At 73.1% G+C, this 57294-nt stretch carries 50 protein-coding genes and 2 pseudogenes (1 of these 52 running past the window's edge); 30 read left to right on the plus strand and 22 right to left on the minus strand.

Annotated elements, in window-relative coordinates:
- The 3 genes from TR49_RS15795 to TR49_RS15805 form a co-directional block, all read right to left on the minus strand.
- Nucleotides 1-661, minus strand: a 661-nt coding sequence (locus TR49_RS15795; protein WP_174501581.1) for a transposase, incomplete at its 3' end; no start/stop codon positions are given.
- Nucleotides 662-736: 75 nt separating this feature from the next.
- The gene (locus TR49_RS46405; protein WP_042382171.1) at nt 737-2212 is read right to left on the minus strand and encodes an HlyD family secretion protein; all 1476 of its coding nucleotides are present in this window, start codon (nt 2210-2212) and stop codon (nt 737-739) included.
- An 8-nt stretch (nt 2213-2220) separates the two neighbouring features.
- Nucleotides 2221-3465 (minus strand): NAD-dependent epimerase/dehydratase family protein, encoded by a 1245-nt coding sequence (locus TR49_RS15805; protein ID WP_042382174.1) that lies wholly within the window; start codon nt 3463-3465, stop codon nt 2221-2223.
- A gap of 585 nt (nt 3466-4050) precedes the next feature.
- Here TR49_RS15805 and TR49_RS15810 point away from each other — a divergent pair.
- The 12 genes from TR49_RS15810 (at nt 4051) to TR49_RS15860 (ending at nt 16913) form a co-directional block, all read left to right on the plus strand.
- Nucleotides 4051-4761, plus strand: a complete 711-nt coding sequence (locus TR49_RS15810; protein ID WP_042382352.1) for a phosphoadenylyl-sulfate reductase — start codon at nt 4051-4053, stop codon at nt 4759-4761.
- Nucleotides 4761-5759 (plus strand): sulfate adenylyltransferase subunit CysD, encoded by a 999-nt coding sequence (gene cysD / locus TR49_RS15815; protein WP_084724934.1) that lies wholly within the window; start codon nt 4761-4763, stop codon nt 5757-5759. The genes TR49_RS15810 and cysD overlap by 1 nt, the downstream gene beginning before the upstream one ends.
- The gene (locus TR49_RS15820) at nt 5759-7093 is read left to right on the plus strand and encodes a sulfate adenylyltransferase subunit 1 (RefSeq protein ID WP_084724935.1); all 1335 of its coding nucleotides are present in this window, start codon (nt 5759-5761) and stop codon (nt 7091-7093) included. Before cysD ends, TR49_RS15820 begins: the two co-directional genes overlap by 1 nt.
- On the plus strand, nt 7090-8193 hold the full coding sequence (locus TR49_RS15825) for an ABC transporter substrate-binding protein (RefSeq protein ID WP_052434332.1): 1104 nt from the start codon (nt 7090-7092) through the stop codon (nt 8191-8193). Before TR49_RS15820 ends, TR49_RS15825 begins: the two co-directional genes overlap by 4 nt.
- A 20-nt stretch (nt 8194-8213) precedes the next feature.
- Nucleotides 8214-9077 (plus strand): ABC transporter ATP-binding protein, encoded by an 864-nt coding sequence (locus tag TR49_RS15830; protein WP_084724936.1) that lies wholly within the window; start codon nt 8214-8216, stop codon nt 9075-9077.
- A complete protein-coding gene (locus TR49_RS15835) occupies nt 9064-9930 on the plus strand; it encodes an ABC transporter permease (protein WP_042382179.1) in 867 nt (288 codons plus the stop codon). Before TR49_RS15830 ends, TR49_RS15835 begins: the two co-directional genes overlap by 14 nt.
- Before the next feature lie 55 nt (nt 9931-9985).
- The gene (locus tag TR49_RS15840) at nt 9986-11959 is read left to right on the plus strand and encodes a glycosyltransferase family 2 protein (protein ID WP_042382182.1); all 1974 of its coding nucleotides are present in this window, start codon (nt 9986-9988) and stop codon (nt 11957-11959) included.
- 11 nt (nt 11960-11970) lie between these two features.
- A complete protein-coding gene (locus TR49_RS15845; protein WP_152627290.1) occupies nt 11971-12897 on the plus strand; it encodes a hypothetical protein in 927 nt (308 codons plus the stop codon).
- Between the two features lie 49 nt (nt 12898-12946).
- Entirely contained in the window at nt 12947-14392 is a 1446-nt protein-coding gene (locus TR49_RS15850; RefSeq protein WP_042382187.1) for a glycosyl hydrolase family 28-related protein, read from the plus strand.
- Between the two features lie 228 nt (nt 14393-14620).
- Entirely contained in the window at nt 14621-15868 is a 1248-nt protein-coding gene (locus tag TR49_RS15855; protein ID WP_052434333.1) for a S53 family peptidase, read from the plus strand.
- 158 nt (nt 15869-16026) lie between these two features.
- Nucleotides 16027-16419: a hypothetical protein gene (locus TR49_RS39990; protein WP_052434334.1), complete on the plus strand. Its 393-nt coding sequence runs from the start codon at nt 16027-16029 to the stop codon at nt 16417-16419.
- Nucleotides 16420-16478: 59 nt separating this feature from the next.
- Nucleotides 16479-16913, plus strand: coding sequence for an ATP-binding protein (locus tag TR49_RS15860; protein WP_236653380.1), 435 nt, complete (start codon nt 16479-16481; stop codon nt 16911-16913).
- 51 nt (nt 16914-16964) lie between these two features.
- On the opposite strand, the gene TR49_RS46410 is transcribed toward TR49_RS15860, so the two are convergent.
- A complete protein-coding gene (locus TR49_RS46410) occupies nt 16965-18422 on the minus strand; it encodes an Ig-like domain-containing protein (RefSeq protein ID WP_052434335.1) in 1458 nt (485 codons plus the stop codon).
- Between the two features lie 391 nt (nt 18423-18813).
- On the opposite strand from TR49_RS46410, the gene TR49_RS15870 reads away from it, so the two are divergent.
- Nucleotides 18814-19884: a 3D domain-containing protein gene (locus tag TR49_RS15870; protein WP_052434336.1), complete on the plus strand. Its 1071-nt coding sequence runs from the start codon at nt 18814-18816 to the stop codon at nt 19882-19884.
- Between the two features lie 315 nt (nt 19885-20199).
- Here the strand turns inward: TR49_RS15870 and TR49_RS15875 are convergent, their stop codons facing one another.
- Nucleotides 20200-21363 carry an FAD-dependent oxidoreductase gene (locus tag TR49_RS15875; protein WP_042382190.1) on the minus strand — a complete coding sequence of 388 codons (1164 nt, stop codon included), beginning with the start codon at nt 21361-21363 and terminating at the stop codon, nt 20200-20202.
- Nucleotides 21364-21467: 104 nt separating this feature from the next.
- On the opposite strand from TR49_RS15875, the gene TR49_RS15880 reads away from it, so the two are divergent.
- Nucleotides 21468-22049 (plus strand): TetR/AcrR family transcriptional regulator, encoded by a 582-nt coding sequence (locus TR49_RS15880; RefSeq protein ID WP_042382192.1) that lies wholly within the window; start codon nt 21468-21470, stop codon nt 22047-22049.
- Between the two features lie 71 nt (nt 22050-22120).
- Here the strand turns inward: TR49_RS15880 and TR49_RS15885 are convergent, their stop codons facing one another.
- The 9 genes from TR49_RS15885 to TR49_RS15925 form a co-directional block, all read right to left on the minus strand.
- Nucleotides 22121-22642: a putative immunity protein gene (locus tag TR49_RS15885; RefSeq protein ID WP_042382194.1), complete on the minus strand. Its 522-nt coding sequence runs from the start codon at nt 22640-22642 to the stop codon at nt 22121-22123.
- A 36-nt stretch (nt 22643-22678) separates the two neighbouring features.
- Nucleotides 22679-23632, minus strand: coding sequence for a S66 peptidase family protein (locus tag TR49_RS15890; protein WP_042382195.1), 954 nt, complete (start codon nt 23630-23632; stop codon nt 22679-22681).
- Nucleotides 23629-24609 carry an ABC transporter ATP-binding protein gene (locus TR49_RS15895; protein WP_042382362.1) on the minus strand — a complete coding sequence of 327 codons (981 nt, stop codon included), beginning with the start codon at nt 24607-24609 and terminating at the stop codon, nt 23629-23631. The genes TR49_RS15890 and TR49_RS15895 overlap by 4 nt, the downstream gene beginning before the upstream one ends.
- Before the next feature lie 80 nt (nt 24610-24689).
- On the minus strand, nt 24690-25694 hold the full coding sequence (locus TR49_RS15900) for an ABC transporter ATP-binding protein (protein WP_042382197.1): 1005 nt from the start codon (nt 25692-25694) through the stop codon (nt 24690-24692).
- Nucleotides 25694-26620 carry an ABC transporter permease gene (locus TR49_RS15905; protein WP_042382199.1) on the minus strand — a complete coding sequence of 309 codons (927 nt, stop codon included), beginning with the start codon at nt 26618-26620 and terminating at the stop codon, nt 25694-25696. Before TR49_RS15905 ends, TR49_RS15900 begins: the two co-directional genes overlap by 1 nt.
- Nucleotides 26617-27654: an ABC transporter permease gene (locus tag TR49_RS15910; protein ID WP_052434337.1), complete on the minus strand. Its 1038-nt coding sequence runs from the start codon at nt 27652-27654 to the stop codon at nt 26617-26619. Before TR49_RS15910 ends, TR49_RS15905 begins: the two co-directional genes overlap by 4 nt.
- Nucleotides 27655-27664: 10 nt before the next feature.
- Nucleotides 27665-29515, minus strand: coding sequence for an ABC transporter substrate-binding protein (locus tag TR49_RS15915; RefSeq protein ID WP_042382203.1), 1851 nt, complete (start codon nt 29513-29515; stop codon nt 27665-27667).
- A gap of 35 nt (nt 29516-29550) precedes the next feature.
- The gene (locus tag TR49_RS15920) at nt 29551-30897 is read right to left on the minus strand and encodes a M20/M25/M40 family metallo-hydrolase (RefSeq protein ID WP_042382205.1); all 1347 of its coding nucleotides are present in this window, start codon (nt 30895-30897) and stop codon (nt 29551-29553) included.
- A 75-nt stretch (nt 30898-30972) separates the two neighbouring features.
- Nucleotides 30973-33096 carry a S9 family peptidase gene (locus tag TR49_RS15925; protein WP_052434338.1) on the minus strand — a complete coding sequence of 708 codons (2124 nt, stop codon included), beginning with the start codon at nt 33094-33096 and terminating at the stop codon, nt 30973-30975.
- Nucleotides 33097-33295: 199 nt separating this feature from the next.
- Between TR49_RS15925 and TR49_RS15930 the strand changes: the two genes are divergently transcribed.
- The 4 genes and pseudogenes from TR49_RS15930 to TR49_RS15945 all read left to right on the plus strand — a co-directional run bounded on the left by TR49_RS15930 (nt 33296) and on the right by TR49_RS15945 (nt 36940).
- Nucleotides 33296-34639 carry a type III PLP-dependent enzyme domain-containing protein gene (locus TR49_RS15930; protein WP_042382367.1) on the plus strand — a complete coding sequence of 448 codons (1344 nt, stop codon included), beginning with the start codon at nt 33296-33298 and terminating at the stop codon, nt 34637-34639.
- Nucleotides 34636-35370 (plus strand): annotated as a pseudogene (locus TR49_RS40000) (amidohydrolase family protein); the annotation flags it as partial. The gene TR49_RS15930 and the pseudogene TR49_RS40000, both read left to right, overlap by 4 nt.
- A 176-nt stretch (nt 35371-35546) precedes the next feature.
- Nucleotides 35547-36167, plus strand: a complete 621-nt coding sequence (locus TR49_RS44985) for an amidohydrolase family protein (RefSeq protein ID WP_236653382.1) — start codon at nt 35547-35549, stop codon at nt 36165-36167.
- On the plus strand, nt 36161-36940 hold the full coding sequence (locus tag TR49_RS15945; RefSeq protein WP_042382207.1) for a serine hydrolase: 780 nt from the start codon (nt 36161-36163) through the stop codon (nt 36938-36940). The genes TR49_RS44985 and TR49_RS15945 overlap by 7 nt, the downstream gene beginning before the upstream one ends.
- Nucleotides 36941-36990: 50 nt before the next feature.
- Here TR49_RS15945 and TR49_RS15950 read toward each other — a convergent pair whose 3' ends face one another.
- Together TR49_RS15950 and lysA are read right to left on the minus strand one after the other, a co-directional pair.
- Nucleotides 36991-37920 (minus strand): LysR family transcriptional regulator, encoded by a 930-nt coding sequence (locus TR49_RS15950; RefSeq protein ID WP_042382210.1) that lies wholly within the window; start codon nt 37918-37920, stop codon nt 36991-36993.
- Between the two features lie 67 nt (nt 37921-37987).
- Nucleotides 37988-39259, minus strand: coding sequence for a diaminopimelate decarboxylase (gene lysA, locus TR49_RS15955; protein ID WP_052434339.1), 1272 nt, complete (start codon nt 39257-39259; stop codon nt 37988-37990).
- Nucleotides 39260-39422: 163 nt separating this feature from the next.
- Between lysA and TR49_RS15960 the strand changes: the two genes are divergently transcribed.
- The 6 genes from TR49_RS15960 (at nt 39423) to TR49_RS15985 (ending at nt 45427) form a co-directional block, all read left to right on the plus strand.
- Nucleotides 39423-40256, plus strand: coding sequence for a M55 family metallopeptidase (locus TR49_RS15960; protein WP_042382216.1), 834 nt, complete (start codon nt 39423-39425; stop codon nt 40254-40256).
- 62 nt (nt 40257-40318) lie between these two features.
- Complete coding sequence (locus TR49_RS15965; RefSeq protein ID WP_042382218.1) at nt 40319-41293, plus strand: pyridoxal-phosphate dependent enzyme; 975 nt, start codon at nt 40319-40321, stop codon at nt 41291-41293.
- Between the two features lie 71 nt (nt 41294-41364).
- Complete coding sequence (gene sigJ, locus TR49_RS15970) at nt 41365-42306, plus strand: RNA polymerase sigma factor SigJ (RefSeq protein WP_042382222.1); 942 nt, start codon at nt 41365-41367, stop codon at nt 42304-42306.
- Nucleotides 42307-42429: 123 nt separating this feature from the next.
- Nucleotides 42430-43677 (plus strand): NAD(P)/FAD-dependent oxidoreductase, encoded by a 1248-nt coding sequence (locus TR49_RS15975; protein WP_042382224.1) that lies wholly within the window; start codon nt 42430-42432, stop codon nt 43675-43677.
- Between the two features lie 463 nt (nt 43678-44140).
- Complete coding sequence (locus TR49_RS15980; protein ID WP_236653391.1) at nt 44141-45040, plus strand: cation:proton antiporter domain-containing protein; 900 nt, start codon at nt 44141-44143, stop codon at nt 45038-45040.
- A 30-nt stretch (nt 45041-45070) separates the two neighbouring features.
- A complete protein-coding gene (locus TR49_RS15985; RefSeq protein ID WP_042382228.1) occupies nt 45071-45427 on the plus strand; it encodes an immunity 51 family protein in 357 nt (118 codons plus the stop codon).
- Between the two features lie 1119 nt (nt 45428-46546).
- Here TR49_RS15985 and TR49_RS46695 read toward each other — a convergent pair.
- On the minus strand, nt 46547-46837 hold the full coding sequence (locus tag TR49_RS46695) for a lactococcin 972 family bacteriocin (RefSeq protein ID WP_152627292.1): 291 nt from the start codon (nt 46835-46837) through the stop codon (nt 46547-46549).
- A gap of 42 nt (nt 46838-46879) precedes the next feature.
- On the opposite strand from TR49_RS46695, the pseudogene TR49_RS41520 reads away from it, so the two are divergent.
- A pseudogene (locus TR49_RS41520) lies at nt 46880-47656 on the plus strand (IS701 family transposase); the annotation flags it as partial.
- Between the two features lie 79 nt (nt 47657-47735).
- Here TR49_RS41520 and TR49_RS15995 read toward each other — a convergent pair.
- The gene (locus TR49_RS15995) at nt 47736-48422 is read right to left on the minus strand and encodes a cytidylate kinase family protein (protein WP_042382230.1); all 687 of its coding nucleotides are present in this window, start codon (nt 48420-48422) and stop codon (nt 47736-47738) included.
- Nucleotides 48423-48821: 399 nt separating this feature from the next.
- On the opposite strand from TR49_RS15995, the gene TR49_RS16000 reads away from it, so the two are divergent.
- From TR49_RS16000 to TR49_RS16010, 3 genes are all read left to right on the plus strand, one after another.
- A complete protein-coding gene (locus tag TR49_RS16000; protein ID WP_042382231.1) occupies nt 48822-50066 on the plus strand; it encodes a sensor histidine kinase in 1245 nt (414 codons plus the stop codon).
- Nucleotides 50054-50701, plus strand: coding sequence for a LuxR C-terminal-related transcriptional regulator (locus tag TR49_RS16005; protein ID WP_042382233.1), 648 nt, complete (start codon nt 50054-50056; stop codon nt 50699-50701). Before TR49_RS16000 ends, TR49_RS16005 begins: the two co-directional genes overlap by 13 nt.
- Before the next feature lie 259 nt (nt 50702-50960).
- Complete coding sequence (locus TR49_RS16010; protein ID WP_084724941.1) at nt 50961-51668, plus strand: TNT domain-containing protein; 708 nt, start codon at nt 50961-50963, stop codon at nt 51666-51668.
- 17 nt (nt 51669-51685) lie between these two features.
- Here the strand turns inward: TR49_RS16010 and TR49_RS16015 are convergent, their stop codons facing one another.
- From TR49_RS16015 to TR49_RS16025, 3 genes are all read right to left on the minus strand, one after another.
- Nucleotides 51686-52057 carry a DoxX family protein gene (locus TR49_RS16015; RefSeq protein ID WP_236653383.1) on the minus strand — a complete coding sequence of 124 codons (372 nt, stop codon included), beginning with the start codon at nt 52055-52057 and terminating at the stop codon, nt 51686-51688.
- A 49-nt stretch (nt 52058-52106) separates the two neighbouring features.
- Nucleotides 52107-54521, minus strand: a complete 2415-nt coding sequence (locus TR49_RS40010) for a protein kinase domain-containing protein (RefSeq protein WP_052434341.1) — start codon at nt 54519-54521, stop codon at nt 52107-52109.
- Nucleotides 54522-54670: 149 nt separating this feature from the next.
- Nucleotides 54671-55666, minus strand: a complete 996-nt coding sequence (locus TR49_RS16025; RefSeq protein WP_042382236.1) for a GlxA family transcriptional regulator — start codon at nt 55664-55666, stop codon at nt 54671-54673.
- A 237-nt stretch (nt 55667-55903) separates the two neighbouring features.
- On the opposite strand from TR49_RS16025, the gene TR49_RS16030 reads away from it, so the two are divergent.
- Nucleotides 55904-56494, plus strand: coding sequence for a hypothetical protein (locus tag TR49_RS16030; RefSeq protein WP_052434342.1), 591 nt, complete (start codon nt 55904-55906; stop codon nt 56492-56494).
- Nucleotides 56491-56982, plus strand: coding sequence for a hypothetical protein (locus tag TR49_RS16035; RefSeq protein ID WP_042382237.1), 492 nt, complete (start codon nt 56491-56493; stop codon nt 56980-56982). Before TR49_RS16030 ends, TR49_RS16035 begins: the two co-directional genes overlap by 4 nt.
- Before the next feature lie 200 nt (nt 56983-57182).
- Here TR49_RS16035 and TR49_RS16040 read toward each other — a convergent pair whose 3' ends face one another.
- On the minus strand, nt 57183-57294 hold the 3' end of the coding sequence (locus TR49_RS16040; protein WP_236653384.1) for a PP2C family protein-serine/threonine phosphatase. Its footprint extends 1124 nt past the window's final position; only the last 112 of its 1236 coding nucleotides appear in the window; the start codon falls outside the window, past its right edge; it ends in the stop codon at nt 57183-57185.

The raw sequence follows: 57294 nt of genomic DNA on the forward strand, positions 1-57294 counted from the left end.
CGCCGGCCCACCACAGGGCCAGCAGCTCGCGCTTGCCGTCGGCTGCCACGGCGAGGGCAAGGTCGACGAGCCCGCGGCTGTCCGGCACCGCGGCGGTGTCGGCGAAGAGCACGAGGTAGCGGGGTGCGAGCAGGCGGCGCTGCCACAGGCCCAGGCGTCTGGCGATGCGGTCGGCCACGCGTGCGAGCGGCGCCGTCGGCGGGCTGTCGCCGTACAACTCCGCGAGCCTGGCCTCGAATTCGGCGCGAGGCAGCCCGCGGGCGGCGAGTGAGAGCAGCAGCGGCTCCCGGCCGGTGAGGTCCCGGCGGTACTTGGGGAGGATGGCGGGGGAGAAGCTGCCGTTGCGGTCCCTCGGCATGAGCACCTCGACCGGCCCGAACGTCGTCAGGACGGTCTTGGGCCGGTGGCCGTTGTGGGAGTTGACGTCGTCCCGGTTCCGCGAGCGCTCGGCGCCGAGGTGGTGGTCGAGTTCGACCTCGAGGGCGGCTTCGAGGATCAGCCGGGTGAGCTCGCGCAGCGGGGCGCAGCTGCCCAGCACGTCGGTGGCGTCGGCAGGTCCGGCGGCAGGCCCGGCGGGGCGGCCTGCGACGGGGTCGGCGGCGGGGACCGGGCGCCAGGGCTGGGGGGTGGCCGGAACGCGGGCCAGGGGATGGTCGCTCAACGAGCCTCCTCGTGCCGGGCGGACAACGGGTCGGGGGACACAGGGTGGGAAGGGGCGGGCGGGGGCGGTGGGGCGTCACTCCAGGGTGACGTCGACGGACATGCCCGGGAGCACGCCGGACGGGGGGTTGTCGACGGCGATGGTGACGTCGTAGTAGGTGGCGCCGGGTACCCGGGCCGGGTCGAGCCGGATCTGGCTGATGCGGCCGGCGAGGGTCCTTCCCGATGCGGAGAGCGAGAGGCTCGCCCGCTGGCCCACATGGGCGCTGGCCATCTGGGACTCGGGCAGCTGGGCTGTCACCTCCAGCGCGCCGGAGTAGACGGTGACCAGAGGGGAGTAGCCCGGGTTCTCCGCCGCGGAGGCGGAGCCGCCGCCGGTCGCGGGGGTGGGGACGAACAGCTGCACGCCCGGCTGCTGGTCGACCAGGGTGCCGGACTGGGCGGCCGGCCCGGCGTAGGCGTGCACGCCCTGGGGGCCGACGACGTCACCCACCGCCCCGGCGATGTCGGCGACGACGCCGTCGGCGGGGGCGAGGATCGTGGTCTGCTGGAGTGCGAGCTCGTCCGCGGCCAGCTGGGCCTGGGCGGTGGCGAGTTGGGAGCGCGCCTGGGCGATGGTCGCCGCGGTGAGGGGGCTTCCCTGGGCGGCGAGCTGGGCCTGGGCCGCCTGGAGCACGGACTGCCCCTGGGCCAGGGCGCTCTGGTCGTTCTGCTCCTGGGTCTGAGTGCTGGACCGGACGGAACTCAGCTGGGCCTCGGCCTGGGCCAGGGCGGCCGCGTCCCGGTCCACCTGGGCGGCGAGGTTCTGGCACAGGACCGGGTCGTCGGCCCCGCTCGCTCCGGTTGCCGCGTCGGCCCGTGTCGAGGCGCGGCTGGAGGAAGCCGACGGGGAGGCACCCGCGGTTGGCCCGCCCGTCGGTGAAGCGCCGGGGCTCGGGGAGGTGGTGGGGCTGCCGCAGTCCTGTGCGTAGCGGGCCCTGTCGTCGGCGAGGGTGGTCCGGTCGGAGGAGACGGCGGTGGTCTGGGCCGCGATCTGGTCGGCGGCGTCGGTCTGCGCGAGGGTGAGCGCGCCCTGTGCGCTGCTGGCCTCCGACTGGGCCTTGGCGACGGCGAGTTGGTTCTGCGCCGCCTCGTCGGGGGTGGTGTCGGGATGCTGGTCGGCGGCGATCAGGGCGGTGTCGGCGGCGACGGCCGCCCGCGCGGCCTGGAGGTTGGCAGCCGCGACGTCGCTGCGCTGCGTGGCCAGCACCTGTCCGGCCCGCACGTGGTCGCCGGGGTGGACCCGGAGGGTCTGCACGGTCCCGGTCGCGCCGAAGTCGAGGTAGTAGGTGTGGGCGGGGGTGACCTCGCCGCTGAAGCTGACCGGGCGGGAGGCGATGGCGTGGTAGGTGGCGGTGGTGGCGGCGGCCACCGCGAGGGTGACGCCGACCGCCGCCCCCAGCTGCCACAGCGACCGGGGCCTGCGGGCGGGGAGGATCTCTCCCACGCCCGCCTCCCCGTCGGCGAGGGCCGCGTTCATGCCCCGGACGGGACGGGACTTCTTGCCGGGCATCGCCCCGGTCACCTCCTCTCGGACGCCGGTCCCGCGGATGACGGGGCCCGCTCGGGCAGCTCGGTCAGCAGGTCCTCGGCCGTCTCCATGCCCGCCCGCCACACCGACCGCGCGATGATCTTGGTGGGGTCGACCCGGTGGCGGTAGCGGCCGGCGATCTCGCGGCACTCCTCCAGCAGGCCCTCGTTCAGCGTGGTCGGCTCCAGGCCCAGGGCGAGGAACTGGTCGTTGCGGACGTTGAGTTCGTTCTCGTCGGCCTCCTGGCGCGGGTTGGGGAGGTGGGCGACGGGCGCGCCGGTCAGCGAGCCGACGAGCTTGGCCAGGTCGCGCACCCGGTGGCTCTCGGTCACCTGGTTGAAGACCTTGGGCCTGTCGCCGGCCGCGGGCGGGTTCTCCAGGGCGATCTCGATGCAGCGGACCATGTCGCGGACGTGGATGAAGGCGCGGGTCTGGCCGCCGCTGCCGTGGACGGTGAGCGGGTGGCCGATCGCCGCCTGCATCAGGAAGCGGTTCAGCACGGTGCCGTAGTCGCCGTCGTAGTCGAAGCGGTTGACCAGCCGCTCGTCGCGCGCGGTCTGCGGGGTCTGGGTGCCCCAGACGATGCCCTGGTGCAGGTCGGTGATCCGCACCCGGTCGTTGGCGGCGTAGAAGGCGAACATCAGCTGGTCGAGCGTCTTGGTGAGGTGGTAGACGGAGCCGGGGCTGGCGGGGTGCAGGATCTCGCGCTCCACGTCGCCGTCGGGGGTGGGCACCTTGACGGTCAGATAGCCCTCGGGGATGGGCGCCGAGCCCGACCACCCGTAGCCGTAGACGCCCATGGTGCCCAGGTGGACCAGGGCCGCGTCGGTGCCGGACTGCACCAGGGCGGAGAGCAGGTTGTGGGTCGCCCGGACGTTGTTGTCGATCGTGTAGCGCTTGCTGGTGGTCGACCGCATCGAGTACGGGGCCGCGCGCTGCTCGGCGAAGTGGACGATCGCGTCGGGGCGCAGCGCCGGCAGCAGCGCGGTCAGCCGCTCGGGCTCGGCGGCCAGGTCGAGCCGGACGAAGCCGATCTCGCGGCCGGAGACCTGCTGCCACACGCGCAGCCGCTCGCCGATCGGCCGGATCGGGGTGAGCGACTCGACCTCGAGCTCCAGGTCGATGGCCCGGCGGCTGAGGTTGTCGACGACGGTGACCTCGTGCCCGCGGTCCGACAGGTGCAAGGCCGTCGGCCAGCCGCAGAATCCGTCTCCTCCGAGAATGAGGACATGCATGAGCTGGTACCTCCACGGAATTCGGATCGAAAGCGAACTCAAATCATGGAAGAAAAACCGGGGCGGGGGTCCGGGTCGAGCGGCCGTAAAGGAAGGCGGCCGAGCGAAATGCCGTCGCGAGGCGACTCCCTGCGGGGGCGCTGCTGTGTGGCGCCCGGGGCGACAGGGTGGCGAGCGACCCTTCGTACCGGTCAGTACGGACTGTGGCACAAGATCCGTGTCATGTCCAGCACACAGCATTTTCGAAGCCGCTGGTCATCCTGTCACCACTCAATAAGGAGTCATGCCAGCTCGGATGGCCTTTCGCCGACCGGTGACGCAGTGTCACTCCTCGTCGGCTGCCGTGCCAGCCTCCGGCCCGGCCTGCGAGTTTCCGCGCCGACATTCCACACACGGAAATCCGGTGTAGCGCGAGAGGGCGCGATTCCGCCCGGCTCGAAAGAAAGGATTGAGTAAGAACGGTGCCTGTGACATTGCCGTTCCGTCGCGCCCGGGCGGTATCAATTGGGGAGGGAAAGGAGGGTCACCGTGGCTCGAAGTGCCGCCTCGGAAGAGAATTCCGACCCGCTCTCGCTCACCGTCCCGCTGTCCGACGGCGCCAACCTGCGCGCCTTCGCCAACGCCGCCGCGGCACGACTGGAACACGCCGACGCGGCCGACGTCATCTCCTGGGCCCACCGCGCCTTCGGGCCCGGACTGGCCGTCGCCTCCTCGATGGCCGACACCCACTTGGTCCACCTGGCCCAGAGCATCGTGGCCGGCATCGACGTGCTCTTCCTGGACACCGGGTACCACTTCGCCGAGACCATCGGCACCCGCGACGCCGTCGCCGCCACCTACGACGTCAACCTCATCACGCTGACGCCGCACCAGACCGTCGCCGAGCAGGCCCTGGCCTACGGGCCGCACCTGTTCGAGCGCGACCCGGACCGCTGCTGCGCCCTGCGCAAGATCGAGCCGCTGGAACGCGGCCTGCGCCCCTACCGCGCCTGGATCGTCGGCATGCGTCGCGAGGACGCCGCCACCCGGTCCGACCTGCGCGTGGTCGAGTACGACCGGGCCCGCGACATCGTCACCATCGCGCCGCTCGCACGCTGGACCCAAAGGGACGTCGACGCGTACGTGACCCGCCATCAGGTGCTGGTCAACCCGCTGCTCCTCGACGGCTACACCTCCGTCGGCTGCGCCCCCTGCACCAGGCGTCCCCAGCCCGGGGCGGACCCGCGCTCGGGCCGCTGGGCGGGCATCTCCAAGACCGAATGCGGGCTGCGCCGGCAGCCGGGAAGGACCACCTGATGAGCGATCTCACCCGGACCGCGCCCCCGCCGGGCAGCGCGCAGGCGCAAGGCCCCGGATCCCCTCCCGTGGGAGCCGCCGCCACGGACGCGCCGCACCCTCGCTTACGCCTGTCCCACCTCGAAGCCCTGGAGTCCGAGGCCGTCCACATCATCCGCGAGAGCGTCGCGCAGTTCGAACGCCCGGCGCTGCTCTTCTCCGGCGGCAAGGACTCGATGGTCATGCTGCACGTCGCCGTCAAGGCGTTCCACCCCGCACCGCTCCCGTTCGGGCTGCTGCACGTGGACACCGGCCACAACTTCCCCGAGGTGCTCGCCTTCCGCGACCGCGTCGTCGCCGAACACGGCCTGCGGCTGACCGTCGCCCACGTCGAGGCGTACCTCGCCGACGGACGGCTGACCGAACGCGCCGACGGCACCCGCAACCCGCTGCAGACCGTGCCGCTGCTCGACGCCGTCGCCAAGGGCGGCCTCGACGCCCTGTTCGGCGGCGGCCGTCGCGACGAGGAGAAGGCCCGCGCCAAGGAGCGGGTCTTCTCGCTGCGCGACGACTTCGGCGCCTGGGACCCGCGCCGCCAGCGCCCCGAGCTGTGGGGCCTGTACAACGGCCGCCACCGCCCCGGCGAGCACCTCCGGGTCTTCCCGCTGTCCAACTGGACCGAGCTGGACGTGTGGCAGTACATCGCGGCCGAGCAGGTCGAACTGCCGTCCATCTACTACGCCCACGAGCGGGAGGTGTTCCGGCGCGGCGGCATGTGGCTGACCGCCGGGGCCTGGGGCGGGCCCAAGGACGGGGAGAAGGCGGAGCGGCGCACCGTGCGCTACCGCACCGTCGGCGACATGTCCTGCACCGGCGCCGTCGAGTCCGCCGCCGCGACCCCCGAGGAGGTCATCGCGGAGATCGCCGGCTCCCGGATGACCGAGCGCGGCGCCAGCCGCGCCGACGACCGGCTCTCCGAGGCCGCCATGGAGGACCGCAAGCGGGAGGGGTACTTCTGATGGCCCGTCCGCCCCTCCCCGGCCCGTCGGCGGCCACCGGCTCCGGCGGCCGTACCGTCCCTGCCACACTGCTGCGGCTGGCCACCGCAGGATCCGTCGACGACGGCAAGTCCACCCTGGTCGGCCGGCTGCTCCACGACTGCCAGGCGGTGCTGGCCGACCAACTCGCCGCCGTCGCCCGCGCCTCGCGCGAACGCGGCCTCGGCGCGGCCGACCTGGCGCTGCTCACCGACGGCCTGCGCGCCGAACGCGAGCAGGGCATCACCATCGACGTGGCCTACCGCTACTTCGCCACCCCCAGACGCCGGTTCATCCTGGCCGACACGCCCGGCCACGTGCAGTACACCCGCAACATGGTCACCGGCGCGTCGACCGCCGACCTCGCCGTGGTGCTCGTCGACGCCCGCGGCCGGGTGCGCGAGCAGACACGGCGTCACCTCGCCGTCGCCGCGCTGCTGCGGGTCCCGCGCCTGGTCCTCGCCGTCAACAAAATGGACCTCGTCGGCTACGCCGAGCCGGTCTTCGCCGCCGTCGCCCTCGAATGCGCCGCCTACGCCGCCGACCTGGGCGTCACCGACGTCCTGGCCGTTCCGGTCAGCGCCCTGCACGGCGACAACGTCGTGCACCCGTCGGCGTCCATGGACTGGTACAGCGGACCCACGCTGCTCGAACACCTGGAGTCCGTCGAGGTCGACGAGGACCCGCAGGCGCTGCCCGCGCGCTTCCCTGTCCAGTACGTGCTGCGGGCGCCGGAGTCGGGGCCGGACGCCGGATACCGGGGCTACGCCGGACGCCTGGCCGGCGGCGTGCTGCGACGCGGCGACCGCGTCGCCGTCCTGCCCTCCGGGCGGACCACGACCGTCGCCGGCATCGACCGGCTCGACCGGCGCGACGCCGACCTGGCCGTCACCGACCAGTCGGTGACGCTGCGCCTGGCCGACGACCTCGACGTGGGCCGCGGCGACCTGATCGCACCGGTCACCGCCACGCCGCAGGTCGGCCGGGAGTTCACCGCCACCGTCTGCCACCTGGACGCGCGGCCGCTGCGCCCTGGCCAGCACGTCCTGCTGCGGCAGCAGACCGCCGTCGTCCGCGCCGTCGTTCGCTCGCTCGACGCGCGCCTCGACCTCGCCACCCTCGCCGCCGCCCCCGCACCGGACGCGCTGGAGGCCAACGACCTGGGACAGGTCACGGTGGCCACCGCCGAGCCGGTGGCCTTCGACGAGTACCGGGACAACCGCCGCACCGGCGCGTTCCTGCTGGTCGACCCCGCCGACGGCGCGACGCTCACAGCCGGGATGGTCGGCGCCCTCCGCGCGGGAGGCCGGCCGTGACCGGTGCCCGGCGGGACCAGCCCGCCCGCCCCCGACGTCGGTCCGGACGACTACGGCGGCTCCTGCCGGCGCTCCTCCTGCTCCCGCTCCTCGCCGCCCCGTCCGGCTGCGCGACGGGAGCGGCGGCCGCCCCCGGACCGGCGGGCACACTGCGGCTCGGCTACCTCGCCGACATCACCCACGCCACCGCGCTGATCGGCGTCCACGACGGCGTCTACGCCCGCGACCTGGCGCGCACGCGGCTGACCAGCCAGGTGTTCCAGGCCGGACCGGACGAGATGACCGCCCTGCTCGGCGGCCACCTCGACGCCGCCTACGTCGGCCCGTCCTCCGCCCTCAACGCCTACGTCCGCAGCCACGGCCAGGCCCTGCGCATCGTGGCCGGGGCCACCCTCGGCGGAGCGGAGCTCGTCGTCCGCCCCGGCCTCACCAGCCCCTCCCAACTGCGCGGGAAGACCCTCGCCACCCCGCAGCTGGGCAACACCCAGGACGTGGCCCTGCGCTACTGGCTCTCCCAACAGGGCTACCACACCGACCCCAGCGGCTCCGGGGACGTCGCCGTCGTCCCCGAGAGCAACGCCACCACACTCGAGCAGTTCCGCGCCGGACGCATCGACGGGGCCTGGGTGCCCGAGCCCTGGGCCTCGCGCCTGGTCGTCGAAGGCGGCGGACACGTGCTCGTCGACGAACGGTCGCTGTGGCCGGGCGGCCGTTTCGCCACCACCGTCCTGGTCGTGGCCACCTCGTTCCTGACCGCCCACCCGCAGACCGTCACCGCGCTGCTCGCCGCCCAGCTCGACACCGAGGCGTGGATCGCCGCCCACCCGGCGACCGCCCGCACCGATGCGGGGCAGGCCCTCACCGAGCTGACCGGCTCCACCTTGCAATCGGCCGAACTGACCCGCGCCTGGGCCCAGCTGACCCTGGGCCACGACCCCGTCATGGGCGAGCTGCCGACACTGGCTGCCCACGCCGCCGCCGTCGGCTTCGGCGCGGACGGCTCGGTGACCGGCATCTACGCACTGCAGCCCCTCGACGAGCTCCTCGCCGCACGGCCGACCAACGTCGCGAGCGGCCCGAGCGCGACTCCGTCCCCCTGACCGCCCCGGAAGGACCGCCCATGAGCCCACCGCCCCCGACCGCAGCCGGCCTCCCGGCCACCCCACCGGCCCCCGCGCCCCACCTGCTGTCCGACCCGCCGTCCGACCCCGGACGCGACCCGGGAAGCGAGCCGCACGCCGTGCGCCTGACCGGGCTCGGCAAGAGCTTCGCCCGGCCCGGGTCGGCCGAGACGCCCGTGCTGGAAGGGATCGACCTGACCGTGCCCGCGGGCGGCTTCACCTGCCTCATCGGCGCGTCCGGCTGCGGCAAGTCGACCCTGCTGCACCTGATCGCGGGCCTGGCCGAGCCCAGCACCGGGACGGTGGAGGTCGCGGGCGGCCACGCGGCGCTGATGTTCCAGGAGGCCGCCCTCTTCCCCTGGCTCAGCGCCGGGCGCAACATCGAACTCGCGCTGCGCCTGCGCGGCCTGCGCGGCCGCGCCGAACGCCGCGCCGAGGCCGAGCGCCTGCTCACGCTCGTGCGCCTGGACGGGGCCCACAGCAGGCCCGTGCACGAGCTGTCCGGCGGGATGCGCCAACGCGTCGCCCTGGCCCGGGCCCTGGCCCAGCAGAGCAGCGTGCTGCTGATGGACGAGCCCTTCGCCGCACTCGACGCGATCACCCGCGACGTGCTCCACGAGGAGCTCGTCCGGCTGTGGGAGCAGACCGGGTGCGCGGTCGTCTTCGTCACCCACAACGTCCGCGAGGCCGTCCGGCTGGGCCGCGAGGTCGTGCTGCTCTCCTCCCGGCCCGGCCGGATCGCGGGCCGCTGGACCGTGCCCGTCCCGCAGCCGCGCCGGATCGAGGACGCCGAAGTCGCAGGGCTCGCAGCCAAGATCACCGAACGTCTGCGCGAGGAGATCAGCCGCCATGGCCGCGCCTGACACCGTCCTCGTCGAGGCCGGCCTCGACGCCCTGGAGGCCCGGCCCCGCGCCCAGCGCGGGCTCCCGGTCCGGCTGCGCGAGCACGGGTTGCCGCCCCTGCTCGGGCTGGCCCTGGTCCTGGCCGTCTGGCAGGCGGTGTGGGCGGCCGGGATCGAGCCGGACTGGGTGCTGCCCAGCCCGGTCGAGGTCGGCGAGAGTCTGGTCGGCGCGGCCAACCACGGGCAGGTGTGGCCGAGCGTGGGACAGAGCGTGCTGCGCGGCGTCCTCGGCTTCGCCGTGTCCGTCGCCGCCGGGACGGTCCTCGGACTGCTGGTCGGCCGGTTGCGGCCGCTGCGCCTGGCCGTCGGCCCGGTCCTGGCAGGGCTGCAGAACCTCCCCTCGGTGGCCTGGGTGCCCCCGGCGGTCATGTTCTTCGGCGTCACCCCGGCCGCCCTCTACAGCGTGGTCCTGCTGGGAGCGATCCCCTCGATCGCGCTCGGGCTGGTCTCCGGCCTCGACCAGGTGCCGCCGCTGTTCCTGCTGGTCGGCCGCAACCTCGGCGCCCGGCGCCTCGCCTCCGTCCGCCACGTGCTGCTGCCCGCGGCCCTGGCCGGCTACGTGGCGGGCCTCAAGCAGGGCTGGGCCTTCGCCTGGCGCTCGCTGATGGCCGCCGAGATCATCGCCGTCTCACCCGCCCTCGGCCCGGGACTCGGCCGCCTGCTGAAGCAGGCCCAGGACGCGGGCGACATGCGCCTCGCCTTCTGCGCGATCGCCCTGATCCTCGTCGTCGGCATCGTGGTCAACATGCTCGTCTTCACCCCGCTCGAACGCCGCGTGCTGCGCGCCCGCGGCCTGGCCACGCCCACCCGCTGAGGCCCCGCCGTCCGGGCCCCGGCCCCGGACCCGCACCGAAAGGAGCCCCCGGCCGATGCCCAGCACCGCCGGTCGCGACACCCTGGCCGCGCTCGTCCTGGAGGCGCTGCTCCTCCTGCTGGTGACCCGCTGGCCGCTGGCGCGCCGTTTCGACGACAGCGACCGCGGCAGCGGGCGGATCGTCGAACTGCCCTCCGTCAGGCGGCCCTCGGTGCCGCGCGCACTCGCCTTCCTGCTCGTCGCGGCGGCCGTCAGCACGGCCATCGTCGCCCTGAGGCACCCTCAGCTGATGCAGGCCTACCAGTCTCTGGTCGCCGACACCCTCACCGCCACCGCCCGCGACCCCCACCAGGCCCTCGTCTACGCCCGCACCCTGCCGCCGCTGCTGCCCGCCGCCGTCGTCGGCTACCTGGTCACGATGGCCGTCGCGCTGCCCGCCAGCGCGGGGCGACGGCTGATGATCCTCGCGCACGCGCCGCTGTTCGTCGCGCTGTCCGTGCTCGCGGAGTGCTTCACCGCGCTGCTGGGCGCGACCACCGGGATGCCGCTCGCGCCCGCGCCGCTGATCGCGCTGGCGCTCCAGTCCACCCTCGGCTACCTGCTGATCTTCCGCCTCACCTTCACCACCTACAGCCTGCCCGCCGTCACCCCGCTGCCCTCACGGCGACGCGGCCGCGACTGGCACGACAACCTCGTGCTCTCCCTGTGCCTGCTCGCTTCGCTGGGCCTGGTCACCGCGATCGCACTCGCCCTCATCGACCAGGTCGGCGGCCACCCGCTGACGGTGTTCCTGATCCTGGCGAGCCTGCGCTCGGCCGTCACCGACCTCACCTTCGTGCTGCTCACCCTCGTCCGCGCCGTCGGCGGCCGCACCCCGAGGCCCGGCCCGCTGCGGCCCGCTCTCGACGTCATCATCCCCGCCTACAACGAGGCCGCCGGCATCGAGCGGCTGCTGCGCTCCATCGACCGCGCGGCCGAAGGCTACGGCGGGCCGGTGCACGTGGTCCTGTGCGACGACGGCTCCACCGACGACACCCGCGCCCTCGCCGAGGCCGTGGTCGGCGCCTACGAGCACGCCACCGGCGAGGTGATCCAGGGCCGGCACGGCGGCAAGGCCAAGGCGCTGAACCTCGCCCTGGCCCGCTGCACCGCCGACTTCGTGTTCCGCGTCGACGCGGACTGCGCGCTCGACCGCGACACCTTCGCCGGGGCCATCCCGCACTTCCTCGCCGATCCGCGGGTGGGCACCCTCGGCGTCCTGCCGCTGCCCAAGGAGCCGTACTCGACCTGGATCGACCGGATGCGGGCCATGGAGCAGCTGTTCACCTACGGCTTCTGCCTCTCCGCACTGAGCACGGTCGACGGCGTTCCGTGCATCCCCGGCACCTTCTGCGCCTTCCGGCGGCAGGCCGCCGTGGAGCTCGGCGGCTTCGTGCACGGCATGTTCGGCGAGGACGCCGAGTTCACCTGCGCCCTCGGGCGGCTGGGCTGGCGTGCGGTGGTGGCCCCGCAGACGATCTCCTACGAGGACGTGCCGGCGAGCATCGGCCAGCTCCGGGTGCAGCGGTTCCGCTGGGGCCTGGGCGGCATGATGAACTTCAGCCGGTTCACCCCCTTCGGGCAGGGCGCGCCCGGCACCCGCTTCTGGTTCGAGCTGCCGCGCAGCGCCGGCACCCGGCTGACCTCGCCGGTGCACTTCTTCGTGCTGATCCTGGCCTTCGTCTACGGCGTGCTGCAGCCCCAGCCGCAGCACAACATCGCCCGATTCGCCGCGGTGTTCGTCCTCGCGCAGCTCCCCGCCCTGCTGCCCAGGGTGGCGGCGATCTTCTACTACCGGCGCGCCCACCTGCTGGCCTGGCTGCCGCTGTGGCTGCCCTTCTCCTTCCTCAAACGCTTCTTCCAGCTGGAGTCGACGCTCGCCTGCGGGACGCGGCGGGTCCGACCGCCCGGGCCGCTACGGGAGCTCTTCGGTGCCGGACGTCCCGTCGCCGCCGCCGCACCGGCGGCCCGCACCTCGGCCCGAGGATGAGGCGGAACCGGATGCCCGCTCTCTGGACGAACCCCCGTGGACCGGTGCGCGTCGTCCTGGCCGCCGTCCTGCTGCTCGCGCTGACGACCGGCTGCTCGGCCGGCCACGCCCGAGGCCACGCGACCGTGCCGCGCCCGCCGACGGCCTCCGCGCCCGGAGCAGGCGTCGCGACCGGCGGCAGTGGACCGTTCTGGATCGTCAGCGGGCAGACACTGGCGCGTCTGCTCGCCACCGACCGCGCCGCCGCGACCCGTGCCTTCGACTCCCCGCGCACGTATGTGCTGACCGGCACCGGGAGCTGGCAGATCCCCTCCGGCTGGAGCAGCACGCCCACGGCCGACTTCACCAGCTACCGCGACCTGCGTGCCGCGTTCGCAGAAAACCGCGTCGACCCGCGCATCCGCGCTGTGCTCTACGACAACGAGCACTGGGGGATGACACCCGCCGCCGAGCAGGCCGACCCGGCCCGCTACGACCGGCTGGCCGCCCAGCTGACGCACCGCCACCATCTGGTCTTCCTCGCCGCCCCCTCCACCGACCTCGCCTCCGTCCTGCGGCCGGGCTCCAGCGGCGGCAGGGGGACCTTCGGCGCCCTGCTCGACGCCGGCCTGTTCGGACAGCTCGCCCCCTCCGCCGACGTGCTCGACATTCAGAGCCAGGGAGCCGAGGCGGACCCCGCGAAGTTCGCCGCCTTCGTCCGCGCCGCCGCCGCGCAGGCCCGCAGCGCCAACCCGGACATCCGCGTGCTGGCCGGGATCAGCACCAACCCTTCCGGCCAGGCGGTTAGCGCTGCCGCGATCACGCGCGCCGCCCAGGCCGTCCGCGGCGACGTCGACGGCTTCTGGCTCAACGACCCGGCGGCCGGGGCCGCCTGCCCCCGATGCACCGGCCCGCTCCCGCAGACCGCCCTTACCGTCGCACGCGCCGTCGACGGCTGACCGCACGAAAGGCCCGTCCGGCTCTTGGCCCCCACGAAAGGACCCCGCGATGCCCTGGACGCCGCTCGACACGGGTGAAGAAGACGCGCCCGCCGCCCGTGCCCCCGCGCTGACGCGCCGCCGCAGCCTCGCCCTCGGCGCGGTCGGCGCCGGACTGGGTCTCGGTCTCACCGCCACCCGCGCCACACCGGCCAGAGCCGCGGCGGCAGCCACAGCCGCTGCTCCGCTCGCGACGCCGCAGGCCGGGTCGGGGGTCGCGGACCCCACCGTGTTCGACGTGACGGCCTATGGCGCGCGGGGCGACGGACACACCGACGACACCCGCGCCATCCAGAAGGCGCTCACCGCCGCCGGAGCGGTCCCGGGCTCCGAGGTCTGGTTCCCGCCCGCGCCGGGCGGCTGCTACCGCACCACCGGCGTCGTCGTCCCCGGCGGCGTGGCCGCGCTGACCGGCCGCAGCACGCTCAAGGACTCCGACGCCCCCGCCGTCGCCACCCTGACCGGCTCGGTCCTCGCGCCCCTCGACACCGCAACCACCGGCCTGCTGAGCGTCGGCGTCAGCGGCGACGGCGCCTTCGTCGCCGCCAATCCGCACGGTCTGACCGTCGACGGCCTCGGCTTCCTCGGCACCGCACCGGGCGGGGGAGCGGTGGTGGGCATGTGGGGCGCGACCGTCATCGACACCTCCGACGTCACTTTCGTCAACTGCCGGGACCTGTACTGCGGCTCACCGGGCTTCAGCGGCTACCCCGGCGGCGGCGACCCGGACGGCACGGGAGGCTTCCTGCGCTTCCTGTCGTCCGGGACCGACAACTGGTTCGCCGTCAACGGACGCGTGCTGTTCTGCTCCTCCTACGGCGCGGGCACCTTCGTCCTGGCCGACGGCCTCTCCACGGCCCACCCCGGCGGGGGCAGCACCGACGGCAGGGTCAGCGGCTGCCAGGTCAACGGCCACAACCACGCCGTCCAGCTCGGCCCCACCCTGGCGGGCGCGGGCGGTTGGTCCGTCACCGACTGCCACTTCTCCTCCGCCGAGGGGGCGAGCCACATCACCTACGGCCTCGCCGGCACACCGTGGACCCTGCGTGTCGAGGGCTGCTACTTCGACCTGTGCGCGGACGCCCACATCGACTGCCACGGGCGCGGCCTCCAGGCAGTCGGGAACTACTTCCGCGCGCTCGGCGGGAAGGCCGCCATCTCGTTCGGCGAGTCCCTCGCCACCGCCGGGCGCGACCCGGCCGCGCTGCTCACCGGCAACGTCCTCGACCTCGACGGCTCGACCACGACAGCCTGCTTCGCGCACTTCTGCGGCTTCACCGCCGACGTGCTCGCCGCGCACGGCGGTGGTCAGTACGCAGGGAACCTGGTCCACAACCACGGCGCGCCGATGCCCAAGAGCTGGGTCGGGCAGTTCATGGACAGCGCCAGGAACCCGGTGACCGGCGCCGCGACGGCCCAACTCGACCTCGCCGAAGGCCCGGTCCTCTCGGCCTGACCCGTACGCGCCCACCGGACGCCGCCCTTCGGACCGCGCCCGGTCTCCACCCGACAGATCTCCACACGACAGCCCGGTGGAACCACACCCCTGCGCGTTGTCACCCCCGAACCGCCTTGCTACGTTTCCGAAGCCACCCCGACAGGGGGTGGCAACCGGCTCGTCGTCAAACCGTGGACCTGCACGTCCTGCACGCCCCCGATTCCACTCGACTCTGGAGGCCGTACGTTGCGTTCCCACCCGATAGCCGCCCCCCTTCGCCGCAGCGCCGTCCCGTTGCTCGGGTCGGCCGCGCTGGCCCTGTCCGGCATGCTCGCCGCGACGCCCGCTCTCGCCGCCGGCCCTACGACGGCGCACCCCGCCGTCGCCTGGGCCCGCTCCTGCTCCGTCGACCTGACGCCCGGTCACGCCTACTGCGACGCCCTGCGGGTCACCAACGCGGCCGAGAGCATGCGGGCCGAGGGCGCCACCCCGCACGCGGCCCCCTCGGGCTACGGCCCCTCGGACCTGCGCTCCGCGTACAACATCGCGGCCAACGGCGGCGCGGGGCAGACCGTGGCCATCGTCGACGCCTACAACGACCCCAAGGCGGGCGCCGACATGGCGGCCTACCGTGCCAAGTACGGGCTGCCGGGCTGCACCAAGGCCACCGGCTGCTTCAAGCAGGTCAGCCAGACCGGCAGCACCACCGGCCTGCCCGGGAACAACTCGGGCTGGGCGGGCGAGATCTCGCTCGACCTGGACATGGTCTCCGCCATCGCCCCCAAGGCCCACATCATCCTGGTCGAGGCCAAGACCGCGTCCATGGCCAACCTGGGCGCCTCGGTCAACGAGGCGGCCAAGCTCGGCGCGACGGAGATCTCCAACAGCTACGGCGGCTCCGAGTCCGCCACCGACACCTCCTACGACTCGACGTACTTCAACCACCCCGGCGTCGCCATCACCGCCTCCTCGGGGGACAGCGGCTACGGCGTGGAGTACCCCGCCGCTTCGAAGTACGTCACCGCCGTGGGCGGGACCGCGCTGAACAAGGCGTCCAACTCCCGTGGTTGGAGCGAGAGCGTCTGGTCGACCAGCAGCACCGAGGGCGCGGGCTCCGGCTGCTCCGCCTACGACGCCAAGCCGACCTGGCAGAAGGACACCGGCTGCGCCAAGCGCACCGTCGCCGACGTCTCCGCCGTCGCCGACCCGGCCACCGGCGTCGCCGTCTACCAGACCTTCGGCGCGAGCGGCTGGAACGTCTACGGCGGCACCAGCGTGGCGTCCCCGCTGATCGCGGCCGTCTACGCGGACGCCGGCGCGCACACCGCGGCCGTCCCGGCGGCGGACCTGTACGCCCACGCCTCGGCACTGAACGACGTGACCAGCGGGTCCACCAGCAGCTGCTCGCCCGCCTACCTGTGCCACGCGGAACCCGGCTACGACGGCCCGACGGGCCTCGGCACCCCGAACGGCCTGACGGCCTTCACCGGCTGACGCCGATTCCACCTCTCGCGCAGCGCCCGGCCGCCCTCGGCGGCGGCCGGGCGCTGCGGCATGCGGTGAGGTCGCCGATGCCCGTGGTGCGGACGGTTTCTGGCGCGGATCGGGGGTAGGCGCGGGAGACCGGTGGTCCGAGGAGGGAGGGCGCGGCCGTGCTCGTGGTGATTGCTCTGACGGGTTACGCGGCGGTCGCACTCTGGACCGCCCACTGCGTCTTCGCCCGTCAGCGCGCGGCCTTCCTGGCCAGGCGCGCCCAAGGCAGCTCGGACGCCGCCGGGGAACGCCAGTTCCAGCGTCAGGAGCGCGAGCAGGCGAAGGCCATCGCGTTGCTCGTCGGCTGCTCCTGGCCGGTGAGCGCTCCGCTGCTGCTCGCGCGCCGTCTGGTCGCGGTCGCCGTGCTGCACCAGGCGCCCGCTGCGCCTCAGGCGCCCGCTGCGCAGCGGGCGCCTGAGGCGCAGCGGGAGCGCCGGATCCAGGAGCTGGAACGGGAGTTGGGCCTTGACCTCGCCCCCGGTGTCGCCGAGCCGGATGCGCAGGGCGCCTGAGGTCCTCGCCCGTACATACCCACGGCCCGGGCGGGCAGACGCACCGGCAAGGATGAGTCGTGATCGGGACGGTGGTCGACGTGCGGGCGGTGGGCTGGGCGCAGCGGTTGCCGGTGAGCTCCGGCGTCAGGGCGGGCCGGGAGTGGGCGCGGGAGCACCTGCACCTCCTCGGATGGGACCGCGAAGCCCCGGAGACAGCGGACGCCGTGGTGCTGGCGGTGTCGGAGCTGGTGACGAACGCGCACGTGCATGCGTGCAGCGACGCCGAACTCGTGCTGCTGTGGGACGGCCGCTGTCTGTGCCTGAGCGTGCACGATCGCAGCCGCCACCTGCCGGTTCCGCGCGAGGCGGGTGTGGACGCGACGGGCGGCAGGGGGCTGGTCCTGGTCGACGCGGTGGCCGATCACTGGCACGCCCGCCGCCGCGGTGACGGGAAGACCGTCACCGCCTGCTTCCACCCGCCGGTGTCGGTCCACGGGCTGCTGGACGCGTAGGGCGCCGCCGCTTCGGCGTCAGGGACGGACGGCGATGGTGACCGTCGGCGGTCACCGCACCGTCTGGGTCAACGGGGCGCTGGTGCTGCCCTGGTGGGTGCTGTCCCCGCTGTAGACGGCGGTGACGGTGTGCGTGCCGCCCTGGGTGTAGGTGTGGGCCAGGAGGGCTTCGCCGCTGGGCAGCAGGCGCATCGGGACGCCGATCGGCCTGCCGCTTTCCTCGAAGGTCACGGTGCCGGTGGGGGTCGTGCTCCCGCCCGAGACGGTCGCCGCGAAGAACACCGTCTGTCCCGCGTCCGAGGGGTTGGGGCTGGAGGTGAGCCTGGTGGTGGTCGCGTCCTTCACGGTGTAGGAGACGGTCACCTGGCCGTCGTCCGGCAGCCGGCTGGGGGAGAACGTGGCAGCGGAGCGGCTGAAGCTGCTGCCTCCTCCTCCGCCGCCGCCCCCACCGCCGGTCGCGGCCGTGCTTCCGCCCTCTCCGCCGCCACCGCCGCCACCGGCGCCTCCGCCGTAGTAACCCCCGCCTCCTCCGCCGCCGCTTCCGCCGCTGCCGCCGTCGGGGTAGACGGGGCCGCCGTGCTGCCCGGCGCCTCCTCGGCCGCCGTCGCCGCCGACGCCGAGTCTGCCGGATCCGCCCTCGACGCCGGGGTGCGCATGCGAGAGGGGCGCACCGCCGGCGATACCGCCGCCGCCGCCGACACCGGCGGCGGTGTCACCGGCACCGGTGCCGGCGAGACCCCCGCCGCCCTGTCCGCCGTTGTGCGTGTTGCTGTCGTTGCCGGCGAGGCCGTTGGTGCCGGACATGCCGCGCAGGAAGTCGGCACCACCGGCGCCGCCGACACCGCCGTGGCCGCCGTTCTTGTAATACGCTCCGCCGCCGTTGCCGCCGCCACCCCCGCCGCCCGCGGCGACGATGATCCGGTCGTTGACCGTGTAGGGGGCGGTGCGGACGTCCGACGCTCCGCCTCCGCCACCGCTGCCACCCGTGCCGCCCGCGGCGCCGGAGGAGTCGTCGATGCCGTCGGCGCCGACGCCGCCGCCGTTGAATCCGCCGGTGATCAGACCGCCGACCCCGCCCACGTTGATCTGGAGGACCTGTCCCGGCGTCACACCGATCGACGTCACCACCCGGCCGCCGACCGCTCCGAAGTTGCCGCTGCCGCCGCCGACGCCGGCCCCGTGCCCGCCGTGCGCGCCGTCGAGGGCGAAGGTGACCTCGGAGACGCCCGCGGGTACGGTGAACAGGGCGGTGCCGGGCTGCTCGTAGACGCAGGCCCGGTACGTCCCAACAGCCACCGGGACGCCGAGGCCGCAGGGGGAGGCGGCCGCGGCAGGGGCGCCCGCCGCGATCAGCCCGGCCGGGACCAGGGCCACCGCCGTGACCACGGCGAACGCCTGCCGGCCGCGTCGGCGCAGGGGGGCCGATGACGACGCGGCGGCGCTGGGCGCACCGGTGCTGCGAGGATGCTCGGCCCTCGGGCTCCGGTGGATCGTGCGGCCGTCGTCCATGAACGGGCCTCCGCTCGTGTAGGGGGTTGCCTGCCGGCTTCCCTCGCCACTGTGGGTCACGCGAGGCCGGGTCATGGCTCTGTTGGGCCCTGACACACCGTCGGTTCACACCTCTGGTCCCCGGGCGCGGCCGATGGGGCCACCGTCGCGGGTCCACCGACGGACCGCCGGGGCGGTCAGGCCGGGCGGATTGGTCTGGACGATATTGGTCTAGACCCCTTGACGGTGTCTTTCGGGTTCGGGTTCACTGGGCCGCGGAGCCTGCGGGTACATGCCAGGACGTGCCGCGGGTCTCTTCCCCCACGCCCCGCCACGAAGGAGCACCCCCATGCCTCACCATCTCCCTCGACGCGCACGGTTATGGTTCGCGACGGCGACGGCGGCGGCGGCCATGGCCGTCGTGACTCTGTGGGTGCTGTCCTTCGGCGCGCCCGCCTCCGCCAACGCCTCCGCCAACGCCTCCGCCGGTGCCGCCGCCGCACGGCAGGCGGCGGCGGTGAGCTCACTCCCCGCCTGCCCCTTCTGGGCTTCGGGGATCACGCCGCCGGCCCGCAGCACCACCCCGTGGGTGCCGCCGCTGCAGACCGCCCCGGCCGTCGACTTCACCTCCCGGCCCGCTGCGCCCACGATCAGCGGCTCGCTGCAGAACGGGCAGGTGACCATCACCGTCGCCCCGGTGCCGAACGCCGTGGCCTACAAGGTGTGGCGCGACGGCGTGGACGTCGGGTACATCAGCTACTGGGGCCAGACCGGCCCGCTGACCGTCACCGACACCGCGCCCTGCCAGGGTGCGTACTACGACGTCGTGGCGATGTACGACACCAGCAACTCGGACGCCTCGTTCGGCCGGCTCTCCGCTCCCTACTGGCTCGGCGCGGACGGGACGATCGCGCCGGGCGCGGGTGACGCGGCGCCGGGGACGCAGATCTCCATGATGGTGACCTCGTACGACAACACCGGCGCGACGGCCTCCGGCTACAACGCCCAGCTCGGGGTCTGCGCAACGGATCCGCGGGTGATCCCGTGGGGCACGTACTTCACCGTACCGGGCTACGGCACCTGCTACGCCGCCGATCTCGGCACCTGGATCCAGAACGACACCGTCGACATCTGGCTCCCCGGCGACCAGGCGAACAACTGGGGCGTGCAGACCAGGACGGTGACCATCATCGCCGACCCCCACGGCGGCGGACCCACGCCGACCGCCTCGCCCTCGCACTCGACGTCGCCCTCCCCGAGCCCGACCGCGAGCGCGACCCCGTCGCCCACGGCCAGCGCCAGCCCCTCGCCGACGAGCAGCGGGACCTGCGCGGCGGCGTGGAACGCGTCCACCACGTACACGACCGGCGCGGTCGTCTCCTACAGCGGCAGGAACTACACCGCGACCTACGGATCGACCGGTGCCGTGCCCGGCGCCCCGACCTCGTGGGCGGTGTGGACCGCCGACGGCGCCTGCGCATAGCGAACCTGACACGACGACGGACTGTGGCGCTGCCGGCGGGGGACCGCCGCGCAGCGCCGCAAGCCCGATCGCTGGCCGGCCCGGCGCGAGGTGCGCTCTGCGGTCGTGGCTCGGACCTCCCTTCGCCGACCGGAAGGGCTGGCACTGGTTGACCGACGAGGTCACCGAGGGGATCGGGGCCACCCCCGCCGACCTGCCCGAGCTCGGAGACGAGCCCACTCGATCGGGCGCGCCGCTGACAGGTCACGAAGCCAGGGCGCGGACGGCGGTGCGGACGCGGTCGAAGCCGGAACGCGGCGCGGGAAGCCTCCTGTGTCACGCCGTCCTCAGCTCCGCTTCGTCGCCGTTGCCTGAGGCGTCGTCAGGAGTTGGCGGGTCCAGGAGGTCCGCGGCGCGGCCTTCGAGGGCTCGGGCGATGTCGGTCGAGCGGGGGAGCATGGTGTTCTCGTAGTCGCGGACGGCGTCGCCGACGGTCGCGGCGTCGGCGAGGGCCCGGGCGAGATCGGCGGCGTCGAGCATGGCGAGGTTGACGCCGACGCCGAGGGGCGGCATGAGGTGGGCCGCGTCGCCGAGCAGGGTCGCCGTCGGCTGGTGCTCCCAGGCGTGGGGGGCGGGCAGGGCGTGGATCGGACGGTCGACGTAGCGGCCGTCGTTGTCGGTGATCAGCTGCCGCATCCGGGGTGACCAGTGCGCGTAGCGGTCCAGCAGCAGGGCGCGGATCGCGCCGGTGTCGTCGGGCGCAAGGCCGCGTGCGGCGATCCAGTCGGCGGGCGCCCGCTGGATCAGGTAGACGCGGATGTGGTCGTCGCCGTTGCGCTGGGCGAACATCGCTCGCTCGCCGTCGGCGGCGTGCGCGCCGCCCTGGCCGACGAGTGCGGCGATCTCGGGGTGGCGGGTCTCCACGTCCGAGAACCACGCCTCGAGGAAGCTGATGCCGCTGTACTGCGGCGCAGCCGGCGAGAGGGCCGGGCGCACCCGGGAGGAGGCGCCGTCGGCCCCGACGACCAAGTCGGCCTCGACGGTGGTGCCGTCGGTGAAGTGCAGCAGCCGCGGCCCCCGCGCGGGCCCGGTGATGCTTTCCAGGCGCCGGCCCCACCGCACCGTGCCGGGTTGGAGGGAGCCGAGCAGCAGGTCGCGCAGCCGGCCCCGGTCGATCTCCGGCTTGAACAGGTCGTCGGGCCCGGGGATCTGATGGGCGGTGATCGCGCCCGCCGGATCCAGGTGCCGCATCTCCTGGCCCTCGGGTCGCGCCAGCTCGAAGAACTCGTCGAGCAGGCCGGCCTCGCGCAGCGCGAGCTGGCCGTTGTCGGCGTGCAGGTCCAGCGTGCCGCCCTGGTCGCGGGCGTCGGGGCCGCTCTCGCGCTCGTGGACGGTGACGGCGATGCCGTGGCGCTGAAGGATGCGGGCGCAGGTCAGCCCGCCGGGGCCGGCGCCGACGATGCTGATCCTGGCGCGGCCGGGGTGGGGGGAGGAGGTCATAGGTCGTTCCTTTCGCTGCGAGCCATGCGTCCTTAGTAGAGTAAGTAGAAAAGTAGAACGTGACAACTTATCTTCGGGTGACACTTTCGGATAGGCTCGCCGGTATGACCGAACCAGCTGTCAGCCGCCGCGAGCGCAAGAAGGCCGCCACCCGGCAGTCGATCGCCGACGCGGCCCTGCGCCTCTTCCTCGAACGCGGCTACGACCACGTGAGCATCAAAGAGATCGCCGAGGCGGCGGACGTGTCGACGGCCACGGTGTTCAAGCACTACCCGGGCAAGGAAGCCCTCGTGTTCGACCAGGAGGAGAGCACCGACGCGGGTCTGGTCGCGGTCGTGCGGGAACGGCCCGAAGGTGTGGGCGTCATCGACGCGCTGCGCGCACACGTCCTCGCGACCTGGCTGCCGATCGCGGCGCACCCGCAGGCGGAGGAGTTCACCCGCCTCGTGGACGGCACGCCCGCGCTGCGCGCCTACGCGGAACGCATGTGGACCCGGCACGCCGACACCCTCGGCGCAGCCATCGCCGACGAGTTCGGCGTCGGCCACGACGACCTCGCCTGCACGGCGCTGGCCCGTTTCGTGCTGGACGTTCCCGGCCTGGCCCGCCGTCAGGAGGACCGCCGGGCCGCCGTCGAGGAGGTCTTCGCCATCCTCGCCCACGGCTGGCAGCCCCCGACCCGCTGACGCGCGACGACGCCCCCGCCGGTCTGCGGGGGCGTCCGGAAGAGGCGTGCGCGAGGGGTGTCCGGGAGGCTTCAGTCCACGACGTCGAAGACCGACCAGCAGATCTCGTTGCGCAGCCGCTGGTCGTCCAGGACCAGCTCGCGGATCGCCTCCGGGAGCCGGTCGCGCTGCCGGCGGCACTCCCGACGTCCGGCACCCTCGGCCTCGCCGACCGGTACGGCCGCGCGCACGGCCTTGATCGCGTAGGCCGCGGCGCCCAGCTCGTGCGCGGCGACATGCGCCACCACCGCGGCCTGGCCGGCCGCGAACGCCGCATGCCGGGCCGCGCCCGTCAACACCCGTGCTGCGGCCATGGCATGGCCGCCCGCGGCGCGGGAGTCCGACATCCGGATCTCCTCGCGGGTCCACGCCCGGACCTGTTCGATCGCCTGGCGCGGCCGCGGATCCGCCGACTGCACCGACTCGAACAGGGGCAGCACGTGCTCCGCGCAGTCGGCCGCCCACAGGGCGAGGAGCCGGTGGTCGGCGTCGGTGAGCGTCCCGCCGCGGCGGATGGTGATGAACCGGGGGTCGCGGACCTTGGGGAGGATCACCGTGCAACGGTACTGCGCCGCCGCCGACGAGCGGAGTCAGTCCTGCCGTTCGGCCAGCACCTGGTCCAGGAAGGTGAGGGTGCCCCGGTCCGCGTCGAGGCGGGCGCGGACACCGATCGGGTAGGTCTGCATCGCGGTGTTGTGGCCGATGTCCACTCCGGCGAGCACCGGCACGCCCAAGTCGCCGAAGCGCTCCGCGAGGAGCCGGTCGACGTGTGCGGGGTCCCCGCACTCGGTGAAGGTGCCCAGAACGATCCCGGCGACGCCGTCGAGGTAGTCCTTGGCGCGGCGGATCTGCGTGAAGACGCGGTCGAGCCGGAAGGGGAGTTCGTCGACGTCCTCCAGGAACAGGATCGCGTCGCGGGCCGGGTAGGAGGTGTCGGTGCCGAGGCTCGCCGTGAGCAAAGTGGCGGTGCCGCCCAGGGTGACGCCCTCGGCCGTGCCCGGCACCAGGGTGCGCGCACCCGGGAAGCTCAGCTGCCTGACGTCCCCGGGCGTGCAGAGCAGCTTCATCAGCTGGCGGAAGTCGTACTCGTCCGGCCCCTCCCAGAAGCCGCCGCAGGCAACCATCGGCCCGAACAGCGAGACCCAGCCGAGCTTCGCCGCGAGGGCCTCCAGCAGCGCGGTGACGTCGGAGTACCCGACGACGACCTTGGGGGCGGCCGCGTCGATCCGGCTCCAGTCCACCAGTTCCAGCGTGCGCTGCATGCCGTAGCCGCCGCAGGCGAGCAGGACGCCCGCGTAGCGGGGGTCGGTGAGGGCCCGGGTGAGGTCCTCGGCGCGCTCGGCGTCAGTCCCGGCCAGGTAGGGGTACATGCTGCCGGTGTCGCGGGCGGTCGCGAACACCTCCGATTTGAGGCCCACGGAGTTCAGGGCGCGCAGGCCGGACTCCAGGTGGTCCTGGTCGTCGACGGGGGAGCTGCCGCACAGGACGGCGACGGTGTCGCCGGGGCGCAGCGCGGGCGGGCGGAGCAGAGTGGTGCCAGTCATACCGTCTCCGGGAGAAGGGTGTTCGGTTCCAGCAGGTGGCAGGCGGCGCGGGCGCCGTCCGGAGTCAGCACGGGCAGTTCGCGTCGGTCGCACGCGGCCGCGGCCCGGTCGGCCTCACTCGCCGCGGCCCAGCGGCCGCAGCGCGGGTGGAAGCGGCAGCCCGCCGGGATCGCGGTCGGGTCCGGCGGCTCGCCGGTCAGCAGGGTGGGACGCCAGTCCTCCGCGCCGTTCGGGATCACCGACAGCAGGGCCTGGGTGTAGGGGTGCTTCGGGTGCAGCAGCACCTCCTCCACGGTGCCCTGCTCGACGACGCGGCCCAGGTACATCACGGCGACCCGGTCGGCGATGTTCCAGGCCAGCCCGAGGTCGTGACTGACGACCAGGGCGGAGAGCCCGAGCTCGTCGCGCAGGTGCAGGATCAGCTTGAGGATCTCGCCGCGTACCGACGCGTCGAGCGAGGCGACCGGCTCGTCGGCGACCATGACCATGGGGTCGAGCGCGAGCACGCCGGCGATGACGGCACGCTGCTGCTGGCCGCCGGAGAGCTCGTGCGGGTAGCGGCCGACGAACGCCTCGGGCGGGCGCAGCCCCGCCCGGGCCAACGCCCCGTGGACCCGCTCGGGCAGCCCTTCGGTGAGCCGGTGCAGGCGCGGCCCGAGCGCCACGGCGTCGTAGACGTTCTGCTTCGGGTTGAGGGCGCCGCCCGGGTCCTGCAGCACGAGCTGGGTGTGGCGGCGGTACTGCTTGAGCGCCTTGGCCGAGTAGTCCAGCGGGCGGCCCTGGGACAGGACCTGACCGCCGGTCGGCCTGACCAGGCCCACCAGGGCCCGCGCGAGCGTCGACTTGCCGCAGCCGGACTCGCCGATCAGGGCGACGATCTCACCCTTGCCGATGCGCAGGTTGACGCCGTCCACGGCGCGCGCCGGGCCGCGGCCGCGGGAGCCGGGGTAGACGACGGACAGGTCGCGGGCCTCCAGCGCGGGCGTCTGCTCCGGCGCGGGGACCTGGGCCGGGACGTCGGCGCGGGCCTCGGCGCCGGACCGGTCGGGGATGGGAGTCACGAGGTACCTCCGTGCTGGGGCGGGACGTGCCGGCAGGCCGCCGAACGGCCGGGGCCGGTGGGCCACAGCAGCAGCTCCCCGCTGCGGCAGGACTCCTCGGCCTCCGGGCAGCGCGGCGCGAAGGCGCAGCCCTGGTCGTTCTCGCCAGGCCGGGGCGGGTCCCCGGGCAGACCGGCGGGGGCCCGCCGGGAGGCGGGGTCGCCGATGGTCGGGAACGCCTGGGACAGGGACCGGGTGTAGGGGTGCTGCGGGTCCTTCAGGACCTGCCGGGACGGGCCGAGCTCGACGATCCGCCCCGCGTACATCACGGCCAGCCGGTCGCAGGTGTGGGCGAGCAGGGAGAGATCGTGGGTGATCATGATGACCGCGATCCTCGACTCGCGCACCAGCTCGCCCAGCAGTTCCAGGATCTGGGCCTGCACCATCACGTCGAGCGCCGTGGTGGGCTCGTCGGCGATGATCAGGTCCGGGCGGCAGGCCAGCGCCATGGCGATCATCACGCGCTGCCGCTGCCCGCCGGAGAACTCGTGCGGGTAGCTGCGGATGCGCCGCGCGGGGATGCCGACGCTGTCCAGGAGTTCCGTCGCGCGGCGTTCGGCCTCCTTGGGGCCGACCCTGTCGTGCAGCACCATCGGCTCGACGATCTGGTCGAGCACGGTGCGGACGGGGTTCAGTGCGCTCATCGCGCCCTGGAAGACCACCGAGGCCCCGGCCCAGCGCACCGCCCGCAGCTTGGACCAGCTGGTCGTCAGCAGGTTCTCGCCGTCGAAGAGCACCTCGCCGGTGACCTTCGCCGCGTCGCCGTGCAGCCGCAGCAGGCTGAGCGCCATCGTGGACTTGCCGCAGCCGGACTCCCCGGCGACGCCGAGGGTGTCGCCGGGCGCGAGGGTGAAGTCGACGCCGCGGACGGCGGGGACGGCCTGGCCGCCCTGCCGGTAGGTTACGTGCAGATCGCGCACCTCCAGCAGCGGGCGTGAGGCGGTGGCGGTCGGTGTCGTCATCACTTGTTCTCCATCCGCGGGTCGAGCACGTGCTCCACGGCGCGGCCGGTGAGCGTGAAGCCCAGCACCACCGCCAGGATCGCGAGGCCGGGCGGCAGCAGGTACCACCAGGCGTCCGCGGTGAACGCGCCGCCGAAGAAGGCGTCGTGGATCATCTCGCCCCAGGTGACGTCGGTCGGGCTGCCGAGTCCCAGGAAGGTGAGGGTGGCCTCGGACAGCAGCGAGCCGGCGACGGTCAGGGTGCTGGACACCAGGATCAGCGGCATCACGTTGGGCAGCACCTGACGGAGCATGATCTGCCAGTTCCCGGCGCCGAGCGCACGGGCGCGCTCGACGAACGGGCGGGCCTCCACCGCCAGGGTCTGCGCGCGGACCAGGCGGGCCGTCGCCGTCCAGGAGGTGACGGCGATCGCGATGGTGATCGAGGCCGAGCCCTGGCCGAGCACCGCCGCGAGCGAGATCGCCAGCGGCAGGCTCGGCAGGGCGATGAACCAGTCGGTCACGTGCATCAGGGCGCGTCCGACGAAGCCGCCGAAGTGCCCGGCGACGATGCCGATCGCGCTGCCGAAGACCACGGTCAGCACGGTGGCGAGGACGCCGATCTCCAGCGACTCGCGCGATCCCCAGATCAGCAGCAGCAGGACGCTGCGGCCGGCCTGGTCGGTCCCCAGCGGGTAGGAGCCGCTGGGGGCTGCCAGCAGCGGTCCGTTCACCTTGGTCACGTCCAGCTGGTCCGGTCCGATGAAGGCCGGGGCGAGGAGCGCGAGCAGGGTGAACAGCAGCAGGATCGACAGCCCGGCCACCCCGGCGGGGCGACCCCGGAAGGCGCGGGCGAAGCGGCGCGCCGCGGCGAAGCGGGGCGGGACGGGCGCGGCGGCGGGCGCCTCGGCGTGGACCGGCTCGGTGGCCGTCTGCGCGGCGCTCACTGGGCGCGCACCCGGGGGTCGAGGACCCGGTATGCGAGGTCGGCCAGCAGGTTCATGATGATCACACTCGCGCTGAAGACGATGAAGGTGCCCTGGAGCACCGGCAGGTCGGGAATGGTCAGGGCCTGGTAGGTCAGATCGCCCAGGCCCGGCCAGGAGAAGATGGCCTCGACCGTGACCGCGCCGCTGATCAGGCCGCCGAGGTGCATGAAGATCATGGTGACCGAGGGCAGCATCGCGTTGGGCAGGGCGTGGCGGCGGCGCACGGCGTCGTCGGTCAGGCCCTTGGCGCGGGCGGTGAGCAGGTAGGGGCTGCCCTTCTCCTCGATGATCGAGGACCGCATGATCGTGACGTACTGGGCGTAGACGACCAGGACCATCGTCAGCGCCGGCAGCACCAGATGGCGGGCGACGTCCAGATAGTGCGTCATGCCGGTCTGGGGCAGCGTCGGGTCGCTCATCCCGGCCGTGGGCAGGAAGCCGTGGATCGGGCCGATGCCGACGCTGAAGACGATCAGCAGGATCATGCCGAGCCAGAAGGTCGGCACCGACCACAGCGTCAGCGCCGTGGAGGAGGTGACCCGGTCGAACAGGCTGCCCGCGCGCCAGCCGCTGCGCATCCCGAGCCACAGGCCCAGCACGACGGAGATCGCGAAGGAGGTGCCCATCAGCAGCAGGGTCGGCCCGACCCGGCTGAGGGTGAGGGAGGCCACCGACTGCTGGTACTCCCAGGAGTAGCCGAGGTTGCCGTGCAGGGTGTTGCCGACGTAGTCGAAGAACCGCTCCCAGATCGGCTTGTCCAGCCCGAGCTGGACCCGCAGCGCCGCGAGTTGGGCCTCGCTGACCGGGCGGCCGCGGGTCATGGTGCGCACCGGGTCCGAGGGCATCACGTTGAACAGGACGAAGCCGATGACCAGGGTGACGCCGAAGCTGACGGCGGCGGCGGCGAGCTTGGTGACGAGGTAGCCGGGGCGCGGCACCCGGAACGCCCGGCGGGGGCGTGGGTCGGGTGCCGCGCCGACGGCTTCCGCCACGGCGGAAGGGCTACTCACGGTCGTCCGCCCCACGACGGCGGCGGACGACCACCGCGCCGGCGCCGACCACGACCACGGCGCCGGCCAGACCGACGAAGGTCCCGGTGCTGCTCCCGGAGGACGCGGAGGCGCTCTGCGCCACCGGCGCGGCCTTCAGGTAGCTCCAGAAGCTGGTCTGAGCAGGGTAGAAGCCGTTGTCCGGCTTGCCGGTGACCAGGCCGGTGACCTTGGTGGAGGCCGCCACCTTGTTGGTGGCGTAGTAGAACAGCTGGTCCACGTCGGCCTTGTAGAGGATGTCCTGCATCTGGCCGACGACCTGGGCGCGCTGCGCCGGGTCGAAGATGGTGGCCTGCTGGGCGAAGAGCTTGTCGTAGTTCGGATCGCAGAAGAAGGCGTCGGTGTTGCCGCCGTTGCCGTCGTCGCCCGGCAGCGTCGAGCAGCTCTGGATGCCGAGCAGGTACGTCGGGTCGGGGCCGGTGGTCCAGGAGTCCATCAGCATGTCCCAGTCGCCCTTGCCCAGGTCGCTGTTGAGTGCGGTCATGCTCATCGGCTGGATGGTGACGCCGACACCGATCGCCTTGAGCCAGCCCACCAGGTAGGTGGAGATGGCCGAGTCGTTGGAGCTGTCGGAGTGGATGCCCAGGCGCAGGTTCAGCGGCTTGCCGGTCTTCGGGTCGACGCGGATGCCGTCGGCGCCGGTCTTGTAGCCCGCGGCGTCGAGCATCTTGTTCGCGGCGGCCGGGTCGAAGGACTGCTCCTCGCCCGCCTGCGGTGTCCAGTTCCACTGCGGCCAGGCGGGCGGCAGGTAGCCCGCGGCCACCTGGCCCTGACCGTCGATCACCTTGGCGACCAGCGTCTTCTTGTCGATCGCCTGCGCGATCGCGCGGCGCAGCACCGGGTCGGAAAGGGCCGGGTTGCCGGTGCCGATCGGCTTGCCCGAGCGGGTCCTGGCGCCGGGGTTGAGCTCCAGACCGGTCCAGCCGTCACCGGCGGCCTGCGCGGTGGTGATGCCCCCGGTGTGCTGCAGGGAGGAGAACTGGGTGGCGTTGACGCCGTTGATGTAGTCGAGCTGACCGGCCTTCAGCGCCGCGACGGCCGCGTCGGACTCCTTGTAGAGCTGCTCGATCAGGTGGTCGTACTTGGGCGCGCCGAGCAGGAACGACTTGTTGGCGTCGAGCTTGGCGTACTGGTCCGTCTGGTAGTCGGTGAGCGTCCACGGGCCGTAGCCGACGACGGGGAACGTGTCGTTCTTGTAGTCCTTCAGGTCCGCGACGTGCGACTGCCAGATGTGCTGCGGCACGATCGGGATGCCGGAGACCGGGATGCTCACGTAGGTGACGTTCGCCTGCGGCTGCTTGGTCTTGATGACCAGTGTGGTGGCGTCGGGGGCGGTCACCGAGGCGAAGTTGGAGACCAGGGTGCCGTTCGCCGTGCCGGCGACAGTGTTGGTCATGATCAGGTTGAGCGTCCAGGCGGCGTCGGCGGCCGTCAGGGGCTGGCCGTCGCTCCACTTCAGCCCACTGTGGATCTTGAAGGTCCAGGTGAGGTGGTCGGGCGACAGGGTCCACGAGTCGGCCAGGTAGGGGCCGGGCACGCCGTTCTCGTCGATCGAGGTCAGCGAGGGGTAGATGCTGCCGAACAGGTCGAGCGCGCCGTTGAAGTAGGCGGTGAAGGGGTTGAGGGTGTCGACGCCCGAACTGTCCATGGCGACCCGCAGGGTGGTTCCCGAGGTGGCGCCGGTCGAGGAGTCCGCCCGGGCGGCGGTCGCGGTGGCGAGGGCGGCGGGGCCGGCCACGAGCAGGCCGCTGACGCAGGCCGCGGCCAGCATCGCGCGGATTCTTCTGCTTTCGCGCACAACCATGTCTGTCTCCGTGGGGGTGAGGGTGACGGGGGAAGTCAGGCGAATGCTCGGGGGTGGGTCATCAGATAGGTGGTCAGCACGCTTGCGCCGAAGCCGAGGCTGTCGGTGAGCACGTGCTCGTCGACGCCGTGGACGTACTGCCAGGCGTCGAAGTCGGCGGGGGTGCGGCCGGGCACGAAGCCGAAGCCGGGGATCCCGAGGGTGGCGAACGCCTTGGCGTCGGTGCCGCCGGTCATGCAGTAGGGCAGGACCAGCGCCTCCGGGTCGTGGGCGCGCAACGCCGCGGCCATGGCGGCGAAGTCCGCGGTGGTGTGGTCGGCGCTGACCGGCGCCTGGAAGTCGCCGGTCCGGGTGAGGTCCGGGCCCAGCAGCGCGTCGACGGTTGCGAAGAACTCCGTCGCGGTGCCGGGCAGCAGCCGCCCGTCCAGCGCGGCGCTGGCCTCGCTGGGGATCACGTTGTGCTTGTAACCGGCCCGCAGCATGGTCGGGTTGACCGAGTTGGCCAGCGTGCCGGAGACCAGGTCGGCGGCCGCGCCCAGCGCGCTGAGGTCGGTCGGGTCGATGTCGACGCCCAGGTGGCGGGAGAGGCCGTCCAGCAGCGCCTCGACCACCGGCACCAGCCGCACCGGCCACTCGTGCGCGTCGAATCGCCCGATCGCCGCGGCCAGCTTGACCAGTGCGTTGTCGTCGTTTCCGCGCGAGCCGTGTCCGGCGGTGCCGCGCGCCGTGACGGTCATCCAGGCGCTCCCGCGCTCACCCGCGGCGATCGGGTAGAGCCGCCCGCCGCCCGGCAGGTGGACGCTGTGGCCGCCGGACTCGCTGATCGCGGCGTTGACGCCCTCGAACAGGTCCGGGTGCTGCTCCACCAGGAACCGGGCGCCGTACTCGCCGGTGTCCTCCTCGTCGGCGACGAAGGCGAAGACCAGGTCGCGCGGCGGACGCTGCCCGGTGCGGGCGAGGTGGCGCACGAACGCGAGCATCATCGCGTCCATGTCCTTCATGTCCAGCGCGCCGCGACCCCAGACCGCGCCGTCGCGGACCTCCCCGGAGAAGGGGTAGCTCGCCCAGTCGGACGGTTCGGCCGGCACGACGTCGAGGTGGCCGTGGACCAGCAGCGCCGGCGCGGTCGGGTCCTCGCCCGGGATGCGCACGACGGTGCTCGCCCGGCCGGGAGCGGACTCGAGCACGACCGGTTTGAGGCCGGCGTCGGTCAGCTGCTCGGCGACCCACTCCGCGCAGGCCCGCTCGCCGCGGCTCTCGCCGCCGCCGAAGTTGCTGGTGTCGAAGCGGATCAGCCGGGAGCAGAGCTCGACGGCGTCGGCGGCCAGCGCCGCCGCCTCGTCCGCGGAGGGGACGGGGGCCGGTGCGACGGGATCGGACATGACCTGCACCTCACAGTCACTGGAGAAGGGAGTGGGCGTCCCGCGAAGGGGCCGGAGCCGGTGGTTGACGGAGTCTCAGCTCCCGTGCATGACCTGGGCGTACAGTTCGAGCTCGGCCCGCAGCGCGGCGGCGACGGTGGCCGCGCGCCGGAAGCCGTGCCCCTCGCCGGGGAACTCCAGGTGGCGGAAGCACAGGCCGGGCCCGTGCGCCCGGTCCACCGCCTCGACCAGCCGGCGCGCCTGGTCGGGACGGCAGATGGTGTCGTCCAGGCCCTGCAGCATCACGAACGGGACGGTGATGCGCGCGGCGTTCGCCAGCGGCGACACCGCGCGGTGGCGGTCCTCGTCGTCGGGCAGCACGCCGACGAGCGTCTCGACGTAACGGCTCTCGAAGTCGTGCGTCTGGCCGCCCGACCAGGTCAGCGGGTCGCTGATGGGGTAGACGGACCCGCAGCAGAAGACGTCGGTGTGGGCGAGCGCCGCGAGCGCGGTCCAACCGCCGGCGGAGCCGCCGCGGATCGCGGTCCGGAGCGGATCCGCCAGCCCCGCCTCGGCCAGGGCGCGGGTGACGGCGACGCTGTCGTCGACGTCGACCCGGCCCCAGTGGTGGCGCAGCCGGTCGCGGTAGGCGCGGCCGTAGCCGGTCGACCCGCCGTAGTCGACCGAGGCGACGGCGTAGCCGCGGCTGGTGAACAGCGAGATCTCCAGGCTGCGGGTGCCGCCGGTGCGGTTGGTCGGGCCGCCGTGGACGTCGATCAGCAGCGGCGCGGCTCCGTCACGGCGTCCCGGGTGGTCGGGGTTGGTCGGCGGGTAGTACAGGTAGGGCACCTCCCAGCCGCCGGGGACGGGGACCGTTCGGCGCTCGGGCACCGAGTGCCAGGGGCCGAGGCGGTCGCCTCTCGTGGTCGTGGTCGTGGTCGTGGTCGTGTGGCGGGAGACGGTCACGACGGGCGTGTGGGCGCCCCGCACGGAGGCGAGGTCGAAGCGCACCGGATGCGCGGTCTCGGTTGGGCCCGCCGCGACCACGGCGACCGCGCCGTGTCCTGCGGCGCCCTGTCCGCCCACGCCTTGCCCGCCCGCGCCTTGCTGGACTGTGCTGTGCCCGACGGTGCTGTGCCCGAGCGCGAAGGAGGTCCATTCCGGCGCGAGGTCGGTGACGGTGCCGGTCGCCGGATCCCAGAGCTGGAGGGTCTCCTCGCCGCGGCTCTGACGCAGCACCACGCCCGCCTCGGTCACCGCGAACGAGGTTGCCCCGACGCGCCAGATCGCGTGCGAGCACTCGGCGTCGACGCGCAGCACGCACGACGCCCTGGCGCTCTCACCCGCCAGTTCGACCCGGTGCAGGTTCCACCAGCCGTCGGGGTCGGCCATCGCGTAGAGGCTGCGCGCGTCGGCCCACTCGGCCTGCGGGACCGAGACGCCCTCGCCGCCCAGTACCCGCCTCGGCCGCACGGCCACCCCGTCCCGGATCCGGGCCACCATCAGATCGCTGGTGTCCCACGGCATGTCGGGGTGGTTCCAGCCGATCCAGGCCAGCCGCGAGGCGTCCGGGCTCAGCCGGATCCCGGACAGGAAGTGGTGCGAGCGGGCCACCACGCGGATCGCGCCCGGGTCGTCGGCCGCCGCACCCGAGAGCGGGACGGCCACGATGTCCCGCGAGGTGCGGGGCGCCGGATCCTGAAGGCCCGCGCCCGACGCGGCCCGGGTGACCTCCCGGACGCACCAGACCTCGGTCGGGTCCGCGCCGAGGATCGGATCGGCGTACGCGGTGGTCACGCCGTCCGGGTCGGCGGGCGTGAGCGGAACGGGCACCGGCGTCGGCGCGTCCGCCGGGCCGCGCGACGCGGCGACGTCCACGAGGTACAGACGCTGGTCGGCGGCGTGCGTGAAGACGAGCCGGTGCCGGGCTTCCCCCGGCAGGACCAGGAAAGGCCGGCCCCCGTAGCCGAGGGAGCGGTTGCCCACCGACCACGCGGCGCCCAGAACCTCCTGCGCCGGCGTCCCCGGCCCGGCGCAGCGCAGCAGCCGCACCCGAGACGCGGTCGGATCGGACGAGCACCACCAGGTCTCGGCCCCGACCACCGACGGCCACGTCGGTGTGCCCTCCTGGGCGCCGACCGCTTCGGGGGTGATCGGGGACGCCCAGGCGCCGGAGCGGGTGCCGGACACGGTGCCCGCAGAGGCGGTGAATTCGGTCACGGGTCTGCTCCTCACTCGAATCTCCGCAGGTCACGCGGCGACGTTGCCGCGGTGAGCCGTTATGTTGGCGGCTGGGGGCGGCTCGGCCGGCCCCGAGGAAGGAAGTGGTGACTGAGCACCGAGGTTTTCGATGCTGCCGCCGATGACCGCCTCGTCCGTGCAGGCTGGCCCCGCTGTCCGAACCTCCCCGGAGGAAGCGATGCTCTCCACACCGACCCCGGTCCCCGCGCGCCGAAGCAGGCGGGACCGAGCCGTTCACACCGCCGCCGAACAGGGGCTCCTCGACGCCCAGGACACCCCGGTGGCCTGCTTCGTCGACCTTGCGGGCCTCGCCGAGAGCGCCCGGGCGCTGCGCGCGGCCTGGCCGTCCGGCCTGGACGTGCTGCACGCCTTCGCCGCCAAGGCGAACCCGCTCGTGCCGGTCCTGGCGCAGCTGCGTGCCCACGGACTGGGCTGCGAGGTGAGCAGCCCCGGTGAGCTCGCGCAGGCACGGGCGGCGGGCTTCACCGCGGACCGGATCGTCCTCGACTCACCCGTCAAGACGCTCGCCGAGCTGACCACCGCGCTGGCCGAAGGCATCGCCGTCAACGTCGACAACTTCGAGGAGCTCGAACGCGTCGACAAGCTCATCGGCGCCGCCGCGCCGGACCCGCGCGTCGGCGTGCGGATCAACCCCCAGGTCGGGCTCGGCAGCATCGAGGCCATGTCGACGGCGGGCCGCACCACCAAGTTCGGGATCGCGCTGGAGGATTCCGGCAACCGCGAGCGCCTGCTCGACGCCTACCTGGCCCGGCCGTGGCTGCGCTGGGTCCATGTCCACGTCGGCTCGCAGGGCGTCCCGTTGGAGCTCAACGCCGCCGGTGTGGCCGCGGCCGTCGACTTCGCCCGCGAGGTGAACCGGCAGCGCCCCGGCCAGGTCGTCGGCATCGACATCGGCGGCGGACTGCCGGTCGACTTCACCGCCGACCACGACACGCCGACCCACGCCGACCACGTCGAGGCGCTCAAGTCGGCGGTGCCGGCCCTGTTCGACGGCTCCTTCCGGATCGTCACCGAGTACGGCCGCTCCCTGATGGCGAAGAACGGGTTCTTCGCCACGCGGGTGGAGTACACCAAGCAGTCCGGCGGCCGCCGCATCGCGCTCACCCACGCCGGAGCCCAGTTGGTGGCCCGCACCGCCTTCGCCCCCGAGCTGTGGCCGCTGCGCGTCCTCGCCTACGACCAGGGCGGCCGGCCGAGCGGCGCCGAGCCGGAGGTCCAGGACGTCGGCGGCCCCTGCTGCTTCGCCGGGGACCTGCTGGCGCGTGAGCGCCTGCTGCCGCGCCTGTCCGAGGGCGACCTGGTCGTCGTTCCCGACACCGGGGCCTACGCGTTCTCCTCGCCTTTCCACTACAACAGCCTGCCGATGCCGCCCGTCCACGGCTTCGACGTCGCCGCGGACGGCACGGTCCGCTTCACGCTGCTGCGCCGGGCCGAGACCGTCGACGAGGTGGTGGCCAGGAGCGGCGCCACGACGCTGCCCTCCGGACCGGCCGCGCGATGACGGGACGGGACTTCGAGCTGATCGTCCGCGGCGGCCTGCTCGCGGACGGCACGGGCGCCCCGCTGCGCCGCGCGGATGTGGCCGTCGCCGAGGGCGTGGTGACGATCCTGCCCGCGGGGAGCGCCGCGACGGCCGCGCGGGTTCTCGACGCGACCGGCCACGTGGTGGCGCCCGGCTTCGTCGACGCGCACACGCACTCCGACCTGACCACCCTCGACGGCATCGGCGAGGCGCAGGCGCACGCCGCCGTGCTGCAGGGCGTCACCGTCGAGATCTGCGGCAACTGCGGCGACAGCGCCTTCCCCGGGCGGCTGCGCGACTTCGCCGCCTTCGCCCGCGCCCACGCGGCCCAGGGCCGGGCCAACCACCTGGCCTCCCTCGTCGGCCACGGAACCGTGCGCGCGTCGGTGGTCGGCCACCAGGACCGCGTGGCGACGGACGCCGAACTCGCCGAGATGTGCCGGGTACTGGACGAGGCGCTCGAGGCGGGCGCGGTCGGGCTCTCGTCCGGCCTGATCTACGCGCCGGGCAGCTACGCCGACACCGCCGAGCTGACCGCGCTGGCCTCCGTGGCGGCCCGGCACCGCAAGCCGTATGTGACGCACCTGCGTGACGAGATGTCACAGGTCGAGGCGGCCCTCGACGAAGCCGTCCGGATCGCCCGCGACAGCGGCGCGGCCCTGCACGTCTCCCACCACAAGACGGCGGGCCGGTACGCCTGGGGCGGAACCCTGCGCACCCTGCCGCGGCTGAACCGGCTGCGCGCCGCGGGCATGGACGTGACCTGCGACGTCTACCCCTACACGGCGGGCAGCACGGCCCTGGCCGCGATGCTGCCGCCCTGGGCCCACGACGGTGGCCGGGAGCTGCTGCTGAAGCGGCTGGGCGACCCGCGGCGCGCGAGCGGATGCGCGTCTCCATCGCCGAGGGCGTGCCGGGGTGGGAGAACACCGTCGGCAACGGCGGCTGGGACCGGATCACGGTGGCCGGCGCCGCCCACCATCTGGGCCTCCAGGGCCGGAGCGTCGCCGACATCGCCGCCGAACACGGCGCCGACGCCCTCGACGTCGTCGCCGAGCTGCTGCTCGCCGAGGACGGCGACGTGACGATCATCAGCCACTCCATGCGCGAGGACGACGTCCAGCGGGTGCTGGGCGCGCCGTTCGCGATGATCGGCTCCGACGGGGTGCCCAGGCCCGGCCTGCCGCACCCCCGTTGGTCTGGGACCTTCGCCCGCGTGCTCGGGCGCTACACCCGCGATCTCGGCCTGCTCTCCCTCCCCGACGCGGTCCGCAAGATGACCGGCGCCACGGCGGCGCGGTTCGGCCTGACCGGACGCGGCGTCCTGCGCCAGGGTGCACACGCCGACCTCGTGGTCTTCGACCCGGCCACCGTGGCGGACCGGGCCACCTTCGCCGAGCCGCTGCTGCCCCCGGCCGGGATCCGGCTGGTGGTGGTCGACGGCGCGGTCGTGGTGGAGGACGGGGCCGTGACCGGGGCGCGCCCCGGGAGGGTGCTCGCATGCTGACCGGCGTCCTGCCCGCCGTCGGGGCGGGCACACTGACCGTCGCTGTCTCCGCCCACCGGGAGCTGGATCACCGAAGCGACGAACCCCTGCCGCTCGCCAGCGTCGGAAAGCTGCTGCTGCTGGCCGAGGCCGCGCACGGCCTCACCGCAGGGACCCTGGACGCCGACGCGCCGGTCGCCTTGCGCGAGGACGACTACTGCGGGGGATCGGGCCTGCTGGCCCGGCTCACCCCGCGCAGCTGGACGGTGCCCGACCTGGCCCGGCTCACAGCCGCGGTCAGCGACAACACCGCCACCAACGCGCTGATCCGCGTGCTCGGCCTGGATCGCGTGAACGAACGCGCCGCCCTGCTGGGGCTGGAGCGGACGCGGCTGCTCGACCGGATCCGCGAACCGCGCCTGCCCGAACACCCCCCGACCTTCGCCGTCGGCACCGCCCGGGAACTGCTCGGCCTCGCGGAACGCGTCGCCGGCGAAGAACCCTGGGCACGGACCATGCTCGGCTGGATGGCCGCGTGCACCGACCGCACCATGGTCCCGGCGCTCATCCCGCACGATCCTGAGGACCACACCGTCCGCCCGGTCGGCGGCGACGGCCTGTGGGTGGCGAACAAGACCGGCACCGACGTCGGCACCCGCTGCGACGTGGGCGTGGTCCGAGGTGCGCGGCAGATTTGCTACGCGGTGCTCACCTCGTGCCCGCCCGGAGGGGAGTTCGCCATGCTCCAGGCGATGCGCTCCGTCGGCGCGCGCATCGCCGCACTCGCGAGCTGACGCCTCCGCGCCCGCTCAGACCCCGCACAGCAAACCCTCAGGAGCGCACGTTATGCCTGCCGCTGACGGTTCGCCACCGTGAGCACACTCGACGCGACGCTGCCCAGGTACGCAATGAACGTGTGGAGCAGCGGGTTCGGATTGCCCGGCCGGAAGGCGACGACGACCTTCCGGTAGAGCCGGGGCCCCGACAGCCGGGTGATCTGCACCCCCGGGGCGTCGTTGATGCCAAGAGTCGGTATCAGGGCGATTCCCATCCCCGCCCGCACCAGACCCAGGATCACCTCGTAGTGGTCGCTGCGGCAGCGGATGTTCGGGGTGAACCCCTCCAGCGCGCAGGCGCGCTCCAGTACCGAGAGCACCGGCGCGCCCGTTCCGAACGAGGTGATCCACTGCTCTCCGGCCAGCTCCTGGAGGCGCACCTGCGCCCGCCGGCCGGCCGGGTGCCCGGATGGCACCACCAGGTGCAGCGGCTCGTGCAGCAACTCCTTGACCTCGACCCCCTCCGGCAGCGCCCAGGGGGCGAGCGGGTACTCGAAGGCGATCAGCACGTCGATGGCCCCCTGCTGCACGCTGTCCGCCAGCTCGTGCGGCTGCCCCTCGACCAACTCCAGCTCGACGGCCGGGTAGCGACCGGAGAAGCGCGACAGCGCCTGCGGCAGCAGCCGGTACCCGGCGGAGGCGAAGAAACCGATCCGCAGGTGCCCGGAGTCGGCCCGCGCCTGCGCCAGCAGGTCCTTCTCGGCGGCGTCGAGCAGCGCCAGCACCTCCTGCCCGCGCAGCGACAGGCGCCGCCCCGCCGGCGTCAGCCGCAGACTCTGCGCACCACGCTCCACCAGGCCGACGCCCACGTCCTTCTCCAGCTGGGAGAGCTGATGGGAGACGGCGGAGGGCGACAGGCGCAGCGCCCGCGCCGCCCCCGCGATGCTCCCCGACCGGTCGATCTCGGCGAGGACGTGCAGGCGGTGCGTGTTGAGCATCCCCGCAGACTAAGTCACGGATGATCACGGAACGATCTCGTCCAGATGTGGATGAGTTCACGCGCGTTCACACGAAGACGCGGAGCAGATCCTCCTCCGTCTCGCGCCGCACGATCACCCGGGCCACCCCGCCCCGCACGGCGACCACCGGCGGGCGGGGGATCTGGTTGTAGTTGCTCGCCGCCGCGCGCTGGTACGCCCCCGAGCACGGGATCGCGATCAGATCCCCGGCGCGCACGTCGCCGGGCAGGTCCACGCCGTCGACGAGGATGTCCCCGGTCTCGCAGTGCTTGCCCACGACCGTGAACGGCGCGGGAGCCGCGTCGCTCGCCCGCGAGGCGAGGACGGCGGTGTAGGCGGCGCCGTAGGTCGCCGGCCTCGGGTTGTCACTCATCCCGCCGTCGACACTGAGGTAGCGGCCCTTCACCGTGCCGACCTCGTAGACGGCGACGGTGGTCGCGGCCACGATCGAGCGGCCCGGCTCCAGGGCGATCTGGATGTCCTCGGGAACGACGGCGTGCAGCACGGCGGCGAGGTCGGCGGGGGAGGGGGCGGCCTTCTCGCCCGGAAGGTAGAACACACCGAGCCCGCCGCCCAGGTCCAGCCTGCCGACGGTGACGCCGTGTGTGCGTTCCACGGCGCGCAGGAAGTCCACCATCCGCTCGGCGGCGGTGCCGAACGAACCGAGATCGAAGATCTGCGAGCCGATGTGCGAGTGGAGCCCGACCAGTTCCAGGCTCGGCGCCGCCAGCACCCGGCGCACCGCTTCCGCCGCCTCGCCAGACGCCGCGGACAGGCCGAACTTCGTCCGCTCACCGCCGGTGGCCCAGGCGGCGTGGGTGTCCGCGTCCACGCCCGGCTTGACCCGGACCATCACGCCCTGACGCACCCCCAGCACCCGTGCGACCGCCGCCACGCGCTCCAGCTCCTGGAGCGAGTCGAGCACGATGCAGCCCACGCCCCATTCGACCGCGCGGCGGATCTCGGCGACGGACTTGTTGTTGCCGTGGAAGACGACCCGGCCCGCAGGCATCCCGCCGCGCTGCGCGATGGCCAACTCGCCGCCGCTGCACACGTCCAACGACATGCCCAGCTCGCGCAGCCAGCCGACCACGGCCGGGGCGAGGAACGCCTTCCCGCCGTAGTGGACGTCGCCGCCCGGGAACGCCGACGTCCAGGCGGCGCACCGGGCGCGGAAGTCGTCCTCGTCGAGGACGTAGACCGGAGTCCCGATCTTCCGCGCCAGCTCGCCGACCCCGATTCCGCCGAGCCGGAGCTCGCCGTCGGCCCACCGGGCACTCAGCGGCCACACCTGGTCCATCACCCTGTTGCTGCTCATGGCGACGAAGCTAGGCACGGGAGCGCCCCGGACCGGGGAAGCCTCAAGGAAGTGGATGCTCAGACACGCTTCCACCGCACGCACCCGGCATCCGGGGCCGAGGCAGGACAGACTCGGACGGGACAGCTGCGTACCCACCGAACCGACGCCGACGCGAGGACCCATGCGCATCCTGATCTCAGCCGACATGGAAGGCGCCACCGGCGTCACCTGGCCCGACGACTGCGAACCCGGAAACCCGGCCTGGCAGCGCTGCCGGACGATGTTCACCTCGGACGTGAACGCGGCGATCGCCGGATTCCTCGACGGCGGGGCGACCTCCGTCCTGGTCAACGAGGCCCACGCCACGATGAGGAACCTGCTGCTGGAGGACCTGGACCCGCGGGCGCAGCTGCTGACGGGCCGTCACAAGGACCTCAGCATGGTCGAGGGCGTGCAGCACCCGGACGTCACCGGGGTCGCCTTCGTCGGCTACCACACCGGCGCCGGGACCGAGGGCGTCCTCGCCCACACCTACCTGGCCAACTCGATCACCGGCGTCTGGGTCGACGGCGTCCCGGCGAGCGAGGGTTACCTGAACTCCCTCGTCGCGGCCCAGTTCGGCGTTCCGGTGACGCTCGTCACCGGCGACGACCTGACCTGCGAGGACGCCCGGACCTACGCGCCCTCGGCGGTCACCGTCGCGGTGAAGGACTGCGTGACCCGCTACGCCGCCGTCTGCCGCCCGCCGGCGGTGACGTCCAAGCTGATCCGCGAGGCCGCCGAGCAGGCGGCCGCCCTCGCGCGGCGCACCGAGCCGGTGACCGGGAGGACCTACCGGGTCGAGGTCGAGTTCGACGCCGCCCACCTCGCGGCGGCGGCGGATCTGGTGCCCACCGTGCGCCGGACCGACACGCGCCGCGTGGAGTTCGGCGCGGACACCGCCTACACGATGATCCGGACGTTCAAGACGGTCACCACCGTCGCGGCGGCCGCACGTGAGGCCGACTACGGCTGAGACCCGCCGACCAGCCGACCACCCGACCCGCCGACCCGTCGTTTTCCGTCCGGAGCACCCCCATGACGCACCCCCACCCGGTGACCCTCGACGACGTGCGCGCCGCCGCCGCGCGGATCGACGGCGTCGCGCACCGCACCCCGGTGCTGCGCTCCCGCACCCTGAACGCACGTGTGGGCGCGGAGCTCTTCTTCAAGTGCGAGAACTTCCAGCGCGCCGGCGCGTTCAAGTTCCGCGGCGCCTACAACGCGGTGTCCCGCCTGTCCGCCGGGCAGCTCGCGAAGGGCGTCGTCGCCTACTCCTCGGGCAACCACGCCCAGGCCGTCGCGCTGGCCGCGCGGGAACTGGGCACCACCGCGATGGTCCTGATGCCAGAAGACGTGCCGGCGTCCAAGCGCGCCGCGGCCGCCGGCTACGGCGCCGAGATCGTCACCTACGACCGCTACCGCGCTGACCGGGCCGTCCTCGCCGCGTCCCTGGCCGACGAGCGCGGCCTGGCGCTGATACCCCCGTACGAACACCCGCACGTCATCGCGGGACAGGGCACCGCCGCACTCGAACTCGTCGAGGAGGTCGGCCACCTGGACGCCCTGCTGGTCCCCGTCGGCGGCGGCGGCCTGATCGCCGGCAGCGCCACGGCCGTCACCTGCCTGGGCCGCCCGGTCCGCGTCGTCGGCGTCGAACCGCAGGCCGGCGACGACACCAGGCGCTCACTGGAGTCGGGTGAGCGCGTCGGCATCCCCGTCCCGCGCACCGTCGCCGACGGCCTCGCCACGCAGACACCCGGTGAGCTGACCTTCTCCATCAACCGGCGCCTGGTCGACGAGATCGCGGTGGCGAGCGACGAGGAGATCATCGAGGCCATGCGCCTGGCCTTCGAGTGCCTCAAGATCGTCGTCGAACCCAGCGGCGCGGTCGGCCTCGCCGCCCTCCTCGCCGGCCGCATCACCCCGACCCCGTCCCGCATCGGCGTCCTCCTCTCCGGCGGCAACATCGGTGCCCGCCGCTTCACCGACCTCCTCGCCGACGACTTCTGACGGGGGAGCAGGCACACCACCCGACAGGGGGCGCTCCGCCGTTCCGCGCCGGGATGGCTAGGATCTCGGGCATGGGCCTGATCACCAGCGACGTCGACCGCTTCGAGGCCGCCCGGCCGCGGCTGGAGGCCATCGCCTACCGGCTGCTCGGCTCGTCGGGCGAGGCGGAGGACGCCGTGCAGGAGACGTTCCTGCGCTGGCAGGCGGCCGACGTCGCGCGGATCGAGACCCCTGAGGCCTGGCTGACGAAGGTCCTCACCAACCTCTGCCTCAACCAGTTGACGTCGGCGCGCGCCCGGCGCGAGACGTACGTGGGAGCCTGGCTCCCCGAGCCGCTGCTCGCCGGGGACCCGATGCTCGGTCCGGCCGACACCGTCGAGCAGCGCGAGTCGGTGTCGTACGCAGTCCTCGTCCTGCTGGAGCGCCTGTCGCCCAACGAGCGGGCGGTGTACGTGCTGCGCGAGGCCTTCGACTACACCCACCGGGAGATCTCCGAGCTGCTGGACCTCACCGAAGCCGCCAGCCAGCAGATCTTCCACCGGGCCAAGAAGCACGTCGCGGACGGCAAGGCGCGCACCGAGATCGACGAGGCCGCCGCCCGCAGGATCGTCGAGGAGTTCCTTGCCGCGGCGACCAGCGGCCGCACCGAACCACTGGTACGCCTGCTCACCCAGGACGCCGTCTCGATCGGCGACGGCGGCGGCAAGGTCCCGGCCCGCGCCAAGGCGTTCGAGGGCGCGCTCGCGGTCGCCACCTTCCTGCGCGGCCTGTTCAAGCCGAGCCCGTCCAAGCGGGCCTACGTCGGCGGCGCGCCCGACATCTACGCCACGACCGCCAACGGCGGGCCCGCCGTCGTCGCGGTCGTGGACGGGCGGGTCGTCGGGATCACCTGCCTGGAGGTCACCGCGGAGGGCATCGTCGCGGTCCGCAGCCAGGTCAACCCCGACAAGCTCGTGCGTGCGACGGCGCTGTGGGCCGCCGGGGACCACGGGGACTGCCTCTACACCCTCTGACGCCCGCCGACCTCATGTGACGTGCTTCACATCCTGATCCTGTCAGGAAACGCCGGGCTGCCCGGTTCAAGGGGCGAAACCGCGCACGACCACGGCGGATCCCGCGCAGACAGGAGCAAGTCCATGCAGCACCGCATCGTCGTCCTCGGAGCCGGCTACGCCGGAGCCGTCGCCGCCGGCCGCCTCGCCAAGCGGCTGCACCGCGAGGACGTCACCATCACGCTCGTCAACCCCGAGCCCGACTTCGTCGAACGCGTCCGGCTGCACCAGCTCGCGACCGGCCAGGACCTCACGCCCCGACCCCTGCGCGAGATGTTCGCGGGCACGGGCGTCGAACTGAGGCTCGCCGAGGTCACCGCCGTGGACGTGGACCGCAAGGCGGTGACGCTCACCGCCGTGCACCGCCCCGGGCGCGAGGATCTGGGGCACACAGACCAGGAGCACATAGACCTGGAGCACGCGGACCTGGAGTACGACACCCTCGTCTACGCCCTCGGCAGCGGATGGAACGACGGCGGCGTGCCCGGCGTCGCCGAGCACGCCCACGAACTCGCCGGCCGCCCGGGCGCCCTGCGCCTGCGCGACCGCCTGACCACCCTGGACGCAGGCCGGCCCGTGGTCGTCGTCGGCGGCGGACTGACCGGCGTGGAGGCCGCGACCGAGATCGCCGAGGCCCGCCCCGACCTGGAGGTCGCCCTGGTCGTGCGCGGCGCTCTCGGCGACTGGCTCTCCGACAAGGGCCGCGCCCACCTGCGGAAGGTGGTGGACGGCCTCGGCATCACGGTCCACGAACACACGACGGTCACCGCCGTGGAGGCGGACCGGGTGACGACGGCCGACGGCACCGCGGTCCCGGCTGAGGTCACCGTCTGGACCACGGGCTTCGCCGTCCACCCGATCGCCGGGGCCACCGCCCTGGAGCTGACCACCGGCGGCCGGATCGCGGTCGACGAGACGATGCGCTCGGTCTCCCACCCGGACGTCTACGCCATCGGGGACGCGGCGCTGGCGATGGGCCCCGGCGGCAAGCCGCTGCGCATGTCCTGCGCCTCGGGCGTCCCCATGGCCTGGCAGGCCGCCGACGCCGTCGCCGCCCGCCTCACCGGCGCCAAGCTCCCGCACGTCTCGATCCGCTACTACCAGCAGTGCGTCTCTCTCGGCCGCCGGGAGGGCCTGATCCAGTTCGTCACCGCCGACGACCAGGCGGTGAACCGCGCCCTGACGGGCCGTCTGGCCGCCCGCTACAAGGAGCTGATCTGCAAGGGCGCGGCCTGGGGCGTCGCCAACCCGACCGTGGGCATGCCGACGCGCCGCCGACGCGTCGTCCGGCAGGGGACCGAGAGCCGCGCCCGCGCGCGGGCGGCGGCCTGACCCCGTCCGGGCAGAGCCGGGGCGGCGTCACCCGGTTGCCCGGCGTGGCTGGGTGGAGCTGCCGCAGCGGGCTTTCCTACCGTGCGGACCGGGGGTGTGGCCCCCGTCCGCCGGAGGAAGCCAGGGAAGACAGGTGCATGCGTGATCGCGCTGGCCGTCAGTATGGGCACGCTGCTGGCGTGGGCCCTGGTCGCCGCCAGGCTGACGCGCTGGAGCATCACCGCGCCGGTCGCGCTGACCGCAGCGGGCGTGGCGCTCACGGCGGGGCCGCACGCACCGGTGCGAATCGGGCTGACGACCCTGGACGCGGAGCACGCCGTGGAGATCATCCTCGCCGTGCTGCTCTTCACCGACGCCACCGAGGTGCCCGCCGGGGTCTTCCGCGCGCAGCGCGGACTCCCTCGTCCGCCTGCTGGTCTTCGCCCTGCCGCTGAGCCTGCTGACGGCGACGCTGGTCGGCGGCCTGCTCTTCCCGTTCGACTGGTGGCTCGCCGCCCTCTTCGCGGCGGTGACCGTGCCCGTCGACCTGGCCCCGGCCGCCGAACTGATCCGCGACACCCGCCTGCCGTCCTGGCTGCGCGCCGTCCTGACCGTCGAGAGCGGGCTCAACGACGGCATCGTCGCCCCGATCTTCCTGCTCTGCCTGGCCGGTGTGGAGACCCACGGCACGTCCCCCGGACCGGCCCCGGATTCGGTGGGGCACGCGTTCGACCAGCTGCTGTGGGCGACCGTGGCCGGCGCCCTGGTCGGCCGACCCGGCGGACTCCTGCTGCGGCGCGCCTGGCGGGCCCGCTGGACCACCCCCGCCGCGATCCGGCTCGGGCTGCTCGCCCTGCCCCTGCTCGCCTACGCCGTGGCGGGCGTGCTGCACGGCAACGGCTTCGTCGCCGCCTTCGTCGCGGGCCTGTTCGTCCGCCCGGACGTGCCGTCCCTGCCGCCGAAGGTGCTCAGCCTGGTGGAGGACGCCGGGACGCTGATGTCGCTGGCGCTGTGGTTCGTCTTCGGACAGCTGGTCACCCAGGCGTTCACCGGGGAGTTCGACCCACGGGTCGTCGCCTACGCGGTGCTGACGCTCACCGTCGTACGAGCCGGACCCGTGCTGCTCTGCCTGATCGGCACCGGACTGGACCTGACCGACCGTCTGGTGCTGGCGTGGCTCGGGCCCCGCGGGCTCGCCTCCATCGTCTTCGGCCTCCTCGCGTTCATCGGCCTGGCCCCGACCGACCCGCACGCCGCCGACCTGGTCGGCCAGGTGATGACGATGACCGTCCTCATCAGCCTGGCTCTCCACGGCCTCAGCTACGGCCCACTCGCTGCCCGCTACGCCCTGGCGCGGGCCCGCGCGCAGGCGGTCGAGCCGTGACTGTCGGAGGCGACTTGTAGGGTCGGCGCCATGAGTGATCGCACGACTCTCGAACCCCTGGTGCTCTTCGAGTACGACCACCGGCCGGGCACGTACTGCCTGATGCTGAGCGACAGCGACATGGGTCCGGCCGACGACGTCTTCGAGGAGTGCGGGCAGTACGGCAACGGTTACGGCTGGGAGGGCGTGGCCCGATCGGCCCTGCGGGTTCGTGCCCCCGAACTGACGGACCGGATCTCCTTCGACTCCGAGGCGGGGACGTTCGTCGCCCACGGCGACGACCCCGAGGCCCTGGGGCGGTTGGGCGCGCTGCTGCAGGAGGCCTGGCAGGACGGCTCCGTGCTCAAGCAGTTCATCGAGGCCGGCGACCCGGACTGGTTCGACTAGGCCGTTTCTCTTGGATCACTGTGAGGTCGTGCGCCAGTCGCCGTAGGGTGGCGTGATGTTCGATCGGTTGGAGATCACGGTGCTGCCGTCGGGTGGCCCGGGCCGCAGCAGGCGATGGCGGGCGGCCACCCGCGTGCTCGGTGACGGTCAGCATGCGGGTCACCCGGGTCTCGCGGCGACCTGCCCGGTGTCACGCTGGTAGCGCCGGGCATTGGCGCTCACTGACTACCTGCGTGGCGACGGTCCATCAGATGTGCTGGCAGCCCAATTCGACTCTGGGGATGCGACAGGTAGCTGACGCCGACGGTCCCGCGCTCGCCAGATTGCGTGACCCACAAGGGCCAAGGCAATCAATACCGCGCTTACTCGAACGACATTCCAAGTAGCCACCGCCGTCGAACTCGCTTCTCGCGCCTCGCCTGAAAGCCGCACCGAGGTCTCGCAGAAGGCAACAAACGGGACCGTCAATCGGAAAGCTAGCCCACCCAGGCCAGAGATGCGCGCCAGGTTGCCCAAGATCCCGCAAGGGGCCCCCAGAAAAAATGCCGCTATTCCCCAGGGAAGAATGTGTGCGACTTCGCCGCCATATTGTCCGACCGGCCTTTCGGCCCGAACGGCCCCGGCGGGCAGCACAGGGCTCACATCCTTGAAGGCGTAATACACTACCACTGCCACGGCCAGCCCCAAAGACGCCAGCAATGCTGACTCAATTTTGGAGCGACGGAAGAAGCCTACTAGGAAGGCGTAACCACCCCACGGCCAGCCGCCCGAGAAAATTGTTGCTATTGCAGCACAAAAGGGATTTTCCCATTTGTCGGCAATAGGACCAACAAAGCCAAGAATCACCCCCGCCCCGAGAGACAACGCTACGGGTATAGCGCGAGAACGCAGCAGGCGCATATATTCCCTTCCCCTTCCCCGGGCGCTACCTTGGGACCGTACGGCCGCGAGGGGAGGCCCCTCAGCGCCCCACCAACCTACCTCGCTTGACAGGGGCCCGGCGAAGAGCCAGCACCTGTGCCCTCCGCTCCCTATGGAGCGGAGGGCACACGACAGCTCACTTGGCGTCGTTGGGTTGCTCTTAACCGCTGATCGCCACCCGGCTCCAATGCCTGCTTGTCAGCTTGTGCCGTGGTAGGAGTAGCAGGTGTACGCGAGACCTGCTGCCAAGCTTGAATCGGCCCACTGGCCAGCGGATGCGTAGTACCGGCCGCTGAAGCTGTCGTCGATAATGACGGAAGCGTAATGCGTTTTGGTTCCGTTGTAGTAATTTGAGTAGCAGTTCTTATATTCGGCGGTGCCGACAAATTTAAAATTCCACCCGAAGCACCACTCGCCACCCTCCGCCGGGTAGACGCAACTGCTCTCGGTCATTGGGCGGATACCCGCTGAGGCCGATGGGGCCTTCATCGTAATCTTCGCAACAGCCCACACTGAGCCGTTAGCGACCTCTCTTTCGCGACCAAGCCCCAACTGGCCGCCGAGATGATCGTCCGGGCGCTGGACGCGGGCACACCCGCCCGCTGGGTCGCGGGCGACGAGGTCTACGGCGACAACCCGCACCTTCGCAGCGCGCTCGAAACCCGCCCGATCGGCTACGTGCTCGCTGTCTCCAGCACCCACGAAGTCGTCACACCCGCAGGCAAGTTCCAGGCGAAGGCACTGGTCGCGCGGATCCCGAGGCGGGCCTGGTAGCGGCTGTCCGCCGGGGCGGGAGCGAAGGGCGAGCGGTACTGCGACTGGGCTCAGCTCGACATCGCCGATCCGGCCGGGCGGCCCGGCAACTGGTGGCTGCTGGTCCGCCGCAACCGGCGAAGCGGCGAACTCGCCTTCTACCGCTGCTTCTCACCCCGCCCGGTGCCGCTGTCCGAGCTGGTCAAGGTGACTGGACGGCGCTGGACAGTGGAGGAGACGTTCCAGGCAGGCAAAGGGCCTGGCCGGGCTGGACGAGCACCAAGTCCGCCGCTGGAACTCCTGGCACCGCTGGGTCACTCTCGCCATGCTCGCCCATGCCTTCCTGGGCCGTCACGCCGCCGCCGAGCGCCGCGACCGTCCCGCCCCCGAGGACCTGATCCCCCTGACCGCAACGAGATCCAGCACCTGTTCGCCGCACTGATCAACCCAGTCCACGGTCTGGCGCATCGGCTCCGCTGGTCGCAGTGGCGACGCCGGCACCAAGCCCGTGCCCGTGCCGCCCACTACCGACGCCAAGCAGCCGCCCAGCCATGAAGTTCACGATCTACGGCTGGAGTTCCAGGCCGGCTACCGCAACCGGATCACGCACACAGGGTGTCGGGCTGTGTATCGATCAGTCCGATCGGAGTTCCCAGGCCGGGCGCTGGATCTCGGCGTTGTGGACGATGATGTCGGCGTGGTCGGTCGGGTGTGCGTCGGCGAAGTAGAGCTGTTGGGCGGGGATGTAGCGGTTGTGCCAGGACCGCTCGATTGCGGCGGTGTCGGTGGCGGCCCCGGCCAGGGCGGTGCCGCGGTTCAGGGCGCGATCGACCGTCTGCTCGAACGGGACGGACACGAAGATGCGCAGGTCCCAGCGATCGATCAGCTCGGGGCGCAAGAGGAAGACCCCGTCGAAGAGCAGGACCGCGTCTGCGGGGGCGGCGGCGACCGGAAGGGACAGCGGGGTCTCGGTTTCTCGGTCGTAGACCGCTGGCTGGAACCTTCGGTCTCCGCCCGGGCCCAGCGGATCGAGCAGGACCCTGCACAGCGCGGCACGGTCGTGGGCGTCCCAGTAGCACCCTTCGGCCGAGTACCGGCCGCGTCGGTAGCGTTGTGCAAGAGGGGACAGGAAGTCATCGATGGTCGCGCGGATGACGGCGCGGTTTTGCGCGCGCAGGACGACGGCGAGCTCGTCGGCCAGCGTGGTCTTGCCGGCGGCGGGTGGCCCGTCGATGGCGACCCGCAGCGGGTGCCCGGTCGCTGTGGACCGGATCGCCTCGGCCAACCGGCTGATGAGCTCGTGGCGGGAGCCTTGATCCATGGCTGCCTCTCTCGGTCTTGAGCAGTGCTCCCTTCAGTCTGCGCTGAGACTGCCTGGCTTCGGCCCGTGGTAGGGGACCCACCGGTATCCGGGTCGGAAGGCGACACAGTCGTCGCCAAGGCCTGCTTCCGCGACGGTGAGCACGGGCTCGATCGAGCTCACTGATCATCCGTCAGATCATCCGGACAGGCACGGCGCCCCAGGGCAACCATGGCACCATCCGGGATCCAGCGGGCCCCCGGAACCACAGGTGACCCCACGGCCGAGCGGCGCCGAACCGTCAAAAACGGGACTCGACGTCATCTGAGGCCCTGCTCCGGCGTGGTGGTACTGGGTTCACCATGGATGCGGATACAAGATCCATGGCAGGCCCGTGTTGAAGTGCTCTAACGTCGAGCCATGACGATTCCGCCCCGGTGGGGGCGCCTGGCGCGGCGGGCGCGGCGGGACACCGGCTTCCTGATCACGGGTGTCCCGCTGCACCTGGCGCTGGTGCCCGTGTGGGCCTGGGGCGCGACGACCACTGCCAGGACGGGGAACTGGGCCCTCGCGCTCCCGGTGTCCCTCGCCCTGGTCCTGAGCAGTGTCCCGGTGCTGACGGTGGCTCAGCGGTGTCGGTACCGGGCGCTGCTCGGGGTGGACATCCGTCGCTCGGCGCCCGTGCCGCAGCGGCGGTCGCCGACCACGGCCCTGCGGTGGCTCTCCTCACCGCGCGCCTGGCGCCAGGTCGGATACCACCTGCTGCTGGGCCCGCTGGTGGCCTTGTCGGAGCTCATGGTGCTGGTGGCGGCGGCGGTGGGTCTGGCAGGCGCCACCGGGTACGGCTGGGTGTGGACGCTGCCGCTCGGGGTGCGGCGCGACTGGTTCGGCTGGGCGACGCTGATGCCGTGCTACACCGTGCTCGGCCTCATTCTGCTGTCCCTCCTGCCCTGGCTCGCCGGGGTGGTGGCCCGGGCGGAGTCGCGCTCCGTCGCGGCGCTGCTCGGACCCAGCCGGGCCGATCGGCTCCGGGAACGGGTCGCGTACCTGGCGGGCAGCCGCACCGACCTGATCGAGGCGGTCGATGCCGAACGCCGCCGGATCGAGCGCGACCTGCACGACGGCACCCAGCAGCGGCTGGTCTCCCTGGCGGTCAACCTGGGACTGGCTATGGCCACCCGGCCCGACCTGCCGGGCGAGGCTCATGAGGTGCTGGCAGAAGCGCACCTGGAGGCGAAGGCGGCGATCGCCGAACTCAACGATCTGGTACGCGGGTTGCACCCGGCGGTGCTCGAGGACCGGGGCCTGGACGCGGCGTTGTCCGGACTGGCCGCCCGAGTTCCGCTGCCGGTGCGCCTGCGGGTCGAGCTGCCGGAACGGGCGGCGCCCGCCGTGGAGTCGGTTGCGTACTTCGTGATCTCCGAGGCGCTGGCGAACGTGACCAAGCACGCCGGCGCCTCGCGGGTCGAGGTGACGGTCCGACGGGTCGGGACGGTCCTGCGGGTGAACGTCACCGACGACGGGCTGGGCGGCGCCGACCCCTCCGGTGGCACGGGGTTGAGCGGGTTGGCCAAGCGGGTGGGCTCCGTCGACGGCATATTCCGGCTCAGCAGTCCCGTCGGGGGACCGACGACCGTGACGGTGGAGCTGCCGTGCGCGCGGTGATCGCCGAGGACTCGGTGCTGTTGCGGGTCGGCCTGGTCAAGGTGCTGGAGATGGGCGGCTTCCAGGTCGTCGCGGAAGTCGGCGATGCGGAAGCGCTGTTGGCCGCCGTCGAGGAGCACCAGCCCGAACTCGCCCTGGTGGACGTCCGGATGCCGCCCACCTTCACCGACGAGGGCGTGCGGGCGGCCGCGGTGATCCGCCGCGGCCGCCCGCGCACGGCGGTGGTCCTGCTCTCGCAGTACGTGGAGGAGCGGTACGCGGCTGACCTGTTGGCGACCAACACGAGCGGAGTGGGCTACCTGCTCAAGCAACGCGTGGCCGATGTCCAGGACTTCGCCGCAGCGGTACGGCGGGTGGCCGAAGGGGGAACGGCGCTGGACCCCCAGGTCGTCGCCCAACTTCTGCTCCGCCGCGGCGACCCCCTGGTCGCCCTGACCCCCCGCGAGCGGGAGGTGCTGGCCCTGATGGCGGAGGGCCGGTCCAACGCCGGCATCGCCGAGGCTCTGACGGTCAGTGAGAGCGCGGTGGCCAAGCACATCAACAACATCTTCGCCAAGCTCGACCTGCCGGTGGCCGAAGCGGACCACCGCCGGGTGCTCGCCGTGCTGCGCTTCCTTGGTGCGTCCAGGGGCTGACCCCCCGGGGGGCACGCCTGCACAGCGCGGACTTCGACACCTTCGGCGTCCAGGAACCGGAAGGGAAAGCGTTCGGCTGCACGGGGGAATTTCGTCGGCACGCCCCGCCCTCCGGGCCTTCGTTGTGCCGTCGTGGCTGGTCGCGCGGCTATAAGTGACGGGATGTCACCTGCGACCGGCGGGCCCTCGAGGCCTGCCGGCGCTGTTTCGCGCCTACGGCCCGCACCGGGCCCGCGGGCCACGGGCGGAAGGAAGCCGGATGCGTTTGACACGTCGACTCCTGGGGGGCGTGCTCGCCGCACTCCTGCTGGCCGCCGCCACCCCGGCCGCAGCGGCCCGCGCTGACGCGGCCGCGCCCGCCCGGGGTGCCGAGAGCTGCCCGACCGCCCATCGAACCGCGGCCACGACGACGGCCCCGCCCGCGCTGGAGGACTACTACCAGGGCGACTGGCGGCTCGGCCCCGCCTTCCTGCCCCGGACCGGGGTCGTCGGCAGGATGCTGCGGGGATACCACGCGCAGGACTCGACCTCGCCCTACTGGATCCTCGGCTGCTACTGGCAGACCAGCCAGGCGACCAACCAGTCGGGCTGGTGGTACCCGGACAACAACGGCTTCGTGCTGCGCGACGGCCGCCCCGTCGAGCACGCCCTGCGCCTGCGCGCGGGCCAACTCGTCGACCTGTTCGGCAGCGGCCGCGGCTCCTTCCTCGCGCCCGTGGGCACGCCGTACGCCGAGCGCGCGCTCCCGCCGACCAACCTCGACGAGTACAGTGCGACCGGCCCGGTGGTCAACTACCACCTGTACCGCGTCGCGAAGCAGTTCATCGTCCAGGCCGGCCCGATCCGGCCCTGGTTCGGCCAGCCGGGCCTGGGGACCCAGTACTGGACGGCCTACGCGGACTCCACCCGCACCGTCGCGTTCCTCAAGGCCCAGGGCTTCCTGGACGAGATCCCCCAGCAGCAGTAGCGCCCGAAACGGGCGGCTCAGCCCCGGGCGATCCGCAGCGACCGGATCACCAACGGCGCCTGGAGCGGCACCCGGCACCACGCTGCGGCGCGCAGCGCGGGGGACCGGTCGTTCCAGTCCAGTGCCATCTGCACGTTGGCGGGGAGCACCGCCAGGAAGAGGCCGGCGGCCAGGCGGCCGCCGGCCCTGCGGGTCCGCGGGTGAGCGAGCGCCGCCGCGACGCCGAGCTCGGCGACCCCGCTGAGGTAGGTCCAGGTGCGCGGTCGGCCCGGGAGCCCCCGGGGCACGATCGCGTCGAACGGCCTGGGCGCCACGAAGTGCGCCACTCCGGCGACGGCGAGCAGCCCGGCCAGGGCGGTGGCGGACGGGGCGGGCTTGCTGTCGATCACAGGGCACCTCACGAGTCGGACCGAGGCTTCTACTGACGAGTAGTAAAGCCTATCGTTCAAGCCCGTTGCGTTCGGTGTCCTCGTCGGCGTGCGCCCGGGTGTGGGTGAGCGTCTCGTAGCGACGTGTGGCGGGTTCGGTGGCGGCTTCGCTGACCAGGGCCAGGGCCCGCTCCGGCAGCGCAGGTGGACCGATCCTGCCTGCCGCCGCTCCGGGGACCAGCGTCTCGGCCACGTCAGCGGGGGTCGGCCGCTGTTCCGGATCCGGGTGCAGGCACGCCCGGACCACCTCTGCCAGCGGTGCCGGCAGTCCCGTGAGCCGGGGTCGGCCGGCCCGGATGTTGGCGACCACGGCGGGAGTGTTCCGGCCCCAGGGGCTGTGGCCCAGCGCGAGCTGGGCGAGGACGCTGCCCAGGGAGAACACGTCGCTGGCAGGGGTGAACGTGGGCTCTCCGCGGAGCTGCTCGGGGGAGGCGAAGGCGGGGGTGCCGGTGAAGCCGCGGCGCGGTTCGGTGAGGCGCTCGATCTGGGCGATGCCGAAGTCGATGACGCGCGGACCGTCCTCGGTCAGCAGCACGTTGCCCGGTTTGAGGTCGAGGTGCACGACGCCTTCGGCGTGGATCGCGTCCAGGGCGACGGCGATGCCCGCCCCCAGCGTGCACACCGGGTCGACGTCCAACCGTCGGCACCGCTCAAGGAGTTCCTGCAGCGAGGGGGCGGCCACGTAGGGCACCGCCATCCACGGGACCGGGCCGTCGGTGTCGGCGGCGATCACCGGCACGGTGAAGCGCCCGCCGACGCGCCGGGCCGCCCGCACCTCGTGGGCGAAGCTCTGCTTGATCCGGGGTTCCGCCGCGAGGCGCGCGTGCAGCGTCTTGACCGCGACCATCAGACCGTCCTGATCCTGGCACAGGTAGACGCGTCCGAAACCGCCCTCGCCGACGGACTCGAGCACCTCGTACGCACCGAAGGCCGGCGGCCGGTCCGCCCCGGCGGCGGGTCGTGCCCGCTTCACCTCCCGCCAGGTCCCGATCGCGGCGGCCTGGTCGTGCACCGCGGTCCGTCCTGCCGGGACGCTCGCGGACCACCGCTTGCGCGCGGCCTGCCCACGTGAGGCCGGCTGCTCGTCCTCGGCGACGACGACCCGCACCGGCCCCGGTGCGCCGTCCTCGAACACGTATGCCTGGACGAGCAGGTTCCCGTCGTCCAGCCGGGAGACGTAGGCGCCGGGCAGCCCCAGCCGCTCGCAGAGGGCGGCCTCCTCGGCGGTGGGGCGCAGGTCGCGGCGGGCGAAGCAGAGCGCCGTCGCTTCGTACCCCGAGCCGGACAGCTCCCGCAGTACCGCCGTCCACCACTCGACGTTCCCGCGCCAGGTCGGATCCGCGCTGTTGTCGACGACCGCGAAGCGCGTCGTCTCGGACGCGCCCGTCTCGCGCGTCAGCACCGCGCACGCCGTCCCGGCCGCGGCCTGCATCGCCTCGCCCAGCGCCGTCGCGGTGCGCTCCGCGATCCGCAGCGTCGGGCGTCGTGCGATCCGGGCCAACTCCTCGCACTGGCCAAGGAGAGTGTCGTACTCGGGCGAACCCGGCCCTTGCCCCTGGAGCTCCAGGCAGGTGAGCACCCGGCCGAACCGCTCCACGGCCGTCGCGTGGTTTCCCGCCTTGACCGCCGCCTTCGCCTCCGCGACGCGCGCGAACAGGACGTGGGAGCTGTCCGGCCCGTGGAGCTGCTCGCATCGCGCGGCGATCTGCCCGTACATGCGGCCGGCCCGCTGGAAGTCCCCTGCGGCCTCCACCGCTGCGGCCGTCTCCAGGAGGTCCCGCAGGCCCTCCGCGCCGCCCTCGTTGCCGAACGGGAGCCCGCCGGCCACCTCGGCGTAGCGCTGCCGGGCGATGTTGACGGACGGGTGGGCGGGGCCGAGCCGCTGCTGGGCCGTCTGCAGCATCTCGGCGAACGTGCGCAGCGCGGCGGCGTTGTCGCCGCCCTGCTGTTGCCAGTACCCCATCTCGCACAGCAGGGTGACCGCCGCCTCGGCGCGGCCCTCCCGCTCGGCGGCCCGGTGCATCTCCTCGTAGCGGCGCACCGCCTCCTCGGGCCGGCCTGCCCGGCCGTGCCAGTGGGCCAGTTGGTGCCGAGCCAGCTCGGTGTCCTGATGGTGCGGCCCCTGTAACCGGTTGCGCTCGGCAAGGAGCAGCGCGAACAGCTCCACCGCGGCCTCCGGCCGGCCGGACTCTCCGGTCCAGTGGGCCAGTTGGTGCCGCAGTGCCAGGGTGTCGGGCTCCTGCGGGCCGAGGACGCGTTCCGCGCGCACCACCAGTTCCGCGTAGCGCTCGGCGGCCTGCCCTGCGCCGCCCAGGTTGCCGATCGACTCGGCCGCCCTGCTGCCCTCCAGCAGCGCCGCGCGGGCGTCCCCGTGCTCGCCCGCGCCGCGGCCTGACGCGGTCTCATCTCGCTTGAACCACTTCACCCAGCTCACCCCCGATTGCCGCTGCCGGATGCGTCCCGGGTGACCAGTATGCCCAACCCAATCGTTTGCGCAACCGGGAGTCTACGGAACTGACCGTCCAACAACCCGGCACAGAACAGTCGGACTTGGCCCGGTCCTGCGGTCGGGCGTCACCCCGGCGGCGCGTGGTGGAAGCGCCGCCGGTACTCGGTCGGGGTGGTCCCGAGCTTGCGCTGGAAGGCGCGGACCAGCGTGTCCGCGGTGTTGAAGCCGCAGGCCGCCGCGATGCGCTCGAGGGTGTCGTCGGTGGACTCCAGGCGGGCCCTGGCGGCCTCGACCCTGGCGGCTTCCACGTACGCGGCCGGCGTCGTGCCGAGTTCGGTCCTGAAGATCCGCGTCAGCTGGCGCTCGCTGACGTTGGCCGCCCGGGCCAGGTCGGGCACGGTCAGCGGAGCGGCGAGGTGCGCCCTGATGTGGTGCCGCAGCTCCTCCATGCGCCGCGTGGTGGAGACCGGCTCCAGGGGGACGCTGAACTGGCTCTGCCCGCTGGTGCGCTTGAGGTACATCACCAACTGCCGTGCGACGCGCAGGGCCACGGCCTCCCCGTGGTCCTCGGCGACGAGCGCCAGGGACAGGTCGAGGCAGGCGGTGATGCCCGCGCCCGTCCACACGTCGCCCTGGCGGATGAAGATGGGGTCCGCGTCCACCCGCACGGCGGGGAAGTCGGCGGAGAGCTGCTGCGCGGTGGACCAGTGGGTGGTGGCGCGCTTGCCGTCCAGCAGCCCGGCCGCGGCGAGCAGATGCGCGCCTACGCACACCGACGCGACGCGGCCCGCCCGCCCCGCCAGGGTGCGCGTCCACGCCACCACCTCGGGCGGCGTGACGGCGTGGACGCGGCCGGCGGCGTCGGACTCGACGGAGCCCGGCACGATCAGGGTGTCGATGCGGTCGGCCGCCAACCGCTCGTAGGTCACGTCGGGCAGGAGCCGCACGCCCGCCGCCGTGGTGACCGGGTCCAGCGTCCGCGCCGCGAGGACCACGCGGTAGGCAGGTGCGTCGGGCACCTCGCGGCGCAGGAGCGAGAACACCTCGGGCGGCCCGGTGACATCGAGCAGATCCACCCCTTCGAACAGCATGACGGCGACCAACCTGCCGCTGGATTGCATCCGGATTCCCCCCGGGTCACGTGCCGTGACACGCCTGTCACGGCGTCACCAGGAGGCCCGCTTCGGCGCGCCGGGCGCCCTGGTGGTCAACATTTTGTTGATCGTAGCGTGGGTGCTCGGTCGTTCCGCCGGACCGGCAGGCGCTGACGCCCCGTCGCATGCAGCCGCGAAGGCAGGGTAGGCGCGCCCCGACAGGATCGCTCTTCGGAGGGAAGGCAAACAGGAGGGAGACGTGCGATGACGACCGTCATCGTGGCCGTGCTCATCGTCGCCGGGTTGTGCTGCCTGGGATTCGTGGTGAGGGACCACCGTCGGACCGGGCGGCTCCAGCGCCGCTTCGGACCTGAGTACCAAGCCGCCGTCGCGCAGCACGACGGCAACGCCAGGAACGCGCGGCGCGCTCTGCTGCAACGCGAGCGCGACCTGGACGGCGTCGAGGTCCGGCCGCTCGACCCGGCCGCGGCCGAACGTCTGCGTGGCCGACTGCACGACCTGCAGGAGGAGTTCGTCGACTCGCCCCGGTCCGCGGTGACCGGCGCCGTCGAGACGATGGACCGGACCCTGGCCGCCACCGGCCACCCCGGGGACCCGGGCGACCTGCAGACGGTGCTGCGCTTCCGGGGCGAGGACGTGCTGCGCGACTACCGCCGGGCCCACGGTGCCGCCGCCGCCCCCGGGGATGGCCGCACCTCGACCGAGGACCTGCGCGCCGCGTTTCTCAGCGCGCGGAACGTCTGCGAGGCGCTCGCCCGCGACACCGCCCGGGACCGTTCCGACGAGCGCGCCGAACCGCTGGGCCCGCGGATGAATCTGAGGAGGGCATCGTGAGCACGGAACAGGAGACCTCGGCAGACCGCGCGCAGGACGAGCGTCCGTCGGACATGGCAGCCGGTCGGCACGCGGTCCGGGACGAGGGCATGGCCGTCACGGACGACACCACCGTCGACAGGGCGTCATCGGCAGCGGCGCCGGCCCCCGACCCCGCCGCAGGGCGTCCCCACGTGTCGGAGGTCGCGGTGGGCGAGGGGCCGATGCTCGATGCGAGCGCGGTCGAGCAGCTGCGCGAAGCATGGCGACAGGTCCAGTACGACTTCGTGGACGATCCGCACGAGGCGATCGGACGCGCCGACGCCCTGGTGGAACGTGCGGCCGTGGCCCTCGCCGATGCCGTGAACGCCCGGAGCGCCGCCGTGCGCAGAAGCTGGCACCAGCAGCAGGCGGCCTCGGCAGCGGCAGATCCCGTGGAGTCCACCGAGCAGCTGCGACGCGTCGTGCAGGAGTACCACGCGGTGCTGGACCGGGTTCTGGGCTGCTGACCCGGAGTACCAGCCTGGCGCGGTCGAGCGGAGTGCCCTCGTCGGCGGGCGCCGATACGTGCGGACCACCGTTCGGCTGCGCCCTCGGCCCGGGGAGACCCGGGCCCGTACCGTCGACGAACGCGATCCGCCGGACGTCTACGACCCATGAACGGGAGCGGGAGGCTGTCGGGCACCCGCCTTCGGCCAGCGGGAAGGCGTCAGCGGGGCGGGTGCCATTCGGTCAGGAGGATCGTCGCGTCGTCGTGCAGCCGTTGGCCCTGGTGCACGGTGATCTGCTGGATCAACCGTCTCAGGGCCTCGGGGGCGGGC

This window comes from Streptacidiphilus melanogenes (assembly GCF_000787835.1).
In the GTDB taxonomy this organism is placed as follows: Bacteria; Actinomycetota; Actinomycetes; order Streptomycetales; family Streptomycetaceae; genus Streptacidiphilus; species Streptacidiphilus melanogenes.

Coding starts and splice junctions, on each gene's coding strand:
- TR49_RS46695 (WP_152627292.1), bottom strand. CDS start 46,837: ATGAAGGCCCCATCGGCCTCAGCGGGTATCCGCCCAATGACCGAGAGC.
- TR49_RS15965 (WP_042382218.1), top strand. CDS start 40,319: ATGACGCACCCCCACCCGGTGACCCTCGACGACGTGCGCGCCGCCGCC.
- TR49_RS15995 (WP_042382230.1), bottom strand. CDS start 48,422: ATGGATCAAGGCTCCCGCCACGAGCTCATCAGCCGGTTGGCCGAGGCG.
- TR49_RS15840 (WP_042382182.1), top strand. CDS start 9,986: ATGCCCAGCACCGCCGGTCGCGACACCCTGGCCGCGCTCGTCCTGGAG.
- TR49_RS15870 (WP_052434336.1), top strand. CDS start 18,814: ATGGCCGTCGTGACTCTGTGGGTGCTGTCCTTCGGCGCGCCCGCCTCC.
- TR49_RS15950 (WP_042382210.1), bottom strand. CDS start 37,920: ATGCTCAACACGCACCGCCTGCACGTCCTCGCCGAGATCGACCGGTCG.
- TR49_RS15930 (WP_042382367.1), top strand. CDS start 33,296: ATGCTCTCCACACCGACCCCGGTCCCCGCGCGCCGAAGCAGGCGGGAC.
- TR49_RS15850 (WP_042382187.1), top strand. CDS start 12,947: ATGCCCTGGACGCCGCTCGACACGGGTGAAGAAGACGCGCCCGCCGCC.
- sigJ (WP_042382222.1), top strand. CDS start 41,365: ATGGGCCTGATCACCAGCGACGTCGACCGCTTCGAGGCCGCCCGGCCG.
- TR49_RS16000 (WP_042382231.1), top strand. CDS start 48,822: ATGACGATTCCGCCCCGGTGGGGGCGCCTGGCGCGGCGGGCGCGGCGG.
- TR49_RS46405 (WP_042382171.1), bottom strand. CDS start 2,212: ATGCCCGGCAAGAAGTCCCGTCCCGTCCGGGGCATGAACGCGGCCCTC.
- TR49_RS15880 (WP_042382192.1), top strand. CDS start 21,468: ATGACCGAACCAGCTGTCAGCCGCCGCGAGCGCAAGAAGGCCGCCACC.
- TR49_RS15945 (WP_042382207.1), top strand. CDS start 36,161: ATGCTGACCGGCGTCCTGCCCGCCGTCGGGGCGGGCACACTGACCGTC.
- TR49_RS16030 (WP_052434342.1), top strand. CDS start 55,904: ATGACGACCGTCATCGTGGCCGTGCTCATCGTCGCCGGGTTGTGCTGC.
- TR49_RS15875 (WP_042382190.1), bottom strand. CDS start 21,363: ATGACCTCCTCCCCCCACCCCGGCCGCGCCAGGATCAGCATCGTCGGC.
- lysA (WP_052434339.1), bottom strand. CDS start 39,259: ATGAGCAGCAACAGGGTGATGGACCAGGTGTGGCCGCTGAGTGCCCGG.
- TR49_RS15985 (WP_042382228.1), top strand. CDS start 45,071: ATGAGTGATCGCACGACTCTCGAACCCCTGGTGCTCTTCGAGTACGAC.
- TR49_RS15975 (WP_042382224.1), top strand. CDS start 42,430: ATGCAGCACCGCATCGTCGTCCTCGGAGCCGGCTACGCCGGAGCCGTC.
- TR49_RS16010 (WP_084724941.1), top strand. CDS start 50,961: ATGCGTTTGACACGTCGACTCCTGGGGGGCGTGCTCGCCGCACTCCTG.
- TR49_RS46410 (WP_052434335.1), bottom strand. CDS start 18,422: ATGGACGACGGCCGCACGATCCACCGGAGCCCGAGGGCCGAGCATCCT.
- TR49_RS15960 (WP_042382216.1), top strand. CDS start 39,423: ATGCGCATCCTGATCTCAGCCGACATGGAAGGCGCCACCGGCGTCACC.
- TR49_RS15805 (WP_042382174.1), bottom strand. CDS start 3,465: ATGCATGTCCTCATTCTCGGAGGAGACGGATTCTGCGGCTGGCCGACG.
- TR49_RS15920 (WP_042382205.1), bottom strand. CDS start 30,897: ATGTCCGATCCCGTCGCACCGGCCCCCGTCCCCTCCGCGGACGAGGCG.
- TR49_RS15915 (WP_042382203.1), bottom strand. CDS start 29,515: ATGGTTGTGCGCGAAAGCAGAAGAATCCGCGCGATGCTGGCCGCGGCC.
- TR49_RS15835 (WP_042382179.1), top strand. CDS start 9,064: ATGGCCGCGCCTGACACCGTCCTCGTCGAGGCCGGCCTCGACGCCCTG.
- TR49_RS44985 (WP_236653382.1), top strand. CDS start 35,547: ATGCGCGTCTCCATCGCCGAGGGCGTGCCGGGGTGGGAGAACACCGTC.
- TR49_RS15830 (WP_084724936.1), top strand. CDS start 8,214: ATGAGCCCACCGCCCCCGACCGCAGCCGGCCTCCCGGCCACCCCACCG.
- TR49_RS16025 (WP_042382236.1), bottom strand. CDS start 55,666: ATGCAATCCAGCGGCAGGTTGGTCGCCGTCATGCTGTTCGAAGGGGTG.
- cysD (WP_084724934.1), top strand. CDS start 4,761: ATGAGCGATCTCACCCGGACCGCGCCCCCGCCGGGCAGCGCGCAGGCG.
- TR49_RS15820 (WP_084724935.1), top strand. CDS start 5,759: ATGGCCCGTCCGCCCCTCCCCGGCCCGTCGGCGGCCACCGGCTCCGGC.
- TR49_RS15890 (WP_042382195.1), bottom strand. CDS start 23,632: ATGACTGGCACCACTCTGCTCCGCCCGCCCGCGCTGCGCCCCGGCGAC.
- TR49_RS15900 (WP_042382197.1), bottom strand. CDS start 25,694: ATGACGACACCGACCGCCACCGCCTCACGCCCGCTGCTGGAGGTGCGC.
- TR49_RS15845 (WP_152627290.1), top strand. CDS start 11,971: ATGCCCGCTCTCTGGACGAACCCCCGTGGACCGGTGCGCGTCGTCCTG.